We start from the raw sequence: 47,840 nt of genomic DNA on the forward strand, positions 1-47,840 counted from the left end.
AGGAACCATGAGCGAGCCCCGCGCCCTCGTGTACGCCGACGTGCGGGGCGAAACCCGGCGAGTGGGCCGACTCTGGACTTCCGCGGGGAAGGGCCGTGAGGCCGCGAGCTTCCAGTACGACGACGAATGGCTCGCGGACGGCTTCGCACTGGACCCGGCGCTTCCGCTGGGTGGCGGTGCGTTCCACACGGGCGGCGGGCGTCCCCTCTTTGGTGCGCTGGACGACTGCTCGCCCGACCGGTGGGGGAGGAGCCTGGTCGCGCGGGCGGAACGGCGGCTCGCCCGAGAGGAAGGCCGGGCGCCCCGCACGCTCTTCGCCATCGACTACCTGCTGGGAGTTTCGGACGAGGTGCGGCAGGGTGCGCTCCGCTTGACGGCGGCCGAGGGCGGGCCGTTCCTGGCGACGAGCGAGGGGGTTTCCGTGCCTCCCATGGTATACCTTCCACGGCTTCTGGCCGCGACGGACCGCGTGCTGGCGGACGAGGAATCGCCGAAGACCTGCGCCTCCTGCTGGCTACGGGTGGCTCGCTCGGCGGTGCCTGGCCCAAGGCATCGGTGCGAGACCAGGGCGGCGACCTGCTGATCGCGAAGTTTCCCGCGCTCTACTACGAATACAACGTGGTGCGCTGGGAGGCCGTCGCCCTCGCGCTCGCGCGGAAGGCGGGGATACCGGTTTCGGACTGGCGGATCGAAACCGTCGTCGATCGTCACGTCCTGCTTCTGAGGCGCTTCGACCGCAGGGGACGGGAACGCATTCCCTTCCTTTCCGCGATGAGCATGCTCGGCGCAAAGGATGGAGAAACCCATTCTTACCTCGAGATCGCCGATGCGCTGCGCGCCTATGGGGCCGCCGCCGCGACCGACCTGAAGGATTTGTGGCGGCGGATCGTCTTCGGGGTCCTGATCTCCAACACCGACGACCACCTGCGAAACCACGGGTTCCTGTGGGAGGGCAGCTCAGGGTGGCGCCTTTCCCCAGCGTACGACGTGAACCCCACCCCGACCGACCTGCGGCCGCGAATCCTGCAGACCGCCATCGGTGATGATGAAGACCTGAGCGCCTCACTCGATCTCGCGCTCGCCGTCGCCAGGAGCTTCGGGCTGAAGCTGGGGGATGCGAAAGCGATCGCCAGGGAAGTGGGCGGGGTAGTCGCCGGATGGAGGCAGGAGGCGGCGCGAATCGGCATCCGCGAAGCCGAGATCGACCGGATGGTCAGCGCGTTCGAGCACGAGGACCTGGATGCGGCCCGGCGACTCTGAGGGCGTATCCGCGCGGCGCATCTGAGAGCATCAACCTGAGTGCGGAGGCGAGGTGGGGCGGGAGAAGAAGTAGCCTGCGCATAGTCGCAGCCCGCTTCGCGCCCCTGGCCTCCGCTGGACGTCATCGCCGCCGCCGACGAAGCGCCTGCGCGATCGCCTGCTCCGCGAGCGGCGCCATCACGCGGTAGCCGGCCTCGTGCGGGTGCACGCCGTCGGCGGAGAGGTCGCCGCGCAGACCCTGCCGCTCGTCCGCCATCGCCGAGTGGAAGTCCAGGTACACCGCGCCGTGGCTCACCGCGTAGTCCCTGATCCAGGCGTTCAGCGCGACGATTAGGGGCGCCGGCTCCAGATCGGGCCTCCACCGGTAGCGGAAGGCCGGCAGTACGGACGCGAGGACCACCCGGATGCCGTTCGCCTGCGCCAGCTCGGTCATGGACGCGATGTTGTCCTGGATCATCTCCAGCGTGGCCGGGCCGGTGTTCCCCGCGATGTCGTTGGTCCCCGCGAGTATCACCACCACCTTCGGCTTCAGCGCGATCACGTCCTGGCGGAAGCGCACCAGCATCTGCGGAGACGTCTGGCCGCTGATGCCGCGCGCTACGTACGGCTTCCGCGGGAACATCGCGGCGAAGTGGGGAGCCCATCCCTCCACGATTGAGTTGCCCATGAAGACGACGCGCTCCTCACCCCTTTGCGGCGGCCCGAGCGCGGCGTTCTCCGCGCGGAAGCGCTCCAGGTACGCCCAGTCCGTCCGTAGCCGGTCCGGCGTCTGCGCCTCGGCGGCGGCGGGCGCGGCGATGGCGCCTCCCAGGGCCGCCGCCTTCGAAAGGGCCTTCAGCATGTCGCGGATCATCGTCGTGGCGCGGGGCGTCATTGGCGCCCCGCGTCGCGGTTCCGCGGCGGATTGCCCAGCACGGAACGCTGCACGGCATCAGCGACGGCGGTGCGCAGCGGCCCCAGCTTCGGGTTGTCGCGGGTGGGGTTGATGCGGTTCGTCAGCAGCACCACGAAGACGCCGTTCACGGGGTCCATCCAGATGGAGGTGCCGGTGAAGCCCGTGTGGCCAAACGAGGTCGGGGAGAAGTAACGGCCCGCGCTCGAACCCGGGTACGGGGTGTCCCAGCCCAGCGCGCGGCTGGATGTTCCGGGGTTCTGGCGCCGAGTCCAGCGCGAGATCGTCTCGGGGCGCAGGATGCGCACGCCACCGTACTCGCCGCCGTTCAGCATCATGGCGGCGAAGACGGCCAGATCGCGCGCGCTGGAGAAGAGCCCCGCGTGCCCCGCCACGCCGCCCAGCGACCAGGCGTTCTCATCGTGCACCACCCCCCACACCTGCCCGCCACGAAACGCCTGCACCTCCGTCGGCGCGATGCGGGGGCGGAGCGATTCCGGCGGATTGAACCGCGTCTCGCGCATCCCCAGCGGCTCGAATACGCGCCTGCGAAGGAACCCGTCCAGCGGCTCGCCCGTCACGCGCTCGATCACGAGCTGGAGGACGATCAGGTTCCAATCGATGTACTCGGTATGCGTGCCCGGCGGGTGCGCCAGCGGGCGGGCGTTGATCGCCTTGAGGTACTCGTCGCGCCCCTTCGCCTCGCGGTACAGCACGTGGTACGCCCTCATCCCGCTGTTGTGGACGAGGAGCATGCGCGGGGTGATCGCCGCCTTGTCGGCCGCGTCGAAGTGGGGTAGGTAGTGGGCGACGGCGCGGTCGAGGTCCAGCCGCCCCTCCTCTTCCAGGATCATCGCCGCCGTCGTGGTGGCGACCACTTTCGTCAGGGAGGCGAGGTCGTACAGCGTGCTGTCGGTGACGGCGGGCGCGCCCTGCGCCCAGTCCGTGCGCCCGTACCCCTTGCTCGCCACGACCCGCCCGCTCCGCCCCACGGCGATGGCCGCTCCCGGCGAGGCGCGGTCCGCGATGGCCGCTTCCAGGATTGAATCGAGCGACGGGATCAGCCGCTCGCTCATCCCCACGTCTGCCGGCGCCACGAGCGCGGGGCGCGGGGCGGGCCGCGGCGCCGCAGCCCGTGGAGGAGCCGCGGCGGGCTTCTCGCGCGTCGGGGCCGGCGAGGGTGCGCACGCGGACAGCGCGACGATCGCGGCGAAGAAGACTCGGTTCATAACATCTCCATGGGGACGGCTGGCCTCACACAGAGACACAGAGGGGCGAAGAAAGGACAAGGGAAAGGGGTTTCCTCTGCGCCTTGCGGTTCCCTCTGTGTTCTCTGTGTGATGGTGTTCTCTCATGGTGGGCCTTCTGGCAGGTCGCGGCGCACAATGGTGCCGTTGATGCCGCGGATGATGGGCGGCAGGTCGCGGAGCTGGACGGGGGTGAGGCCGCTTCCGTCGAAGGCGTAGGTGGTGTAGGCCACCGAATCCCCACGAAAGTCCAGGATGGTGATCGTCTGCCGGGGCGGCGCCGAAGTGCCGAGCAGGGGGCGCGGCCCCTGGCCGAGGGCGCCGGTGTGCAGCAGCTCGAGCGCGCCGCGTCGTCCGGGATAATAGGCGTGGTGATGGCCGCTGATGTAGGTGTGCACGCCGTGGTGCTCCAGGATGCGGCGCAGCGAGTCGGGCTCCTGGAGCACCTCGCCGGGGCGGTTGCGGCCCTCCGCGACGGCGTAGAGGGGGAGATGGCCGAGCACCAGGCGATGGCGCGCGGTGCGGGCCGGGTGAGCGGCGAGCTGCTCGCGCACCCACCGCATCATCGGCAGCTCCCCCACCGTGCCCGCGAACGATGCGTCCCACACCAGCACGAAGACATCACCCTGCCGGAAGCTGTAGTACAGCGGGAAGTGCGTGCTGTCCACGAACGCCACGCCCGTGCGGCGCGCCTTCCAGTGCTCGACGGCGAACGCGCGGTCGCGGCGGTGCGCGGGGTGCGCCGAGCCGTCGTGGTTGCCCAGCGTGAAGCCGAACGGAATCCGCGCGTCCCGCAGCGGCCTTGCGACGGCGGAGTCGAAGGCCGCCCACATCGCGCGCACGCTGTCGTCCGGCAGCGACGGCTTCTGCCCCGCGATCAGGTCGCCGGCCGCGAGCACCAGGTCCGGTCGCCAGACCTCACGGATCATGCGCACGGCCTGGTGCACCTGCGGCTCGTACTCGGTCGATCCGTAGCTGCTGTTCAGGTCGCTGATCACCACGATGCGCAACTCGCCGCGCTCGGGCGAGCACGAGGGCGGGACCGCCGCGCCCGCAAACAGGAGCACGAATGCGAGCGGCTTCAGCGAGCGGCGCATGCTACCGGGCCGCGGGGCGCGAGCCGGACGCCATCGCCGCGAGGAGGTAGGTCAGGTTCGCGGTGCCGTCCATGATCGGCTCGTTGGTGGAGTAGTCGCCGAAGTCGTCGTGGTACACCACGTCGCTGGTGTTGAACGCGGCGAACTCGTCCGGATCGTGAAGGCGGATGTACTGGAGGTTGCGGAAGATGGAGCCGTACACCGGCCCGTCCACCAGGCCGCCCAGTTGCGTCCGGACGCCCATCTGGTGCGCCACCACCGAGTGCGGGTGGCGCGGGGACACGCCGGCCGCCGGGTACCCGATGACCATCGACGTGCCCCACGGGTTGGTGCCGAAGAGCCAGTCCAGCGCCGCCTGCTCGTACTCGCGAAAGCGCTCGTCGCCGCTCATCTGCCGGTACAGATACGCCTGCGTGGCGAACGAGGCCATCAGGTTGTTGGAGCACCAGATGAAGGGGATGCCGACGCGGAAGCCGTTCTCCGCCCGACCCACTACGCGCTCCAGCCCCTCGCGGTAGTAGGCGATCATCCGCTCCTTCTCCGCGCGCGCGCCCTGGCGCCAGAGCTCGTAATGGCCGCTGTTGTGCCACGGGTACCACTGGTAGTGGCGCGCCGTGTCCGCTCCCATCCACGGCGTGACGGGCTCCTGCCGCGCGTACATCACCGCCTCGCCCAGGTAGCGCTGCTCGCCGGTCAGCGCGTGGAGCTCGGCGGCGCCCAGCTCCATGTCGTCTACCCAGTTGTGCTCTTCGTAGAAGTAGGGCGCGCCGGCCGGGGCGGTCTGGCAGGCGCCCGGATACCTGCGCCCCAGCTCGTACGCCGCGAGCGCCTTCGTGCGCAGGGTGAGCGCGAAGGCGCGGTCGTGCGAGGCCAGCAGCCGCGCCCCCAGCGCCATCGCCGACGCGTACTTCCCGGCGGTGGATGCGTAGCCGTTGGCGCGGTTGCGGTAGCGCAGCAGCCCCTGCGGGCGCCCCGTGCACGGGTACGCGGGGCGGAAGCTCCCCTTCCCCCACCCGTAGTTGGACGAGTCGGTGGGCGGCAGGTCGAGGAAGGCGTGGTCGCGGTCGTCCCCCAACTGGTTCAGCATGAGGCTGTCCTCGGGGAACATGCGCACCAGCCACTCCAGCCCGTGCCGCGCCTCGTCCAGCACGTCCGCGATGCCGTTGCGCCCCGGGAGCCCGTTCGCCAGCACCGAATCGGCGAAGGCGGCGGGGTGGTCGCGGTACGCCATCAGCATCACGAAAGCGGCGTTGGCGGAGGTGGTGACGTACTGCAGGTAGTCCGCCGCATCCGCCCACCCGCCCGCCACCGGCACGAACTCGCCGGCGCGCGTGGGATGATCGACCAGCTTTCCGTCCGTGCGGTGGTGAACGGAGTCGCGGAAGAGCGGGTTGAAGCCGGAGCGCTGCTGGCGCATGTACATCAGCAGCGTGTCCGCCGCGCCCGCGTACGCCGCCCGCGACACGCGCACCGGCCGCGACGTCGCCCCGCCCGCACTTACCCGGTAAATCCCCTCGCGCCGCAACGCCGAAAAATCGAGCCGGTGCGTGCTCCTGCATGCGCCGAACGCTCCCGCCGCCCGCGCCCGCGCCGGCCCGAACACCCGCCGGCCACGCTCGTCCGTCAGCGTGAACGTGCGCACCTCCCGCGGCTGCAGCGAGCACACCACCGCCACCTTGGGCGCATCCGGCAGGTAGCCCACCTGGTTGATCCGGATGTGCGTTACCGTGTCCGCCAGCGCGAGCGGTATCAGGAGCGACAGGATCATAACAGTTCTAAGGTTCGCTAAACGGCAATCTCACACAGAGCCGCGGAGGAAACAGAGAGGACACGGAGGCACACACCGAACTCTCCGTTCTCCTTGCTGTTTCCTCTGTGTCTCTGTGTGAGCGTTGTTGTTCCTCACGGCCACGGGATCTGCGGCGAGCGGTGGAAGTTGACGCCCATCATCTCCCAGCGCGGCGCCTGCGCGGCGAGGCGTACGCGGAAGCTCTCCCAGTCCTTGGCCGCCGCCGGGCTCCAGCCGATCTCGGCGATGGCGGGGAGGCGTGGGAAGGCCATGAACTGGAGCGCCGTCATGTTCTTCACCGTTTCGCTCCACATCGGCGCCTCCACGCCGATCACGTTCGCTTCCGTGACGCCGGAGAGAAAGGATGCGGGATCCCATTCGTAGGCGTGCCGTACCTCCACGAAGCCGGCCCAGTTGAGCCCCAGCATCGTCTCGCGCGTGTAGCGCATGTCCAGGTACGCGCGGCTCGAAGGCGACAGGATCAGCTTCGCCCCCTGCCGCACCGCGGCCACCGCCGCCGAGTCGCTTCGCCACTGCTGCACGAGCGTTGTGGGACGAAGGCGCGCCTTTGCGACCTCCTCCCACCCGACCATCCGCTTGCCGTGCCGCCCAACGATCTCCTGGACGCGCTCGATGAAGCGCGCGTAGTCCGCCGGCGTGAGCGCCTCCACCTCGTCGCCGCCCACGTGGATGTACGGTCCGGGCGTGATGGCGGCGAGCTCGCGCACGACGTCGTCCACCAGCCGGTAGGTCTCCTCTTGATCGGCACACAACGCGCTGAAGCCGACCCGGATCCCGGTGTAGGGGGCGGGCGCCTGCTTCCCGCAGCTCAGCTCGGGGTAGGCGACGAGGGCCGCGTTGGTGTGCCCCGGCAGGTCGATCTCGGGGACGATGGTGATGTGGCGCTCCGCCGCGTAGCGCACGATCTCCGAGTACTCGCGCTGCGTGTAGAAGCCGCCGGGCCCTCCGCCCACCTGCGTGCTCCCGCCGACCTCCGCCAGCCGCGGCCGCGACGCGATCTCGATCCGCCACCCCTGGTCGTCGCTCAGGTGCAGGTGGAGGACGTTGATCTTGTAGAGCGCGATGGCGTCGATGTACTGCTTCACCTCGTGCACCGTGAAGAAGTGGCGCGCCACGTCCAGCATCGCCCCGCGCCAGGCGAAGCGCGGCCGGTCCCGGATCACGCCGGCGGGAATCTTCCACGGTCGCCGGGACTGCACGCTCTCCTCCGCCTCGATGCGCGGCGGCAGCATCTGCCGGAGCGTCTGCACCCCGCGGAACAGCCCCGCCGCGCGATGTGCGACCAGCGCCACGGAGTCGCGTGTGATGCGGAGCTCATAACCCTCCTCCCCCAGCGCCGCCCCCGCCGTCAGACTCAGCGAAATGCTCCCGCCCGAGGCCGAAACCGGCACCGGAAACCCCGTCGGCGTGCGCAGCATCTCCGCGAGCTGCGCACCGACCGCCTCCGCCCCCGCCTCCACGCGAATCCCCGTGGCCGCCGTGATGGCGAACGAATCCGCCTCCGCCAGCACGACCGACGCGGGCGCCGGGATGATGCGGTGCGCGACCGGCGCGCCCACAGGCGCCGGCGCGACGACCGGGGCGGTTCGGCACGCGCCCGCGCCCATCAAGCCGAACAGGGCAAGCACGAACGCACTGCGACGGGGTTTCTTCACCATGCAGCTTCGCGTGGGGAGGATGGCAACGGAAATCCGGGAGCGGATCAGTGTAGGACGAAGCTGCTCGCCGCCACAAGGGACCCGCCGCCGCCGCCCTCCGTGCCCTTGCGGTTCCCTCCGTGGCCTCTGTGTGATGCCGTTCCGCACGATTCTCTTTGCCACCTCGATATCCGCCCGCTAGAATCAGCATCCTCACCCACGCCCCGCCCGCCCCCCTGGAGCACACCCGATGAAGCTCGCCCTCGTCGACTGGCTGATCGTGGCCGCGTACTTCGTCCTTTCCGCGGCCATCGGCCTCGCCTACACGCGCCGCGCGGGGAAGAGCGTGTCGGAGTACTTCGTCTCCGGCCGCTCCGTGCCCTGGTGGCTCGCGGGCACGTCGATGGTGGCCACCACCTTTGCCGCCGACACGCCGCTGGCGGTCACCGGGATGGTGGCGACGAACGGGATCGCCGGGAACTGGCTCTGGTGGAACATGGTGATGAGCGGAATGCTCACCGTGTTCTTTTACGCCCGGCTCTGGCGGCGCGCGGGGGTGATGACCGACGTGGAGTTCACCGAGCTGCGCTACAGCGGCAAGCCGGCGGCCATCCTGCGCGTCTTCCGCGCGCTGTACATGGCGCTCCCCATCAACCTGATCATCATCGGCTGGGTGAACCTGGCCATGCTCAAGATCCTGGGCGTGACGCTGGGGATCGCGCCGGTGCAGGCGCTGGTGGTGATGTTCGTGGTGACGATGGCGTACTCGGTGCTCTCCGGGCTCTGGGGCGTGCTGGTGACGGACTTCGTGCAGTTCGGGATCGCGATGGGCGGGTCCATCATCCTGGCGATCTTTGCCGTGAACGCCGTCGGCGGCATCGACACGCTCGTCGCGCGCCTTCCGGAGCATTACGGCTCGGCCGATGCCGCGCTCTCCTTCTTCCCGCGCAGCGACGCGGCGTGGATGCCGCTCACCGCCTTCCTGGCGTACCTCTCCGTGCAGTGGTGGGCGACCTCGTATCCCAGCGCGGAGCCGGGCGGGGGCGGGTACATCGCGCAGCGCATCTTCAGCGCCCGCACCGAGCGCGACGGGATGCTGGCGACGCTCTGGTTCAACATCGCCCACTACGCCATCCGCCCCTGGCCGTGGATCCTGACCGCGCTCTGCGTGGTGGTGCTCTACCCGGACCTCGAAGACCCCGCCACTGGCTACATCCGCGCCGTCGTGGACCTGCTCCCCACCGGCTTCCGCGGGCTGATGATCGCGGCGTTCGCGGCGGCGTACATGTCCACCATTGCCACGCAGCTCAACTGGGGCGCGTCGTACCTGATCAACGACCTGTATCTCCGCTTCGTGAACCCGCACGCCGAGCAGCGGAAGGTGATCGCGCTCTCCCGCCTCGCCACCGTGGTGACCTTCATCATGGGCTCCGGCGTCACCTACATCCTGTACTGGGTGGGCTCCATCGAGGGCGCGTGGCGCATCATGATCGCACTGGGGGCGGGGACGGGGCTGGTGTACATCTTTCGCTGGTACTGGTGGCGCATCAACGCGTGGTCGGAGATCAGCGCCATGATCGCCGCGCTGGTCTCCTTCGCCGCGCTCACCGGCCTGGGCATCTACGACCCCGTGGACCCGCTGGAGGGCGCACACCTGATGCTCGCCACGACGGTCATCACCACGATCGTCTGGGTGTCCGTCACCTTTCTGACCGCCCCCACCGACGAGGCGAAGCTGGTGGACTTCTACCGCCGCGTGCGCCCCGGCGGCCGCGGGTGGCGCCCGGTGCAGGCCCTCGCCGGCTTCCCCGGCGAGCCCGTGGCCGAGGGCGCGCTGGGGTTGGCCAACTGGGTCGCGGGCGTGGTGAGCGTTTACGCCACCCTCTTCGGCGTCGGCCGCCTGCTCTTCGGCGCCTACACCGAAGCCGCGCTCTACCTCCTGGCCGCCGCCATCGCCTTCGCCGTCATCGCCCGGAACCTCGGCCGCGGCGAGGAGGTGCACCGGCTGCGGGAGCCGGTGGGCGAGCCGGCAGGGGGAGCGGCGGAGTGAAGGTATGGCGGCTCCGATCTGGTTCGGTCGGATCAGCCACCACTGCCGGGTCGCCTATCTGGCTGTTGGAAATCCCGGCGGTGCACTCGTGGTAGATGTCGCCTCGTACACGAGGGCGTCGAGCAATGCGACACGCGCGTGCCAGACACGCCGCTCGTCCGCACTTTCAGGTTCGCTCGTGTGTATCCACCCGAAGCGCCATATCCGCTCGTGCAAGTCGAGGTATCCTGCAATGGTCCGCTCGGCGTGTCCGAAGATTGCGCGAATACGAGGACGATTCGCATTATTGTACGTAATGAACGTGTCTTGCCGCTTCATGCAAAGGAGCCTAGACGCGGCACCAAGGTCGACTCCGAACAACCCAGTAAGCCCGACCAAGCAGCTTTGTACCTGCTCAAGTGAAATTTGTCCGGACAGCGGGATCGGGTCTAGAAATTCACCTAGTGCTTGCGGGTTCGTGCTTACGAGACCTACGAACTTCCCAGCAACGGCCATTCGCCCGAAGTACCCACTCGAAGATCGTCCGAAGCCGGCGACATGCTTTCTCGCGTCAGGGGGCATCATCCTGAATATTGGGTACTTCGCGAAGTGGCGCCGGGACTCTTCCGCTTCCTGTAGGTAAGAGCCAAGTGGGTGATCGAATACATGGATTTGAGCGTGGTTTGCGAGTATCCGCTCATCTTGGGCTTTGATCAACGCGTAGTATTCTGGCCAAGGAACGTTTAGGTCTCGTTGTCGAGTAACGATCGGTGTCCATGAGGCAGGCCGGGGAACGGGCCGTGGGTGGGGCCGCTGCTTATACGCAGTTGTATAGAGCGCGAGCCAATCCGCGTCGGGGACGAAGCTCCGTGGCCCGCTCCAGAGCGCTTCGATGAACTTGATGATCTCGGACAGTGCTGGGTGCTCACGAGCCCCCTCCAGCAGCACGTTCAACTCCGTGTTGCCTGCAAAGCCACCTGGGGTGAAATTGCTGGACCCGAGGAGGGCGATCGCGTCATCCCCCTTCGCTCCAACGATTACCTTCGGGTGATAAACTCCCGCGGTGTCTTCGACTACTCTGAGGATACCGCGCTGCTTTGCCAGAGCCGCAAGTGCGAACGGTTCCGTTTGCGCGAAGTGAACTCCAATGACAGCCTTTCTGATCTTCCGCATCGGGAGTATTTCCCAATGCGCGGCGCGCCCACGGTCCGATGACGCCCAGGCGTAAGCAAGGTATAAGTCATCCGCCCAATCCGTGAGTGTTCGTAGCGCGGATAGTGTTTGCGGCGAGTTGCTGAGAACAGTGACTGCGACTTGAGAATCCAGAGCGTTTTTCATGCGGACTCAGCGTGGGAGTTAAGCAGAGCCTGAATGCAGCGCTGCAGCACCTTGTCTGATCACTGCGGTCTCGTGCACCTTGAATTCGCGCATGACGGCGCCCCTTTTGAGCAACCAAGCACTTAGGCGAGATCGGACGTTGACGGCACAGGAGCTTGCATGCCCGTTCTGTGGCATCACGGAGCCGGTTGTCCTGCTTCGGAACCAGCATGCGCTTGCGTTCAGAGATCGCTTTCCGGTTTCTCCAGGACACACGCTTGTGGTTCCACACCGGCATTTCCACAGCGTGTTCGATGCCACGCCCGCTGAGCTCGCCTCACTATGGGAGCTTGTCCAAACGGTCCGGAGCGCGCTTATGGCTGAGTTTGCTCCGAATGGTTTTACGATTGGAGTGAATGATGGCGGTGCCGCGGGCCAGACAATCGCACACGGTCACATCCACCTCATCCCGCGGTACTCAGGCGACGTCCCCGATCCCAGAGGCGGGATTCGTTGGGTTATTCCGGCACATGCCGCGTACTGGCAGCAACCATGAACCCCGCCGTACCGCCGGAGCAGCAGATCCACTTTCTGCAGCAGCTCCAACGGCTGTTGAATGACGGTAGCTTCGTCGCGACTTACAAGTTCGCGTTGTTGCACGCCATCGCCGATCTCGCGGTGCTACATGGCAACGACTCGGGCGGGGAGCTCCGTCTCGGAACACGGGAGATCGCGGAGGAGATCATCGAGTTGTACTGGCGCCAGGCCCTCCCGTTTCCCGCGGGCGGGACGGGTACCGCTCTTGTCCTGAGGCAGAATACAGGACGGCAGGCGGCCATCCTCGTCAAGATCCTTCAAGCGCAGGAGAGTTGCGGCACATCGCTGGTGCGGTACCGCAGGCGCAGAAGCGAATGGGAGCGGCTGGTGCGCGAGGTCGATCAAGTCGTTCGCGAGATGCCACTCTGGAGGCTGCAGACCGTCGGTAACGAGCGCCTTTCGTTCCTGTACGAGAACGTCGATACTGGCAATGAGATCACGCTCAAGCCGGGCGTCGCGTTCTGCCTTCGCGCATTCTACCCGCTGATTCTGGATCTTGTACGTGGCGTCTGGCTGCGCCACGTGCGTACTTACAACACGGCCGCGCTCGGCGAGAGTAGTGAGCTCGGAGCATTCCTGTTCGGGACGGGTCGCGGGTCGCTCGCGGTGTATCAGCCGATTCTCGTCGAGGTGCAGAATGGTACCTGCTTCTACTGTCGGTCTGCTCTGCACGGCGCGGGGGAGGTAGATCACTTCATACCCTGGACTCGCTACCCCGTGGACCTTGGGCATAACTTCGTTCTCGCGCATGCCGGCTGCAATCGGAGCAAGTCGGATCACTTGGCTGCCGAGGGGCATCTCGAGCACTGGCTCTCGCGCAACGAAGCATTCTCGGGCGTACTGGCAAGCGCGTTTGATGCTGCCGGTGCGGCCTACTCCGTAGCCGCGAGTACCCAGATCGGCCGCTGGGCGTACGCCCACACCTCACGAATCGGAGGACAGGTCTGGGAAAAAGGAAACCTCCTTCGACCGCTCTCGCCGCATTGGGAGACTTTGTTCCTTTCTTCCAACACGCTGGTCCGATCAGCGTGGTGACAGTGACGGCTGCCCGCCGTTGCCCACCTTGCTGCGCCGTTGCAATCGCCCCATGATGCGAGAGGCATCGCAGCACACACGCATTCCACGGAACCCGGGGGCACGATGTTCCGGACTGCAGCCATCGTTCTCGCCCTGCTCTTCGGCAGGGAGCAGCTTTCCGCGCAGGCTTCCAGTGCGGGCGGGCCGGTAACCGCGCTGGTGGGGGGCACGCTCATCGACGGCACTGGGCGCCGGCCGGTGCCCGGCGCGACGGTGGTGATGCAGGACGGGAGGATCGTGTGCGCGGGGAGGTGCGCGGTGCCGGCGGGGGCGCGGAGGGTGGACGTGCGCGGCAAGTACGTCATCCCGGGACTCGTGGACGGGCACGTGCACTACTCGCAGACCGGGTGGGCCGACGGGCGCCCCGATGCGCTCGACGTGCGCGCGCGCTTCCCGTACGACTCCACGATCGCGTCGCTGCAGGCGCACCCGGAGCGGTTCTATCGCAGCCACCTCTGCTCGGGGGTGACGGCGACGTTTGACGTGGGGGGATACCCGTGGACGTGGGCGCTGCGCGAGGGGGCGGAGAGGTCGACCGCGGCGCCGCACGTGGCTGCGGCGGGGCCGCTCCTCTCCACGCGCGACCACTGGGTGAACCTGCCGGCGGAGCGGCAGTTCGTGCATACCGCCACCGACTCGGCCACGCGGGCGGGGGCGCGCATGGCCGCTGCCTGGGAGAGCGACGCGGTGAAGGTGTGGTACCTGGTGGGCGCGAATTCGCCGGACACCGCCGCATCCAAGTCGCGCATCCGCGTGGCGGCCGAGGAGGCGCGGCGCGCGGGGATTCCGCTCATCGTGCACGCCACCAGCCTGTGGGCCGCCAAGGACGCACTGCGCGCCGGCGCCAAGCTCCTCGTGCACTCGGTGGAAGACGTGGCGGTCGATGACGAGTTCCTGCGGCTCGCGCGCGAGGCGGGCGCATCGTACAACCCGACGCTCACGGTGCGCGAGGGGTACCTTCAGCTGCGGGAGCAGCGCTTCAACCCGCAGGGACTTCCGCTGGAGTGCGTGGACCCGGCCACCCGCGCCAAGGCCTTCCTGACCGACTCACTTCCGCCGGCGGGCGGCGACAACGCGGCGATCCGGGCCCGCGCCGCGGAGGGCTACCGGCTGATGCTGGCGAACCTGCGGCGCGTCCACGCCGCGGGGATTCCGGTGGTGATGGGCACCGACGCCGGCAATCCCCTCACGCTGCACGGCCCCTCCGTGTACCGCGAGATGGCCGCCATGGCCGAGGCCGGGCTCTCGCCGATGGACGTGCTCGTCGCCAGCACCCGCAACGGCGCACGGGCTATGGGGAGGAACGACATCGGGACGGTGGAGCGGGGGAAGGTTGCCGACCTGGTGGTGCTGGACGCCAACCCGCTCGCCGACGTGGCGAACTACCGCAGGGTGTCGCGGGTGGTGCGCGGCGGAAAGGTCTGGACGCGGCGGGAGCTGGAGTACCGCTGACCTGCTTCGCCGCGCCAGAGTCTCACTGCCGTCACTTAAGCCGCTGCGCCTCGGACACACGGAACTGGCGCAGCGGCGTTGTGAAGAGTACTTGTTGTGAGCGCCCTTCTGCCTGCCCTCGGTTTCATGTTGACAGTAAACACGCCCCTGCCCCGTACTTATTCACCTGTAGTACCCCGCCAGCGGGCGGTCTCCCGCTCTTCTCCCATCGCACCTCCCGGAGCTTCCATGGACAACACACCGCACGCGCCCTACGTCAACACGCAGTCGACGCCTGGCGGCGTTCGCATCACGGGGATCGACATCGGGATCGGTGAACTGATCGTCCTGATGATCAAGGTGGCCATCGCCTCGATTCCCGCGGGCATCATCATCATGGTCGTGTTCGCGATCATCGGCGCCATCTTCGGCGGGATCTTCGCAGGGCTCATGGGCGGGCTGGGGAGCTGAACGCAACTCTGGGGATTTACCGGGTAAACCCGGCCGTACGCGGTTGGTAAAGACAGGTGCCTTGCTCCGGAGCCCGGAGCAAGGCATCTTTACGACCGGTCCTCACTCACACCCGCAACGCCTCCTCCCTCGCACATGGCACACATCACCTGCTTCACCGTCCAGAAGGGCGGTGCGGGCAAGACCAGCATGACGGTAAACGTGGCCGGCACGCTGGCCGGGGCCTATGGGCTCCGCACCCTGGTGATCGACGCGGACCCGCAGTGCAACGCCACGGCGGCGCTGCTGGGGTCCGACTACGCCGACCCGGGCTATGGGCCCACCTTTGCGGACGTGCTGGAGGGGCGCTCCACCATCGCCGAGGCCGCCGTGCAGAAAAGCTTTCCGACGCTGTGGACGCTGCCGGGGTCGGAAAAGCTGGTGGCGTACGAGATGGCGCGCGACGACGCGCGGCGCGGACGGGTGATCCACTCCGTCGCGTCGCTCCTCTCCGAGGCGATCCCGGAGGAGATCGATGTGGTGCTGATCGACACGCCGCCCTCGGGCGGGATCTGGCTGCAGGTGGCGCTGGCGGCGGCGCACAGCTACACCGTAGTCGCCACGCCGGACGACTTCTCGGCCAGCGGCGTGCTCAAGCTGATCGGCACGGTGGACCAGGTGTGCGCCGACTTCAACCCGGCGCTGCGCCGCGCGGGCTTCCTCATCAACCAGTACCGCCGCACCTCCGAGGGCGACCAGTACGTCCGCTTCTACCGCGACTGCTTCCCGGACGACGTCTTCCGCACGGTCTTTCCAATGCGTGGCGTGATCGGGTCGTCGCGCGGGATGCGTATGCCGGTGGAGCTGTACGAGCGGCTGTACCGGGTGAGCACGCCGGCCGCCCCCCTCTTCCGCGAAGTCGCGGCGGAGTGGATGGAGCGCGTGGGGATCGAGGGGCGTGGCGCGGTGCCGCGTTTCGACGGTGAGCAGATGGGGATCGGGCTGCAGGCGGTGGAGGTGGCGGCATGAGCAAGGCCCCACGTCCGGCGCTGGACCTTTCGAAGCAGCGCGCCGCCTTCACACAGGTGTCCAGCCAGCTCGCGGGGATGGCGCCGTCGCACCCGGCGGCGGTGGTGGACGGCGCCACGCGCGCCAAGAATCACCTGACGCTCCCAATCGCGCAGATCGAGGAGGAGGGCGCCTACGTGCGCGAGGTGGAAAGCGAGGAGGAGCTCGCGGATCTGGCGAGCTCCATCCGCATCGACGGCGACGTGCCGGGCGCCATCGGCGTGCGGCGCGTGGGACCGCCGGTCGCGCCGCGCTTCGTGCTCGTGTACGGGCGGCGCCGCCTGCACGCCGCCCGGCTCGCCGGCCTGCGTACGGTCACGGTGCGCGACCTGGGGCCCATCAGCGAGGAGGAAGCCTTCCTCCAGCAGATCGCGGAGAACGAGTCGCGCAGGGCGATGTCGGTGATGGATGCGTGCCTGGCGTACTATCGCGCGCACCACGGCTTCGGACACACCCAGGCGGTGCTCGCGGCGCGCGCGGGGAAGAGCCCCGGCTACGTGAGCTGGATGACGAAGGGCGGCGAAGCGCTGGCGCAGATGACCGAGGAGGAGCGCGCCGCCCTCGCCCGCCATCCGCGCATGGGCACCGCCGTATTCCGCGACACCTCGTCGAAGCCGCTCCCGGAGCGCGTGGCGACGCTCCGCGCCATGGCCCGCTCCGTCGTCGCCGGCGCGGCGCAGGCCGCGGATGCCGTCCCCTCGCCGATCCGCTGGTCGGCGGCGCGCGGCGGCACCCTGCGCCTGAACGCGCACCTCGATCCCAAGCGGCTCCACGACGACCGGGAGTACCGTGCGGAGGTGCGGGGCCTAGTCGAGCGGCTGGAGCAGATGCTGGCGGAGGCGGACGGCGGCTGAGCGTCGCCTGCGTTCTTTGGCCTCACACAGAGCCACAGAGGGGACAACAAGAACGGATAAGAAGAACTTTCCTCTTGCCTTTCCGTTTCCTTGGTGTCTTTGTGTGAGACGGCCGTTCCTTTCTTACACGCAGATTCCCATGACACAACACACCCACACGCCGCCGCGCGACGAGGCGCGGTGGGAGACCTGTGTCCAACTCGCCCGCACCCTGCTGATGGTGGGCGAGGGCGACCGGGACCTGGTGAAGGAGTACCTCGAGATCCTGATCGAGCGCGGGCTGCCCCAGGGCGGGCCGCCGAAGAAGGTGCTGATCGTGGGGGCGGGGATCGCGGGGCTGGTAGCCGGGTGGCTCCTCAAGAACGCGGGGCACCAGGTCACCATCGTGGAGGCGAACGGCAACCGGATCGGCGGGCGGCTCAAGACATTCCGGCAGGACCAGTGGCGCCCGGACCTTGGGGCGCCCTTTGTCGACCGAAAGCAGTACGCGGAGGCAGGAGCCATGCGCCTTCCCGACTTCCACCCACTCGTGCTCGCGCTCATCGACAAGCTGGGACTTCCGCGCCGGCCCTTCTTCAACATCGACGTAGAGGGCCCGGTGGAGCCGCAACCGGGCGTGCGCGTGCCGCCCGTGGTGTATCCACCGTTCGATGGGAGCGGCGAGTGGCGCAACGGGCCGGACAGCCCCGACTACCGCTTCCCGAAGCAGCGAAACAACGCGTGGCTGCGCACCAACGGGCAGCAGGTGCGGCGTGCAGACTACAACAACGGTCCGCGCGAGATCAATGAGGGGTTCGGGGTGCCGGCGGAGCAGGCGGGGACGGCGGCCGGAAAGCTCGTGAACGAGGCGCTGGACTGCGTGCGTGACTACTTCTCGACTGGCGAGGGCGGGAAGCGAGTGCGCAAGCCGTTCCCGGAGTGGGTGGAGGGGTGGGCGCGGGTGATCTACGACTTCGATCCGTACTCCATGTGGGGCTTCCTCAAGGAGCACGCGGGGTTCAGCGACGAGACGATCGAGGCCGTGGGGACGATTGAGAACCTGACGTCGCGCCTGCCGCTCTCCTTCTTCCACACCTTCCTTGGCCGCAGCGACATCCGGCCGGACGCGACGTACTGGGAGATCGAGGGGGGGAACTGGCGCCTGCCGTACGCCTTCCTCGCCTTTCTGCGCGACGAGATCCGCATGGGGCAGCGGCTGGTGCAGATGGAGTACTGGCACCCCGAGCGCGACTGCAACCAGTGCGTGCACGTGGGACCAGACGGCCCGGCGGTGTGGATCAAGTGCGTGGGCGAGGAGGCCGACGAGGACCGCGGCGGGTCCACGGGGAAGAAGCCGGTGTTTGAGGAGTTCACGGCGGACGTGGCGATCGTCACCATCCCGTTCTCCAGCCTGCGCCACGTGATCGTGGACCCGCTCTTCAGCTACAAGAAGCGCCGCGCCATCATCGAGCTGCACTACGACTCGGCCACCAAGGTGCTGCTGGAGTTCAGCCGCCGCTGGTGGGAGTTCACCGAGGAGGAGTGGAAGCGCGAGCTGGACGCCATCCGGCCCGGGCTGTACGAGCACTTCCAGGCCGGCGGCGAGGGGCAGGGCTCGTCCGCGCTGCTGGGGCCGATCCGGGGGTGGACGAGACGCGCATCGCCGGGCGGGAGAAGGCCTTCTACGCCGAGCTGCGCCACCAGAGCCCGCGCCAGCAGGAGGCGACGCACGTCTTCGGCGGCGGCACCATCACCGACAACCCCAACCGCTTCATCTACTACCCGTCGCACCGGGTGGAGGGGAGCGAGGGCGGAGTGGTGCTCGCCAGCTACAGCTGGGCGGACGACGCGGCGCGCTGGGACTCCATGTCCGACGACGAGCGCTATGCATTCGCGCTGCGCGGGCTGCAGTCGATCCACGGCGCGCGCATCGAGGTGTTCTACACCGGAAAGGGGCAGACGCAGAGCTGGCTTCGCAACCGCTACGCGTTTGGCGAGGCGGCGGTGTTCACGCCGGGTCAGCTCACGCAGTTCCATCCCAGCATCCCGACCCCCGAGGGGCCCGTCCACTTCGCGGGCGAGCATACGTCGCTGAAGCACGCCTGGGTGGAGGGCGCCATCGAGTCCGCCATCCGCGCGGCGCTGGAAGTCAGAGGTTGACCGCGAAGTCCTCCGCTTTTCTTGCAGTTCCCTCTGTGGCTCTGTGTGAGGCGCGGTTCAGAAGCCGCTGCCGCCCCCGCCGCCGCTCCCCCCGCCACTCGACCCGCCGCCCCCCGAGCCGGAACCGGACGAGCTGGGGCTGGACGACATCGTGCTCCCGGCCGTGCTGGACATGGCGCTCATCCGCGACGAGAAATCGGTCGCGTGGAAGTGCCCGGTGCCAGTGCCGCGGTACCACTGCGGCGGCTCGCGGTAGATGTCCTCGAAGGCACGCGCCCAGCGTCCCTCCACGCCAAAGGCCATCGCGTAGGGAAGGTACCGCTCGAACATCTCCGGCGAGGTGATCATCCGCCGGTAGCGCTCGCTCTCCACGCGGCTCAGGAATTCGCGGAAGCCCAGCGCCGCCTCCCGCGCCCGCGCCCCCTCGGGCGTGCGCGCCGGCATGATGCGCGAGAAGATGAAGACGATGATGGCGCTCACCACCCCCCCAGCCGCGAGCGCGCCGGCCGATACCCAGGAGAGCGTCGAGTCGAAGGCGATGAAGGCGCCGAACACGGATACGATCAGCACCACGAACGACAGCCCCAGCCACAGGTTCTTGACCTTGTCCGGCCGGCGCAGGTAATAGCCGCGCTCCACCAGGCTCGCGTACAGCGCGTCGCGGATGCCAGGGAGCGACGTGTAGAATTTTTCGGAGAGATCGGAAAGCATCACCGATTCGCTGCCGCCGCGCGCGCGGCCGCGGCGCGGGCGATCCGGCTCGTCGCCGGAGGCGTGGGCGACGGCGCGCAGCTCTTCCCAGCTCTCCTCCGACTCCTCGGCGTTCTGGAAGAGCGCGGTGAGGTAGAGCCGCTCGTGCTCCGCCAGCTCGCCCCACTCGTCGCGCGGACGGCGCCGGTAGAACGTGTAGTCGGTGCTGGTGAAGAGCCCCATCAGCTTCTTCTCCGTCCGCTCCTCGATCCCGATGTAGCCGCGCACCGCCATGTCCACCAGCGTGGAGGTGATGTCGCGCATCTCGGCGGTGTGGTCGACCAGCGTCCCCACCTCGGCGGGGGGCATGGAGGCGGGCGGGTCGTACTGGACGACGATCGACTCTTCCCGCGGATCGCGCCCGCGCCGGCGCCATGCGCGGAAGCTGAGGCCGAACGCCAGGAGCGGGAGGGCGAGAGGCCACAGGCGCACTGTCTCCGCGGTACGGTGCGCGGAGTCGCTGGGGCGCGTGGTGACGAACCCCGGCGGCCAGCCGACCCCCACCGTCACTCCCTCGAACGGCGCCAGCGGGCGCGTCGAGGCGAACTCGACGCCGTTCTCCGTCACGCGCGACTCGCCGTGGGAGCCGGCGAGCTCGGTCCCCTCCGGCCCCGTGTACACCGCCACCTGCCGCGCCTGTGCACCGGCCGGGAGCACCACGCGGCCGTGCACGCGGTCGATCGGCATGTCCCACTGGCTGCCGGTCACGTTCCAGTACAGCTCGTCCATCGGCCCCGTCTTGCTTCCCTCGTAGAAGAAGCGGATGGCGTTGGACACGTGGTAGCGGATCACGATCTGCCGGTCCGCGTCGCGCGCGCCGGGGACGTAGATGCGCAGGCGCTTCGTCCAGCCGTCCTCCAGGTCCTCCTCTTCCACGTTCATCGGCTTGCCGTCGCCGTCGGTCACAGAGGTGACCTCCAAATCGAGCACCTCCTTGCGCCCCTCGCCGGTGACCTGGCGCAGCAGGACGTCGCGGTTCACGCCCTTCCACTGGCCGGTGAACCCGATGGTGAGCCGCTCGGTGACGTCCAGCCCCCCGTCGCGCCCCACCGTCAGGAGCGCGTCGAAGTCGCGGATGCGGATCGAGCGCTCCTGCGCGTGCAGCGGCGCCCCGAGGGCGAGGAGTATCGCCCCGAGCGCGAGCAGGCGGCGCATCAGAAGCGGACGGCGGGGGTTGCGCGCTCGGCCTCGGCGGCCTCAAAGAACTCGCGCTCCTGGAAGCCCATCGGCCCGGCGAGCAGGTTGGAGGGGAAGGTCTGCACGGCGGTGTTCAGGTCGCGCACCACGGCGTTGTAGTAGCGGCGCGAGTCGCTGATCCTGTCCTCGGTCTCGGCGAGCTGCGTCTGGAGGTCGAGGAAGTTGGCGGAGGCCTGCAGCTCCGGGTAGTCCTCCACGGCGACGGTGAGCCCCTGGAGCGCACTGCTCAGCGCCGCCTCGGCTGCGGCGCGCTCGGCGGGGCCGGCACCGCTCGCTGCGACGGCGCGCGCGCGTGCGGCGGTCACGGCCTCCAGCGTCCCCCGCTCGTGGACGGCGTACCCCTTCACCGTCTCCACCAGGTTCGGCACCAGGTCCGAGCGCCGCTTGAGCTGCACGTCGATGTCCGACCACGCGTTCTGCGCCGTCACGCGCAGCTTCACGAGCCGGTTGTACATCCCCACGATCATGAACGCGATCAGGACACCGACTGCGAGGACGATCAGGATGGTCATGCGAGGGCTCCGGGGGGCGGGTAGTGCGGCAGGATGACGCTCGGAGCGCAAGGTAGTGCCAGACGTGCCCGATGCACAGCTTCATCGACGCTTTGCGTGCCTGCGGGGGGATCAAAAAATCGGGAATAACCGTTATATTGTGGGATGATCTCTGTATCCAACCTCGAAAAATCGTTTGGCGACCGCGTCCTCTTCCAGGATGCCGCCTTTCAGCTGAACCCGGGCGAGCGCTACGGCATCGTGGGCGCCAACGGGTGCGGCAAGACCACGCTCCTCAGCATCCTCAGCGGCGACGCGGATGCCACCAAGGGCTCCGTTTCGATCCCCAGGTCGGCCCGGCTGGGCGTGCTGCGCCAGGACCAGTTCCTCTACGAGAGCGAATCGATCCTCAACGTCACGCTGATGGGGAACCCGGAGCTGTGGCGGGCGATGGTGGAGAAGGAAAAGGTGCTCGCCAACGCGCACGAGTACTTCGACGCGGACCGCTTCAGCGAGCTGGAAGACACGGTCATGCGCCTGGACGGCTACACCGCCGAGGCGCGCGCCGCCGTCATCCTGGAGGGGCTCGGCCTTCCCGCCGAGATCCACGACCAGCCGCTGTCGACGCTCTCCGGCGGCTTCAAGCTGCGGGTGCTCCTGGCGCAGGTGCTGGCCGGCAGCCCGGACGTCCTTCTGCTCGACGAGCCCACGAACCACCTGGACATCCTCTCCATCCGCTGGCTGGAGAAGTTCCTTCACGACTTCGAGGGCCCGGTCGCCGTGATCTCGCACGATCACCGCTTTCTGGACAACGTGGCCAGCTACATTCTGGACGTGGACTACCAGACGGTCACGCTGTACAGGGGGAACTACTCGGACTTCCTGGAGCAGAAGGTGGAGGACCGGGAGCGGAAGGAGAAGGAGATCGAGGGGCGGCAGAAGGAGATCGCCCATCACCAGAAGTTCGTGGACAAGTTCAAGGCCAAGGCGAGCAAGGCCCGGCAGGCGCAGAGCAAGGCCAAGATGATCGAGCGCAAGGTGGAGGAGATGGAGGAGCTTCCCGGCTCGTCACGCCGCTACCCCAAGTTCCGCTTCAACCAGCGGCGGGAGAGCGGCAAGGAAGTGCTGCGCATCAAGGGCGTGCGCAAGTCGTTCGGCGACAAGGAGGTCCTCCCCGGCGTGGACCTGGAGGTGCGCCGCGGCGACCGCATGGTGATCATGGGGCCCAACGGGATCGGCAAGTCCACGCTGCTCAAGATCGTGATGGGCGAGCTGGCTCCCGACCAGGGCGGGGTGGAGTGGGGGTACGAGGCGCAGCGCAGCTACTTCGCCCAGGACCACCACGAGCAGCTCGAAGACCAGGAGGGGACGGCCGAGCAGTGGCTGTGGGGCTTCTGCCCGGACAAGGACCGCGGCTTCGTGCGCGGCCACCTGGGGATGATGCTCTTCAGTGGCGACGACGGCGAGAAGCGGCTGAGCGCCCTCTCCGGCGGCGAGGCGGCGCGGCTGGTGTTCAGCAAGATCGCGCTGGAGCAGCCCAACGTCCTGGTGCTCGATGAGCCCACCAACCACCTGGACCTCGAGTCGATCGAGGCGCTGGTGGCGGGGCTGCAGAGCTACGAGGGCACGCTGATCCTGGTGAGCCACGACCGGTGGTTCGTGGCGCAGCTCGCCACGCGCGTGGTGGAGATCAGCCGCGCCGGCATCCGCGACTTCCTGGGCACCTACGAGGAGTACGTCCACTCCTGCGGCGACGACCACCTGGACGCCGACGCCGTGGTGCTCAAGGCGCGCCAGGAGGACCGCAAGGGGAAGCAAAAGGGCGAGAAGCGGGAGATGGCGGGGCGTTGAAGCCTGGTGGGGCGAGTGAACTCGCGGCAACAAAAGCACAAAGTCCGCCTGCGCGGACTCGGGGACAACCATCCGCCTTCGATCATCGCCGACGCGCCGCCAGTTGTAGGGGCGCGATCCATCGCGCCCACCCTCCGCCTTTCTCGACCCCTGCGGCGCCCACGCGATCCCGTAGGGGCAGCCCCGCGTGGCTGCCCGTGGGCTGGTACCGCGCGGAGGCCCGCTTCCAGGAGCGAATGAATTCGCCGCTGGAAATACACAGAGTCCGCCTGCGCGGACTCGGGGTCTAATCCCGCGTTTCACGAGCCGGCTTCAGCCGCCTTCCCGCCGTTCCAGCCGGGGGATTCATCCCCCGGTAATGCGGCGCCGGCCCTGGCCACCCCGCACCGATCCCGCTCCCCCCAGCCCGCGAAGGCAGGCTTCCCGCCGTTGTTGCAGCGGTTTCAACCGCCGGCCAGCACCGATTTCTCCGCCAGCACCGTCCTCTCCGCCACACCCGAGCTCTCTTCAGCCACCTCCGGCACCTCCTCCACCCGCCGCCGCCCCGCTGCGGCAAGGCCGGGGAGGTGGCGGGCGAACACGGAAAAGATCCCGCGCGATGCGTCCACGAGCACGCGGGTGACGTCGCGGGCGAGCAGGCCGAGGGCGAATGCGAGGTCGTGGCCCTCGCCGTCGGCGGGGCCGAGGGCGCGCAGGACGGCGGAGCGGTGCTTCATGAGGATGGGCCGCACGTAGCGCACCGGGTTGAAGCCCGGTACGTGGCGCGCACCCAGCCCTTCGATCAGCGCCACGGCGCGGCCGAAGTACGTCATCTCGCCCGTGAGCACCACCGGCCAGTCGTGCAGAAGGTGCATCACCTCGTCGGCCAGGGCGCGCTGCATCTCGCCGACGCCGGCGCCGCGCGCGGTCATCTCCAGCAGGAGCACGACCAGGCGGTGGATGGTCGCGCGGTCGGTGCCCGGCTCCACGATGCCGAGCGCAAAGAAGCCTTCCACCACCCGCTCCGCGTCGCCGCCGACCGCGGCGAGGGCGGTGTGGACGAGGTGGCGGCGCTGGACCGGATCGACCTCGATCACCATCCCGAAGTCGAGGAGGACGAGGGCGCCGTCCGCGCGCACCAGGAGGTTGCCGGGGTGCGGATCGGCGTGGAAGAGGCCGTCCACCAGCATCATCTGCACGTACGCCTCGACCACCGCGTCCACCAGCGCGGAGGGATCCACGAGCCCGGCGGCCACCAGCGGCTCGATGCGGTCCACGCGCGTCCCTTCCACGAACTCCAGCACCAGCGTCCGCCGGCTGACCATCCCCTCGATCACGCGCGGCACCACCACGCGCGGGTTGCGGGCGAAGCGCTCGCCGATGGCTTGCGCGTACGCGGCTTCCTTGCGGAAGTCCATCTCGTCCGCGATGCGCCGCTCGAACTCGTCCAGCGCCACGCGTATGCCGCGCAGCTGCGGGTGGGTCCAGCGGCGCTCGACCGCGTTCAGCACGCGGCGCACGAAGCGTACGTCGTGCTCCACCAGCGCTTCCACGCCGGGGCGCAGCACCTTGACCACCACGTCCTCGCCGCGGTGGCGGGCGCGGTACACCTGCCCCAGCGAGCCCGCGGCGATCGGCTCGCGGTCGAATTCCTCGAACACCTCGTCCACCGGCGCGCCGTACGCGGACACCAGCTCGCCCTCGATCTCGGCGAAGGGCACCCAGGGCACGCGGTCGGTGAGGTCGCCCAGCGCGCCGAGGTACGGCTCCGGCACCACGTCTGGCCGGGCGGCAAACACCTGGCCGATCTTGACGAAGGTGGGCCCGGCGCGCGGGATGGCGCGCGCGAGCCGCTCCGCGCGGCGCCGGTGGAACGCGGCTCTGCGGCGCACGGGCGCGCCCCACAGCAGCCATCGCCGGCGGTCGCGGGCGATGGAGAGCGCAAAGGGGAGAAGCTGGACGAGCAGAAAAAGGGTGCGCATCTGACCGGTGCGTGTGTGAAGCCTGCTTGAGGCGCTCTGTACCCGTGTGGGCGGGGACTGTTCGTGGGTGGGCTTCTACGGGATGGCCTCACACAGAGACACAGAGGAAAGGCAGGAAGAGCTTTCTCTGTGGCTCCGTGTCTCTGTGTGAGCCCGCTGTTGCAGTGCCGTTATCCTGTAAAGATCGGAACAGAGCGCTTATAATGATGGCCTGACGGTCTTCCGCACCGCCGTGTCGTTTCTCCGCCTTGCCCCGCGCCATGCACTGGCAGAACAACCCGTACTTTCTTCCTCTCCTGCTGTCGGCCGTGGTGTCCGGCACGCTGGCGGCGTACGCCATCCTGCACCGGCGGGCACGCGGCGCGCCCGGACTGGCCGCGGTGGGGATCTGCGCGGCGGTCTGGTCGCTGGCGTTCGCGCTGTACGCGTCGAGCACCGTTCCGTCGGTGCGCTGGTGGCTCATCATGGTGATCCACCTGGCCGCGGGAGCGATCCCCGTGGCATGGCTCGTGGTGGTGATGGTGCACACCGGGCGCGACCGGTGGCTGCGCAGCCGGGGGTTCCAGCTGGTGGTGGTGGCGGCGGCGGTGCCTCTGGTGCTCGCGCTGACCAACGGTCTCCACGGATGGTTCTTTCGCGAATTTGGCATCACGCGCTTCGAAGGGAGGGTGGTCAGCGCCATCCAGTACGGGCCCGCGTTCTGGGCGCACATGGCGGTGTCGTGGCTCATCCTCTCCGCCGCCGCCGTCCTGCTGGCGTGGCGCGCCCTTCGCCTGCCGGGCGGGCGGCGGGAGAGCGAGGTGGCGCTGCTGCTGGCGGTGTCGATTCCATGGGTGGGGAACGTGGTGCACTTCCTCCGGCCGGGCTTCTTCCCGGCCAACCCCATGCCCTTCCTCTTCACCGTCTCCGGCGTGATCCTGGGATGGGCGATCATGCGCCTGCGGCTGATCCGCGTGGTGCCCGTCGCCCGCGCCGCGCTGATCGAGGGGATGCGCGACGGCGTGGTGGTGCTGGACTGCGAAGGGACGGTGGTGGACCTGAACCCCTCCGCGCGCCGCATCCTGCGGGTGGAGGAGGGGCGCGGGGTGGGGGAGCCCGGACGCGAGGTGCTGGCGCCGCTGGGCCCGGCGGACGTGGCGTACGGGTCGCTGCGACGCGTGGCGATCGGCGGGCGCGTGTACCAGGTCTCCACCTCCTTCGTGGGCGAGGGGACCGGCGGCGCCGCGGGCGAGCTGGTGGTGCTGGCCGACGTCACGGAGCTGGCGCACAAGAGCTCCGAGCTGGAGGCCGTCTTCCGCGCCCTCCCCGACCTGTACTTCCGGCTGGACGCGGCGGGGCGCATCCTGGACCACCAGTCCGGCGACGGGGACAAGCTGTACACCAGCCCCGACGTCTTCACGGGACGGCGGCTGGAGGAGGTGCTCCCCGAGGCCGTCGCCGCGCCGGTGATGGAGCGGGTGCAGGAGGTAAGGCGCACCGGAACGCTGGCCACCCTGGAGTACTCGCTCCCGGTGGAGAGCGGGATGCGCGACTTCGAGGCGCGCTTCCTCCCCTTCGGCGAGGACCAGGTGGTCACCGTCGTGCGCGACGTGACTGACCGCAAGGGCGCCGAGCGTGCCCTGCAGCGCAGCGAGGAGCACTTCCGCGCGCTGATCGAGAACGGCTCCGACCTCATCTCCATCCTCGACGAAGAGGGGCGCTTCCGCTACAACTCGCCCTCGGTGAAGCGCATCCTGGGCTACGATCCGGAGAAGCTGGTGGGGCTGGGCGTGCTCCGCCTGATTCACCGCGACGACGTGCAGGGCGTGCGCGAGGCGCTGGAGGTGGTCGCGCGGCAGCCGGGGACGAGCCGCGGGGTGGAGTTCCGCTGCCGCGGCTCGGACGGCAAGTGGCGCGTGCTGGAGGGGGTGGGCCGCACCCTGAGCCCCGACTCCACGGAGGAGGGGATCGTCGTCAACTCGCGCGACATCACGCGGCGCATGACGGCCAACGAGGCGCTGCGGGCGAGCGAGGAGAGCTACCGGGGCCTATTCGACTCGCTTACCGAGCTGGTGTACGTGCAGGACCTGGAGGGGCGCTTCCTGAACGTCAACGCCGCCGTGCTGCGCACCTACGGCTACACGCGCGACGAGCTCATCGGCCAGACGCCCGCCATCCTCGCGGACCTGGAGCGCGTGGACCTGGAGGACACGGGCGCCCGCTTCGCGCGGGTGGTGGCGGGGGAGCCGCAGCGCTTCGACTGGTGGGGGCGGCGCAAGGACGGCAGCACCTTCCCCAAGGAGCTGGTGCTCACGCGTTCCACCTACTTCGGCCAGGATGCGGTGATCGCCGTCGCGCGCGACATCACCGAGCGCAAGCAGGCGGAGGAAGCGCTGCGCGAGGTGCAGGAGCAGCAGGAGGCGCTCCTCAACAACATCCCCGACCTGGCGTGGCTCAAGGACGCCAGCCACCGCGTGCTGGCCGTCAACGAGGCGGTGGCGCGCGCGGCCGGCGTCACGCGCGAGTTCTGCCTGGGGAAGACGGACTTCGAGATCTGGCCGCTCCCCGTGGCGCGCAAGATCCGCGAAGACGACGAGCGGGTGCTGCGCGAAGGGCGCCAGTTCGTGACCGAGGAAGGCTTCCCGCACCCCGACGGCACGGAGCATTTCCTGGAGACGGTGAAGCAGCCGTTCTTCGACCACGCGGGCCGCATCGCCGGCACCGTGGGGATCTCGCGCGACATCACCGAGCGCAAGCGCACGGAGCAGGCGCTGCAGCGCGCCAAGGAAGAGGCGGAGCGGGCCAACCGCGCCAAGAGCGAGTTCCTGAGCCGCATGAGCCACGAGCTGCGCACGCCCATGAACTCCATCCTGGGCTTCGGGCAGGTGCTGGCGCGCCATCCGCTGACCCCCGAGCAGCACAAGGGTGTCGACCACATCCTGCGCGCCGGGCGGCACCTCCTCAACCTGATCAACGAGGTGCTGGACATCGCCCGCATCGAGAGCGGGCGCCAGCCGCTGCTGCTGGAGCCGGTGCGCGCCGCGCAGGTGGTGACGGAGGCGCTCAGCCTGATCCGCCCCGTGGCCGTGCAGCACGGGTGCACGCTGGTGAACGACGTGCCCACGACCTCCCCCATCCAGATTCGCGCGGACCGGCAGCGGCTCACGCAGGTCCTCCTCAACCTCCTCTCGAACGCCGTCAAGTACAACCCCGGCGGCTCCGTGACCGTGGCGTGCGAGGTGGACGGCGAGCGGGTGCGCATCGCCGTGCGAGACACGGGGCAGGGGATCGCGCCGGAGAAGATGGACCAGCTATTCGTCCCCTTTGCGCGGCTGGGCGCGGAGGATTCCGGGGTGGAGGGGACGGGGCTGGGCCTCGCGCTCTCTCGCCCGCTGATCGAGGCGATGGGCGGGACGATCATGGCCGAGAGCGTGGTGGGGGAGGGCTCCACCTTCACGGTGGATCTCCCGCTGGCGCAGGCCCCGTCCGCCCCGGCCGAGCCCGCACCGCACACCACGCTCGATGCCCCCGCGGCGCGCGACGGCGCATCGCTGGCGAAGGTGCTGTACGTGGAGGACAACGTCGCCAACCTGAGCCTGATCGAAGCGATCCTCTCCGGGCGTCCGGAGATCACCCTCCTCTCGGCGCTCCAGGGCGGGCTGGGGGTGGACCTCGCGGCGGAGCACCGCCCCGACCTGATCCTCCTGGACCTCCACCTCCCCGACCTTCCCGGCGAGGAGGTGCTCCGCCGCCTGCGCGACGACCCGCGCACCCGCGAGATCCCGGTGATCGTGATCAGCGCGGACGCCACGCCCGCCACCGTGAAGCGGCTGCTGGAGAGCGGTGCGCGCGCCTACCTCACCAAGCCGCTCGACATCGACGAGTTCACCGAGGCCATCGACGAGGTGCTGGGCGCGGCACGGTAACGGCAACCGCATGGCTCACACAGAGACACAGAGGAAACGGAGAGGAACACAAAAGAGAGGTTCCTTTCCGTTTACCTCTCCTGAAACTCTGTGTCTCTGTGTGAAATCCACCCTGACTTCGTCGGAGAAGCTCGATGGACGGGCCGGACGAGACGCCCTGGGAGACGATGCGGGTCCGGGTGGCGGGGCTGCTGGAGGGGCACCCGCTCCTCGGCGACATCCCGTGCGCCCCGGCCGTGGAGGCGAACCGGCTCGGCGTGCGCCTGGTGTGCGGCGGGTGGATGGTTACCGTGGTGAGCCCGGACTGGTATCTCCCCCTCACCGAGGACCGCGCGCGGCTGATCGCGCTGAACCTGGCCGTGCAGGCGCGCGAGCGGTACGACGAAGAGGGGTGAGGGGACCGGGGGCTGGCCGCCGGGGGATGGTCGCCGGGGGCTGAAGCCCCCGGCTGGAACAACGGGAAGACCGCTGAAGCGGTCTCGCGAGCCGCACGCAACGGGCGAATCGAGGCAAACGCCCCTCCCCCAGGTAGTTATTGGGGGAGGGGCCGCGAGGTGACGAGCGGGGGAGGGGGCCCGCGCCCTGCCCCTACTCCCCCACCCCACCCGCGCGCACCACATCCACCAGCTCGCCGCGGGAGCCGATCTCCAGCTTGCGAAAGATGTTGGAGAGGTGCGTGGTGACGGTGCGCGGGGAGATGTCCAGCGTCTTTGCGATCGTCTTGTTGGACTTGCGCGCGGCTACCAGGCGCGCGATCTCGGCCTCGCGCGCGGTGAGGCCGGCGGCGCCGCTCGCCACTTCGCCGCGCGAGGGGGGGCGGGCGCCCAGCTCGCGGATCTGCTCGCGCGTCTTCGCCAGCTCGCGCTCCGCGCCCAGCCGCACGAAGAGTTCGTGGACGCCGCGCAGCTCCTGCAGCGCCTCGTCGGTGCGCCCGGAGTCGCGCAGGCGCGCGGCGAAGTGGCGCCGCAGCCGGGCCGCCGCCGGGATCACCGGCACCGACTCCAGCCGCTCGGCGGCGGCGCGCAGGCAGCGGATCCCCGCGTCGATGTCGCCGCGCAGCCAGACGAGGAAGGCGTCGCAGGCGTCCGCCCACGCCAGCCCCAGGCCGTGCCCCAGCCGCCCGGCGTCCTCGCGCAGCCGCGCGCCGATACGGGTGGCGCCCTCCACGTCGCCCATCGACAGGTACGCCTCCGCCATGATGGGGAGGACGCGGTGCATCGCCCACACCGTGTACCCCGTGCGGTCCGCCACGGCGAGGCCGCTCTCCCCCACGCGCACCGCTTCGGCGAAGTCGCCCGCCGCCATGTGGTACGCCGCCCGCCCGCAGTGCGCCGGCACGACGGTGTGCACGTCCAGCGGGTGCTCGGGATCGCCGGCGCCGGAGAGCTCCCACGCTTCGTCCACGTAGCGCCGCCCCCGTTCCAGGTCTCCGCGGCCCAGGTAGATGAGGCCCGTCCACACCAGCAGCCGCGCCAGGATGGTGCGCTGCCGCAGCGCGCGCGCGGTGGCGAGGGTGCGCTCCGCGAGGGCCAGCGCCGCGTCCCACTCGCCGGTGTTGGACATCAGCTCCACGGCCAGCTCCGCGGCGCGCACGCGGTGGATCGGCGAGTGGATCTCGTCCGCGACGCGCTGGCACTCGGCCACGTGGTGGCGGATGGCGGGGGCGTCGCCGGTGAGGCCGGCCAGCATCCCCATCCCCCAGTGCACCATGCAGCGCAGCCCCGGCTCGCTCTCCTCGCCCGCCAGCGCCAGCGCCCGCTCGCCGTGCGCGCGCGCGCGCCCCGGCGTTCCCGTCCAGGTGTGCAGCAGGAGGAGGACCAGGTGCACGCGCACCAGCAGCGGAGGCTCGCCCAGCCGCTCGGCGATGTCGAGCGCCTCCTCCACCTCTTCGCCCGCCTCGGCTGGGGACCCCATCTCCATGAAGCACTCCGCGCGCGCCAAACGCAGCCGCGCGCGCAGCCCCTCGTCGCCGGCACGGCGGGCGGATTCGAGGCCCGCGTCGAAGTGGCGCAGCGCCTCCGGATAGCGCCCGCCCCAGTAGCGGATCAGGCCGAGACGCCGCTCGGCGGCACCCACCCGCGCATCGTCACCCGCATCGGCGGCGGCGGCGCGGGCGCGAGTCCACAGGTCGATCGCCGCGTCGAAGTCGCCCAACCGCTGCCGCGCGCGGGCCAGGTCTTCCACCAAGCCCGCATCGGTGCCGTCGGACCGCTCCAGCGCGGCGCCGAGGTAGTCGGCGGCCTCGTGGTTGGCGTAGCGGGCCAGCGCCGCCCGCCCGGCCGCGGCCAGGTAGCGCACCGCCTTCTCCGCGTCGCGCGCGTGGGAGCGGACGAAGTGGTACGCGAGACGCCCCGCGTGCTCGGGCGTGTCCGCGCCGTGGAGCGCCTCCAGCGCCTCGGCCACGCGCGCGTGCAGGAGGCGCGCGCGCGCCAGGCCGAGCCCGCCATACAGCGTCTCGCGCAGCATGGGGTGGGTGAAGTCGTAGACGACGGCCGCGCCTTCCAGCCGCTCGTCCAGCACGCGCTGCCGGCGCAGCTCCTCAAGCGCCTCCACCAGCTCGGCGTCGCTGGCCTGCGACACCTCGCACAGCTCATCGTAGCGCGCGCCGGTGCCGATCACGGCCAGCAGCTCCGCCACCTCGCGCGTGGCGGGCGCCAGCGTGGCGACGCGCTCCATCACGGCCTCGCGGATGGAGCGCGGCAGCTCGATCCCTTCCAGCTCCGAGCCCCTCCAGCGCCCGTCCTGCAGCGCAAGCCGGCCGGACTTCACCAGCGTCTTGAGGATCTCTTCCAGGAAGAAGGGATTCCCCCGCGTCCACCCGTACAGCAGCTCCGCCAGCGCCTCGTCAGCCCCGAACAGCTCGCCCACCAGCGCGCCGGTCCCCTCGCGCGACAAGGGGACGACGGGATGCACGCGTGCGTTCCCCCGCGACTGCTCCAGCGCGCGCAGCCACGCGGCGCCCTGCGTGTCGTTGTACGATGCCAGCAGCGCGATCCGCTTGTCGCCCAGGTGGCGCGCGGCGAAGTGCAGCAGCTCCAGCGACGACGCGTCCGCCCACTGCAGGTCGTCGATCAGCAGGAGGAGGGGGCGGCGCGCGGCGAGCCTCCCCAGGAACTCGGTGAAGCTCCAGAGGAGGCGCGTCTTGAGCTCGGGCTGCGCTTCGGGGCCAGGGCGGTGCAGGGCGGGGATGAGCCAGGCCAGCTCCGTCTCCCCGCCGCGCGTGAGCGTCGCCAGCGCCTCGGGGGACAACGTGCGGACGATGGGGAGGAGGAGGTCCGCGACGGGGGCGTACGGGATGCCGGCCTCCACGGGGTAGGCGCGCCCCACGGCCACGCTCCACCCGCGCCGCTCCGCGTCCTCTGCGGCGGCGCGCAGGAGGCGGCTCTTTCCGATCCCGCTCTCGCCCGAGAACACCAGCATCCCGCCGCGCCCCGCATCCGCCGAATCCAGCAGCTCGCGCAGCATCGCGACCTCGGCTTCGCGGCCCACCAGGGGAAGGGAAGGGAGGGGTGAGGACATCGGGTTCGTGGTCAGAAGAGGCCGAGCTGGGGACCCGCCGGCTTCCTGAACGCCGCCGACGAAAGGGGTTCGAACGTCTCCGGGAGCCCCGCCTTGCGCCGCGCGACGCGAAAGAGCGACTCCAGGTGGTCCGCGTACACCCCCTCGCCCCTGGCGCGGGCGTGGAAGCGCGAGTCGTACAGCTCGCCGCCGCGCATCTCGCGGATGCGGTTCAGCACGCGGTCCTTGCGATCGGGATAATGGCGCTCCAGCCAGCCTGAGAAAAGCTCCTTGAGCCCATGCGGCAGCCGCAGCGCGACGTAGCTCGCGAAACTTGCCCCCGCGCGGGCGCTTTCCGCCAGGATCGCGGGGATCTCGTGGTCGTTGAGCCCGGGGATCACCGGCCCGATCAGCACCCCCGCCGGCACCCCCGCCTCCGCCAGCTTCGCGATCGCCTCCAGCCGCCGCGCGGGGGTGGATGCGCGCGGCTCCATCACCCGCTGCAGCTCCGCGTCGAGCGTGGTGATGGAGATGAAGACCTTGGCCGCGTCGTGCCGCGCGAGCTGCGCGTACAGATCGGCGTCGCGCGTGACGGTGTGGCTCTTGGTGATGACGGCGACCGGGTTGCGGAACTCGGCCAGCACCTCCACGCAGCGCCGGGTCAGCCCCAGCTTGCGCTCCACGGGCTGGTACGGATCGGTAACGCCGCTCAGCCCCACCGCGTCGCCCTTCCACCCGCGCGCGGAAAGCTCGCGGCGCAGGATCTCGGGCGCGTCCTCCTTCACCAGGATCTTCGTCTCGAAATCGAGCCCGGCGGAGAAGCCCAGGTACTCGTGCGTGGGGCGCGCGAAGCAGTACGCGCACCCGTGCTCGCAACCGCGGTACGGGTTGATGCCGTAGTCGAAGCTGACGTCCGGGCTGTCGTTTTTTACGATCAGCGTCTTCGCCGGGTCGCGCAGGAAGACGGTGCGCGGGCCGGGCTCGTCCGGATCGTACGCGTCCATGTCCGCCACCACTTCGATGCGCTCGAAGCGGTTCGGCGGGTTCTCGGCCGCGCCGCGGCCGCGGATCTGGATCGGTGCAGATGACACTCGCGCATGGGGTTGGGGTGCTTCCGGAGTACCCCTTTGCGCGCCGAAAGTGTCCGCGTGGCCCAGAGAACAGCAGAGAAAAGCGTCACACGGAGGGCACAGAGGGAACTACGAGGCGCAGAGAAAACCCTTGTCAGCGGGCCGCTCAGGAGGTGATGTGCAACGTGAAGCTTGCGCATTCCGCAGCGGCGGGTTACGATATGCAACGACGATGTTGCATATTGTGGATCGACTACCAACTGCGGAGACATGAACCGATGAGCATCGAAACAGAAGCAGCCGGGACAGGGACCAGCACGGACCGCATCGAAAAGGTGATGGAGCTTCGCGCGCCGCGCTCGCGCGTGTGGCGTGCGATCTCGACCGCGGAAGAGTTCGCGCAGTGGTTCCGGGTCAAGCTGGATGGGACGTTCGCGGAGGGGGCCACCGTCACGGGGGACGTCAGCCACGCGGACGGCCGGCATGCATGCGCGATTGAGATGCAGATCGAGCGCATGGAGCCGGAGGGGTACTTCTCGTATCGCTGGCACCCCTACCCGATGGACCCCACAGTGGACTACTCGTCCGAGCCCACCACGCTCGTCGAGTTCACGCTCCAGGAAACGGAGAGCGGCACCACCCTCACCATCGTGGAGTCCGGGTTCGACCAGATCCCGATCGCCCGCCGGGCCGAGGCGCTCCTCATGAACACGGGCGGGTGGGCCGGGCAGATGAAGAACCTCGCGCGCTATGTCGAGTAGCCGGGGCGCGGCGGCTCTTCAGATCACGGAAGCCGCGCCGGTGTTCGCCGCTCTGGGAGATGCGACCCGGCTTCGCCTCCTCGGACGCCTCTCCGCCGAGGGGTCGCTCTCCATCACGCGCCTCAGCGAGGGCACCGGAGTGACGCGCCAGGCGATTACCCGGCACCTCCACGCGCTGGGGGATGCGGGCCTGGTCCGCGATTCACGCCACGGGCGCGAGCGGATCTACGAGCTGGATCTGAGGCGCCTCGAAATCGCGAAACGCTACCTCGACCACGTCGCGACGCGGTGGGACGATGCCGCGGATCGACTGAGGGCGTTCGTCGAAGAAGAATGACGAGTGACGGCCGGCTGGGGCTGGACGCCCAGCCGGCCGTGCCCGTTGGACCGGCCGCAGGCTTCACTCCGGGACGGCGAGCTCCGCGATCCACAGCCCCTCGTACAGACGCACCCGTCCGAACGCGTCCGTGTCCAGCCGCGCCGTGAAGTGCTCACCATCCAGCAAGGCGCGATAGCGATAGACGCGCTCGGCCTCGCGGGTGTACGTCTGCTCGAGCGGCTCCAGGCGCACATCGGGGAACCGCAGCCAGGCACTGCGTACAGGCCTGGTTTCCCCGACCGCGAGTGCCAGGCGGCGGATTGGAAGCGTGTTGGTCGCGGGGGTGAACCCGAGGTCGACGTCCAGCGCGCCGTCGAGCTCCCGGAGCGGTGCGCCATCCTGTGACCACCGGCCATTGCCGTCGGCGGAGAGCGTGAGGTGGATCGCGCGGCCGCCGACCTCGCCCTCTACCAGGGCCGAGCGCGTTACCCATGACGCGTCGCAATCGATCCGATAGTGCAGCGATGCGGCGACACCCTCTTCCTCGGCCGCAACCTCCCCGGTCAGCCGCCAGCCCGCGGCTACGCGTGCCATGCGCGCCTCCTCGCGCCCCGGCACGTCGAGCCGGCGCCAGCGCATCAACGATTCGGCGGGGAAGGCGGGTAGGGTCACGTAGGCCGGATGAAAGCGTTCGGATGTGCACCATTGAAGGTATCCCGAGTCGAACCGGGCGTGCCACGGCCTCGGTATCAGCGGCCAAACACCAGGTTCAGCCCCAGGTGGACCGTGTCATCCCCGCGAGGTCACCCAGCGACTTTCCGCGGTACCGCTGCCGGTCGATGTGGATGCGCGCGGCTCCATCACCCGCTTCGTCTGGATCGTACGCGTCCAGGTCCGCCACCACTTCGATGCGCTCGAAGCGGTTAGGCGGGTTCTTGGCCGCGCCTCGGCCGCGGATCTGGATCGGTGCAGATGACACTCGCGCATGGGGGTTTGGGTGCTTCCGGAGTACCCCGGGAGCGCCAGGTCGGCGGCACCCCTTGTTGCCCTTCGCTCCGCCGTTACATATTCCACTTCCCGCCCGTTACCGCGCGCTTCACCGGACGACACGCCACTTCATCGATTAACCAGAGCCGAGCCGCCAGTGCGCGGCCCTCGCGCTCGCCGCGAACGTGTTACACCGTCCTCTGCCCAGCGTAGCAGCCGTTCTCCGGGATGTCCGAAACCCGGTGGGGGGCGCGTACGGAACGACAATGAAGTGGTCGGGCAGGACCCGAGCGACGCACGCCCGCCCCCAACCGGCCAAGGCGGTTTCAATCAGCCAAGCTGACCGACGACCTGAACAAAATGAAGGAGGATTTTCGATGCCGGATGCGGACCGCACGCGAGAGATGGAGGAGCGGATTGAAGGGTGGCTCGGGGACGAAAGAACCCGTGCGGCACTCCTTCTGGAGCTCGCGCCGTCGGTTCCCGAGAAGCTTGTGCGAGACTTCGTTCGTTTCGCGCGGGAGATAGAAGAACCGCTTTCCCGTTTCCTGATACTCCAGGCGCTGTCCGAAAGAGCATCCGGATCTCTTCGGGAGGAGGTTCGGCGAGAAGCGGGTCGTGCGGCGGAAGCGGTCCCGGATGCAGAGCAGCGGACCGCGGCAATGCTGCACCTCCACGAAAAGGGGAGAGTTCCGCTCGGTGCGGTTCTGGAAACCATCGATGAATCCCGGATCATCGCCGACCCGCTCCTTCGCGCGCGCGCGCTTGCCGGCGTCACACAGAATCTGCTTCGCGACCCCAAAGGGTTCCAGGGTGCGGACGCACTGCGCACGTTCGAGGCGCTTTCTCGGCAGTTGGAGGTCCCGGCTCACGACCGGGGGTATCCGGGGACGCGAGAAGCGCTGGCCCAGGTCACGGGCGACTTCCTGCGCGGGATTGCCGGCAGACTGACGGCCCGGGAGCAGTGGGCCGCGCTCCAAACCGCACGCACGATCGGTGATGAGAATCTAAGAGCGAGCACACTGGTGACGATGGCGCCCCTCCTGCGTGACGAGTTACGCACGGAAGGTGTGATGGCCGCGCGGGAGTTGGTCGGGGAAGAGGCCCGCGCCCGTGCGCTCATCGGGTTCGTGCCCGAGCTGGGACAGGCCCCGGGGCTTCAGGTTGGGGTAGCCCGTGAGGCGCTCGGCCTTGCCCACTCCATTCGGCACTGGCAATCCCAGGCGGCCGGGTTCCGCAGGTTGAATCAAGGGATCCCGGATGCGGCCGTGGAGGACGCTCTGTCCGCGGAACTCGCCCTCCGGGGCGCAGGCGTGAAGTCGCGAGCGCTGGCCTCTCTTGCGCCACGACTCGAACTCGACCAGCTAGATCAGGTTGCCGGGGCGGCCGTGGATCTGCCGCACAGCTGGGGAAAGGTGCACCTGCTGGAGTCGGCTCGCGACCGCGCGGGTTCCCTCTTGGAGCCGCGCGCCCGCCGGCTCGCGCGGGAACTGGAGGACCGGCTGCAGGAGATCCACTGGTCACCTTCAGCCGGTTATGCCGCATACGGCACCGGCATGGCGCAGCGCGCCAGGAGCACGGGAGCCGCCCTGTACGATGTATTGGCGCTTCGCCCAAGGTCCTTTGCAGCACACGACGCGGAAATTGCCTCGTTCGTCCGGTGGAACCCGGAAGCGGCGGCTGACATTCTGGTGCGGCGACTACGAGGGGAGCCGCCGATGCCAGCCTCCCCGGCTTATCCCCGCGAGAGCTCGGCGGCGCGGCGCGTAGACATCGGGATTGAGCGGTTGGGTGGCCGGGATGTCTTCGAAGGCATCGACCCCGAACAGGCCCTGCAGCCCGGACAGGCGTACCGGCTACGCGTGCACGTGGGCACCCCCTTGCCCGCAAGCCTGGTGGTAGGAGAGGTGCCGCCGATCGACGGCCTGCTTCCCGCCCCTGATGACGGGCGTGGGCACGAACTGGACGTTGTCGTTTTCCCCAAGACGTTCCAGTTGCGCTCCCCGGCGGTACAGCCCCTGCGGCTCCCCCTGCGCGGAAGCTCGGCCCCGGTGTTCTTCACTGTGAATGCACCCGAGAAACCCGGACGCGCGGAGATGCGGATCGCGGTATACCACCGCGGGCACATGGTTCAATCGTTCCTGCTCACGGCTCCCGTGGGCGAGTTCGCGACCAAGAGGGACAGGGTGCAGGTGCGGCTCGACTTTGCCGCGACGGAGCAACTGGTCACGGAAGAGATCGAGATGCTGGGTGAGCGTGCGCTCTCCGTGGGCGTGAACCAGGACGCCGGGGGGTCGCATACCTTCATGGTCAAGCGGGGCGGCACGGCCGAGGGATTCACTCTGGACGAGACTTTGGTCAGCCGCCATGTGGGCGAATTTCGCAAGCTGCTCGAGGACGCGACCTTCGTTCCACCCATCACACCCGGACAGGAGAAGCCGCGGTTCAACAGCTATCCTGATCCGGGTGCCGAGACCGATCCGGTGTTCCACGGCTATGTACGCCTGCTGGCGGACTTCGGCCGGAATCTGTACGACATGCTGCAAGGCAAGCTCTCCGACGCCGGGCACGAGGAAGTGCGGTCGCTGGCGGAAGTGAGCGACAAGGTGATCCAGGTGGTCCGCCACGACGCGAACATGGCGTTTCCGTGGGGAATCATCTACGACTATCCGCTGGATTCCGCCCTGGTCGGGGCCCCAACCCGCCCCGTCTGCCTGGGGAGCCCGCTCCCGGAGCTCGGTGCAGCGCCGGCTTCCACGCGCAAGTGGGGCTGCCCCCATAATCCCGGGCACGACGTCTACTGCATCGAAGGCTTCTGGGGAGTGCGCCACCGCATCGAGCAGCGCATCGGCAGGACGGCGGGCGTGGAGACGGTGGTGCGGCGGCCCGCGGGACGTCCGGGGGTGATGCTCGCCACCGGCATCGAGGACGAGAATGCAAATGAACTCGCCAAGCAGCTGGGTGATGACCTCGGTGCGGAGCTCGCGCTGCTGCGCAAGGACGACGATCTTTTGGATCTGCTCTGGGATCCCGCTCGCCGCCCCGCCGTGCTCGTGGTGCTCGGCCACCTGGAGACCGGTCATATCCAGGGCGAGCCGCCGGGCCCGCGGATCGTGCTCCTTCCGAAGAGCACGTGGCCCCCACCCGCCGCGGTCCCCAAGCGGCACTGGCTGATGCCGCCCGCGGTCACGGGAATGACGCAGGAGCGCGGGCGATGGAAGGACGACCCGCGGACGCTGGTTCTGCTGATGGCCTGCTGTTCCGCCGCCACCGAGGTAGGCACGCTCAACGACCTGGTGACCAGTCTCACGCCGTTGGGAGTGGGGGCCGTGGTAGGGACGGAGACTCCCGTATTCACGCGCCTCGCCGCGCGTTTTGCGGCCGAGGTCACGCTCTCTTTGTGGAACGACAGCCGACGCACACTGGGCGAAGCGGTGCAGGGGTTCAACCGCGCCCTAATCCGCTCCGGCAATCCGCTGGCTTTTGCTTTCACCTGTATCGGCAATGCAGACCTCACCCTCTCGCCCTGAGTCCCCATGCGCGTCCCGCCTTGCAGGCTCTCCACTCTCCGCCGCGCCCTAATCCCCTGTTGTCTCCTTGCCCCGTTCGGGGTTCCCCTCGCCGGGGAGGCGCAGTGGCTCGCTCTGCCTCGCGGGGCGGAGTACCGTCTCCCGGCCGCCGGAGCTGGCACGACGCTGCGCATCCCCGTACGCTTGTCGGTGGGGGTGGCCTGGCCCCGCGTGGCCATTGTGGTGACGGACGTACACCGCGACGGACGCGGCGAGGAGTGGATGAGGTCCGCCCTCAATGGCCTCGCCAAGTCGCCCGCTGACGGGCTCGGCGGCCCCGCCCTGCTGCTGCCGGTTGCGGCGAGCTCGTTCCGTGAGGCGGGGACCTACACGGTGGACGTGGAGGCGACCGCCCCGGGGCGTGTGTTGCAGCGGCTGCAGCTCCGGCTCACTCGTCCGAGCGCGGTTCTGAACGCGTCCCCCGTCCAGCTGCGGCACGAGATCCCCCTGGGGGGAAGCCGAGGCTCCTGGGAAGGCTCTCTCCTGATTGCGGAGAGGTCCGGGGCCACGGGCATCAACGACATCACCGCCGCCGCGCCCCTGTTCGCGGGACGGCACGGCGCCACCCTGCGCTTCCGCGACGGCGCCGCGGGGGTCGCGCCGGGGACAGCCGCGCGCATCCCCTTCAGCGTGGACGGGGTTCTGCCGCTGGGCACCACGACGGGTACCATCCGGCTCTCCTCACCTCAACTCGCCGCGCCGCTGGACGTACCCATCACCATCACGATCTACCGGTCGCACAAGCTCCTGATCTGCGTCATCGTGGCGGGCCTCCTCCTGGGATGGCTGGTCCGCACCTACCTCACGCGCCGCATCGAACGGAACCGGTTGCGCGTGCAGGCGGACGACGTGCTCTTGCGAATGGAGGATGCCATCGTTGCGCACGCCGACCCGATCTTCCAATCAGCCGTGCGCGCCCTTGCTGACCCCCTGCGCGTGGCCCGTGATCGGGGTAAGTCCGAGTCGCTCACAACCGCGATCACAACCGCGGATACGCGCCTGAGGACCGCGCTCGAAGCGCTACAGATGCGGCTCGACCGAGCGCGCGAAAGGACAATGGTGCTGGCGCGGCTGGTGCGCACGGATTGGAGCCTGCCCGTCGGCCTCGCTCTGTCCATCGGCCACGCTCGTGAGGCCCAGTCTCTAGCGGAGGGTGCCCTCGCGACCGGCGACGCGCACGAGGCCGACCGCCTACTGGACGCCGCAGAGGAAGGGCTGAGGAACGCTTTCGACGACGCCCTGAGCACCTGGCCTATCGAACGCACGGCGGTGCTTGAAGCGCTGGCGGCGCTTCCCCCCGAAGTTCGGGAGAAGGCTCAACCCTGGATCGACGCGATCCGGACTGACACCGAAGCGTTGCAGCCCCGGGAAGGCGAGCAGGTCGAGTCCCTGCGTCCCGCACTTTCCACGATGCACCGGGCGCGAAAGCGCCAGGAGAGACTCGCAGGTCAGCTGGCCGAGTGGGTGGGTGCCTTGGCCGCGGCGGTGGAGGGGGCGCTCACCCGCGGAACACCGGTCCTGACGGCGTTGGCAGAGTTCCTGGGATCGATAGAGGCGTTCCGAGGGCGCGCGGGCGCGTACGGGCAGGATCCGGACGCGATGCTCGCGGGGGTCACGAGCGAGCTCCCCACCCTCCACCAAGCGTTTCGGAGCGTCATAGCGGCGCACACACCGCCGAATGCTATGGCGGAAGTTCAGGCGCTTCTGGCCGAAGGGCGCTACGTGGATGCTTCGGAGCGTGTCGCTCGAGCGGTGCAGCGGGAAGGCGTAGTGCTGCGGACGGGATCGCTCACCGCCACGAACGTCACCGGGTTCCGGGCTTCCGGTGGAGTTTCCGAGGTCGGCTCGCCGGACGCGGCCCGCGCCGACGCCGTGCCGGTACCCGGAATCGGGATCCCCGAGCGCGTGCGGGTGCACCGGGCTCGCGTCTGGCGGCAGCTGGTTCTCGACGAGGCGGTGCTCACCATGATCGTGGGTGCGGGCATCACGATCCTGGGATACTATCTGTATTCCCCCAGTTTCGTAGGGACTGGGCGCGAGTTGCTCACCATCTTCCTATGGGCCTTCGGGTTGGATGTGGGAGCGCAAGTGCTCGTCGCGCAGAGCGCCCGGCTATCCGCATCCGGTGCAGCCGCGTGAGCCGCATGGAGATTCCACGTTGCGGTACCGCGCTCTGCCCGCCGCATGTACGAGCGGATGGACACGGCCGCCCTGCCAATCGCCCACTGGTACCGCCTCGTCGCGCAGGCCGCCGGCCGCGACGTCCACGCGCCGGCTGCGGTGTAGTCCTGAACAGCGGAGTGCGGAGTGGAACATAGGCGCGGGAGTTCCCGTGCATTCCTCCTTCAATGGCTCGCGTTGCCCCTATCGCGTCATCTCCCGAAGACCAGGTTAAGCCCCAGATGGACCGTGTCGTCCACCGCGATCTCTCCCAGCGACGTACCGCGGTAGGCCACGCCCCAGCGCTGCCGGTCGATGGCGAGCTGCGCCGTCGCGCGCAGGCCGCCGCCGGAGAAAGGGACGGCGCGCGCGGCGAAGCGGACCGGGTGCGTCTGGCCGCGCAGGGTGAGGTCGCCCACGACGTCGTAGCTCCCCGGGCCGGAGGGCGTCACGCTGCGCAGGCGGAAGTCCGCGGCGGGATAGCGATCGGTGGCGAAGAAGTGGTCGCTGCGCAGGTGGTCGCGCAGGCGGCGGCGGGGAATGGGGTCGCTCTCCGGGATGTCAGTGACCTCGATGGCGTTCATGTCGATGCGGAAGGCGCCGCCGCGCACGTTCCCTCCCTCCGCCAGCAGGTAGCCCGCGGCGAGCCGAACAGTCCCCTCGTGACTCCCCCTCCCCCTGAACTTCGTGCCCTTCCAGCGGATGACCGACCGCGCCGGGTCGAGGCGCAGCGTGTCCTCGCGCGCGGCGGGCGCCGGCTCCGGGTGCGCGCCCGGAGTGCCGGGCGCGCAGAGGAGCACGAGTGCGAGCAGTCCGCCCATCATCGGCCGACGTCCCGCAGGACGATGGTGCGCTCGCCGCGCCAGATGCCGTCGGGACCGCGGGTGAGCCGCACGATGCCGGAGCCGCCCCGATTCCGCACCTGCGTACGGTACGTGGGGGTGACGCGCGGGTCGCCCTCGAACACGAAGTCGTCGACGTACCCCTCCGCGCCCCGGCCCTCCTGGACGGTGGCGTGGATGTGTGCGGGGTCGAGCCGGCCTGGATAATGGCCGGGGCGGATGGTGGCCACGCAGTAGCGGCCCTGCGCGTCGGTACGCAGCCACCCGCGCAGGTAGCCGTGGCGGCGGCCGTTCCCCGCTTCGTCGCCGCGCCGGGGGTACACGCCGGCGGCGTTGGTCTGATAGAGGTAGAGGAGGACCCCCGCGGCCGGCGTGCGCCCATCCGCGCGCAGCACTCTGCCGGTGAGCACGAGCGGCTCGCCACGCTCTGCGTGATCCGCCAGGCGCACGGCCCAGGAGAGCCGCGACGGCGCCTCGGTGGCACCGCACCACTCACACGGCGGTGGATCGCGCCGCAGCGCCGCCAGGATGCGGTTGCGCGGCGCGTTGACGGCGGCGACTGCGCCGGGGCAGCCAGGCTTCAGCAGGGGGATGGAGTGATCGGGGAGGGCGGCGCCGGACGACGGCGTTGCGGATGCCAGCGCCGCGAAGAACAGGGCGGAGAGGAGGGTCGGCATTGTGTGGCTCCTGCTCGGGAGACGATCCGCGGACTCTCACCGCGGAGGGCGGGACGGTTGTCCCGCTCTCCCATACAGGTTGCGCCGAACCCGGTTGTGTTAGCGGCGGACTACCAGAGCAGCCCCAGCTTGCGCTGCCACAGCTCCAGCGCGCGCCTGTCCAGCCGCAGAGTGGCGGCGCGGTCCGCACCCGCCGGCAGCGACGATACGGCCGCGAGACGGTCGTACACCCGCCCCCGCTCGGCGGCGGGGACGCGCTGGAGGAGGTGCCAGAGCATCGGCGCGGCATCCAACCCCGCCACGCTGGCCAGCGCCACATCCAGGTCGGCGTGGCGAAAGGTGCCGAAGTCCATCGCCACGAGCGCGTTCCGCAACGGCGCGGGGCTCCCGGCGGGGAACGGGGTGCCGGGGCCGCGGCCGGGGCGCATCAACGCAACGCTTCCCGCGGGAACCACCGAGCGGCGGCCTCCGTTCACCAGCTCCACGTAGCCGGAGGTCACGTGGATCTGGCCGGAACCGTCGTCCTCCACCGTCAGCAGGTAGGCGCACCCCAGGTCGACGGCCAGCGCCGCGGGCGTCTCCACCAGAAAGACGCGGGGCGGCGACCACACTCGCGCGTCGATGGTGCCCCTGCGCAGCGCCATGCGGTGCTCGCCGCGGCGCGAGCGGAGGGCGGAAAGGCGGCTGTTCGGCCCCACCTCCGCGAAGCCGATCCCGCCCAGCTCCACGCGGGCGCGGGAGCGCGCGTCGGTCTCCAGCCACTTCCCGGTGCGGAGCCGCTCCTCGCCGTCCACCCGCCCGCCGTCCACGCGCGGTGCCCCGACCAGCCCCGCCACCTGCCAGGCGTGCGGATCGTCGCGCAGCCACATCTGGCCCACGAAGAGCGCCAGCAGCAGCGTGGCCGCCATCGCGAGCGGCACCCACGCGCGAGTGGGGAAGCTGCGTCGTGCGGGAGGTACGGCAAGGGGGCGCTCCTGGTACGCCAGCGGCCGGAGGAGCCGTTCCAGCCGCTCCACCTCCGCGTCCGGTTTGGCGGACGGGTCCCACAGGTAGTCGTCGTGCTCAACCATCGAAGCCTCCAAGCTCTTCCCTGAGCTGTTTCATGCCGCGATGCAGGTTCACCCGCACCGATCCGGGGGTGAGCCCCGTGCGCTCGGCGATCTCGGCGCCGCTCATCCCCTCCACCAGGCGCAGCACGAGCGGCTCACGGTATGCCTCCGGGAGCCGGTGGATCGCCGCGAGCACGTCATCCACCCGCAGCTCGCCGGCCGACGGAGCCGCGGCCGGGTCGGGGACGTCGTCCTCGAGAGCCACCAGCCTGCGCCCGCCGCGGTGCAGCATGCGCGCGCGGTTGCGGGCGATGGCGGCGATCCACTTCACGAACGCCGCGGGCTCGCGCAGCGTGTGCATCCGTGCCAGGGCTGCGAGGAAGACGTCCTGCACCAGGTCTTCCGCCTCCTGCCGCGGTGCGTGGGCCAGCAGGATGCCGTGCACCAGCCGCCCGTGCAGCCGGTACAGCTCCGCGAACGCCCCGCGGTCGCCCGCCTGCGCGGCGCGGACCAGCGCGTCGTCCACGCCCGCGGCGGGTTCGCTGCGAACACGAGCGAACGGGTTCAGCCGCACGCGCACCGGCGCCTGAACGGATAGCGCCTCATCCACCCGCCGCTCCTCGTAAGCCCGTGCGGACCATGCCACCTCTGGAAAGCCGGGAAAGCCGCCATGCACCCTCGTGTTTTCTAAGATGCACTTCCGCCGCGGATGTTAACCGGCTGCCAGAGATGCTACACGCAAACGGCAACTGCTTGGCTCACAGAGAGGCACAGAGACACGGAGAAATTGGGAGGGACGTCTTGAAAAACCGACTTGTACGCGTGAACGGAGGAGCGTGGGAAGATCAACGGAAGGGCGCGATCAGCACGCCTCGTAAGCCGCCACGTGGCCCTGCGACGCGTAGTGGAGAATCTCTTCGTCGCAGGTAAGCAGGATTGCGTTCAGGCGCCGCGCGGCCGCGACGATGAACCGGTCCGCGGGATCGCGGTGCTCCCGTTTGTCGCTTCTGCGCAACCACAGCGGGAGGATGGTGGAATCGATCGACAAGCGCGAATCGACGGGCATCACGCGCACGCCAGGATACCGTCTCTGGTCCTGCACCCAGGTGCGCAGATCACCTGCCACGAGGGCCCTTCCTCGTTCCGCCTTCAGGGCCATCTCCCAGACGGACGCGACGGAGACGAACAAGTGGCGGCGCTCGGCGGCTTCTTCGATCGCCACGAGCGCCGCTTCAGAAACCTGTCCCGTGCCCCCTGACTCGCCGCTGGCCCAGACCCAGATATGGGTGTCCAGAACGAGGCGGTCGGTATCGGTGAGCTCAGAGATCAGCATCAACCTCCCAGTTATCGCCGATGGGCGCCATCAGGTCCTCACGACTCGCCGAGATCACGCCACGCGATCGACCCACGAAGGGGCGCAACCCCTCCCCTCGGATCGGCGCGAGCTTCGCCACCGGACGGTTGCGCTTCGTGATGATGATCTCCTCGCCGGTTTCCTCCACCCGGTCCATCAGCTTCAGGCAGGTGGCTTTGAACTCCCCCGCCTGAACCTGTCGGTGACCATTGATCGGTTTCGATGACATATCTTCTCCTTGGTGACTATTCAATATGGTCACGAACCGTCGGGGGCACAACCGGCAGATCACCGTTCTAGTGCAAGCCCTCAGAGCAGGCTTCAGGCGAGCGACGGAGGAGCGGCGCGCCGGCCGCGGACGTACACGTCAGAGCCGGGGACGGCGGCGATGGGCTTGCGCAGGTTCTTGAAGTTGCCCTCCAGGGTCAGCACGACGGCGTCGCCGGGGAAGGGGATCTCCTGCACCAGACGCTGCACGAGATTGGCCGAGTGGTTGCCGTGCTCCGCTCGCTTCCACGTCCAGTCGGGGACCACGGCGAAGACGTAGAGCGGGTGCTCGGGGAGGATCTTCACCTCCTTGCGCACCAGGAAGGCGCTGGCGACGTCGCGGTGGCGGCGCAGCGCTTCCTCGATCGCGCCCACCGCCTCCTCATCGAGCCCGTGCGGAAGGAACACGTCGCGGGCGGTCAGGCCGCCGGCGCTCCGCTCCTCCTGCGCGGCCGACATCAGGTCCCCGTGCTCCTGCAGGCGGCGCCAGTACGCCTCCGCCTCCTCCACCCGGCCGGCTCGGTGCAGGAAAGCGTGCGATGCGGCGCACCCGCCATGCACCAGCCCGGGGTCCGCCGCCATCGCCGTCTCCAGGTGCCGGAGCCCCTCCTCGTCGTCGCACCCAAGCAGGAGCTGTCCCAGCATGTAGCGGATCTGCGCGTCGGCGGGCTCGGCCTCGGCGAGGTCGCGGAAGAGCGGGACCGCCGCCTCGGCACCGCGCAGGTTGGCGACGGCAAACGCGCGCTCCTTTGCTTCGTCAGGCGTGAGGGACTCCGCCCGCTCTTCCAGCTCGGCCAGCCGCTCGGCGGCCTGACGCATCTCGTGGTGCCGGGCCGTCCACCCGGCCCTCACCTCCTCCAGCCACGCGCGGTCCATGCGCCGCAGGGCGTCCTCCGCGGGGCCGCCCAGGTACGCCTCCGCGGCATTCGGCACCCCCTCCGCGGGCGCGATCAGCGCCGGACCCGGCGCGACGCCCAGCGCGGCGACGCGCTCGCCGAGTTCGGGGTGCGTGTCGCCGCTCCGCGTGGGGGCGGACAGCGCCTGCGCCAGGAGGAGATCCGCTTCGGCCTCCGGCACGGGTTCGCGCAGGCTCCGGCCCAGCGTGGTGAAGGCGTCGGCCGGCGGCTCCGGTTCGGCGGCGGCGCGGTTCCACAGGGCGGGCCAGAAAGACTCGCCCAGGTGCCGCGACCGCACCGCGATCCGCGCCAGCGCCGACGCCATCACGCCGGGACCCACCAGCGCCGCCGCCCGCGCATCCGCCTCGAACTCCTGCGAGCGCGCCAGCACGAACGAGTACGCGGCGAAGCGGGGCGCGTACCAGGCGAAAAACCGTTCGAAGATGAAGGTGGCGCGGTGCCCGTCCCGCCGAAGCTGCTCCAGGATGCGACCCCAGGTGGCGCGGATGCGGTAGCTCCACGCCCCGGTGCGCCCGTGCGCGCGGGAGAGATGCCCGAACTCATGCGCCAGCACGGCCCGGAACTCGTCCGCGGGGAGTGCGTGCATCAGCGGCACGCCGAGCACCAGGTAGTTGCGGTGCCACCCGAACATCCCCAGCCGCGGCACCTGAGACACGGAGGCGTTGAAGTCGTCCGTCAGCAGCACGTGGTGGGCGCGCGGCGCCTGCACTCCCTTGCGGATCGCGTCCACCTCCGCGAATAGCCGCGGCGCATCGTTCGGAGCCAGCTCCCTTCCCTCGGGTGGATCGATCCGCACCCACATCGCCCTGACGATCGTCCACACCAGCAGCGCGATCGGAATGGCGAGCTTGATGAGGAGCACCCACCCGCCATGCGCCGCCACCAGCGCGCCCACGCCCAGGGCGAGTGCCGCCAGCAGCGTGAGCACGGCGAAGACGTACACGTACCCGAGCGCCCCGAAGAGGAGCACTCGCGTGCGGTACCTGCCCGGGTTCGCCCGCGCGACGCGCTCCAGCCGCGCCACGTAGCCGTCGAATTCTGCGGAAGTCTGCATGTGGATAAGTCGAGTGGCGGGTCGTGCGGCGGGCGATTGCGGAGGGACGGTGAAGTAACGGAGGCGTGGAACACATATTAACTTACTGTTGCAGTCCTCTCCTGCAGCCTCTGTGTCTCTGTTAGGACTTACGCAGTTGCCCCCAAAGTGAAGCTGGGCTGGGCGAGATAGGTACGCACGGCGTTGCGCGTGATACTCACCTTTGCTTCGACCCAGCTCATTCCGGTGGCGATGCGGTTCCTTTCGAGCCGCAGGA

38 protein-coding genes (1 of these 38 running past the window's edge) are annotated in these 47,840 nt (G+C 69.4%); 17 read left to right on the forward strand and 21 right to left on the reverse strand.

Annotation, left to right across the window (positions count from 1 at the left end):
• The 3 genes in view from VF584_05920 to VF584_05930 are tightly spaced (each overlapping or abutting the next) and all read left to right on the forward strand, a layout consistent with a single transcriptional unit that may run on beyond the window.
• On the forward strand, positions 1 to 11 hold the 3' end of the coding sequence (locus VF584_05920) for a helix-turn-helix domain-containing protein (GenBank protein HEX8209705.1). It extends 328 nt beyond the left edge of the window; only the last 11 of its 339 coding nucleotides appear in the window; its start codon lies off the left edge, out of view; it ends in the stop codon at positions 9 to 11.
• Positions 8 to 583 (forward strand): HipA N-terminal domain-containing protein, encoded by a 576-nt coding sequence (locus VF584_05925; GenBank protein HEX8209706.1) that lies wholly within the window; start codon positions 8 to 10, stop codon positions 581 to 583. Before VF584_05920 ends, VF584_05925 begins: the two co-directional genes overlap by 4 nt.
• Positions 556 to 1,260: a HipA domain-containing protein gene (locus tag VF584_05930; protein HEX8209707.1), complete on the forward strand. Its 705-nt coding sequence runs from the start codon at positions 556 to 558 to the stop codon at positions 1,258 to 1,260. Before VF584_05925 ends, VF584_05930 begins: the two co-directional genes overlap by 28 nt.
• A 121-nt stretch (positions 1,261 to 1,381) precedes the next feature.
• Here VF584_05930 and VF584_05935 read toward each other — a convergent pair whose 3' ends face one another.
• The 5 genes from VF584_05935 to VF584_05955 all read right to left on the reverse strand — a co-directional run bounded on the left by VF584_05935 (position 1,382) and on the right by VF584_05955 (position 7,961).
• A complete protein-coding gene (locus tag VF584_05935; GenBank protein HEX8209708.1) occupies positions 1,382 to 2,134 on the reverse strand; it encodes an SGNH/GDSL hydrolase family protein in 753 nt (250 codons plus the stop codon).
• Positions 2,131 to 3,381 carry a serine hydrolase domain-containing protein gene (locus tag VF584_05940; protein ID HEX8209709.1) on the reverse strand — a complete coding sequence of 417 codons (1,251 nt, stop codon included), beginning with the start codon at positions 3,379 to 3,381 and terminating at the stop codon, positions 2,131 to 2,133. The genes VF584_05935 and VF584_05940 overlap by 4 nt, the downstream gene beginning before the upstream one ends.
• Before the next feature lie 122 nt (positions 3,382 to 3,503).
• Entirely contained in the window at positions 3,504 to 4,496 is a 993-nt protein-coding gene (locus VF584_05945) for a metallophosphoesterase (protein HEX8209710.1), read from the reverse strand.
• Position 4,497: 1 nt separating this feature from the next.
• Complete coding sequence (locus VF584_05950; GenBank protein ID HEX8209711.1) at positions 4,498 to 6,264, reverse strand: glycoside hydrolase family 9 protein; 1,767 nt, start codon at positions 6,262 to 6,264, stop codon at positions 4,498 to 4,500.
• A 134-nt stretch (positions 6,265 to 6,398) separates the two neighbouring features.
• Positions 6,399 to 7,961 (reverse strand): beta-N-acetylhexosaminidase, encoded by a 1,563-nt coding sequence (locus VF584_05955; GenBank protein HEX8209712.1) that lies wholly within the window; start codon positions 7,959 to 7,961, stop codon positions 6,399 to 6,401.
• A gap of 232 nt (positions 7,962 to 8,193) precedes the next feature.
• Between VF584_05955 and VF584_05960 the strand changes: the two genes are divergently transcribed.
• Positions 8,194 to 9,993 (forward strand): sodium:solute symporter family protein, encoded by a 1,800-nt coding sequence (locus tag VF584_05960; protein HEX8209713.1) that lies wholly within the window; start codon positions 8,194 to 8,196, stop codon positions 9,991 to 9,993.
• 54 nt (positions 9,994 to 10,047) lie between these two features.
• Here the strand turns inward: VF584_05960 and VF584_05965 are convergent, their stop codons facing one another.
• Positions 10,048 to 11,145: a phospholipase D family protein gene (locus VF584_05965; protein HEX8209714.1), complete on the reverse strand. Its 1,098-nt coding sequence runs from the start codon at positions 11,143 to 11,145 to the stop codon at positions 10,048 to 10,050.
• Positions 11,146 to 11,841: 696 nt separating this feature from the next.
• Here VF584_05965 and VF584_05970 point away from each other — a divergent pair.
• The 6 genes from VF584_05970 to VF584_05995 all read left to right on the forward strand — a co-directional run bounded on the left by VF584_05970 (position 11,842) and on the right by VF584_05995 (position 18,840).
• Entirely contained in the window at positions 11,842 to 12,921 is a 1,080-nt protein-coding gene (locus tag VF584_05970) for an HNH endonuclease signature motif containing protein (GenBank protein ID HEX8209715.1), read from the forward strand.
• 105 nt (positions 12,922 to 13,026) lie between these two features.
• Positions 13,027 to 14,415: an amidohydrolase family protein gene (locus tag VF584_05975; GenBank protein ID HEX8209716.1), complete on the forward strand. Its 1,389-nt coding sequence runs from the start codon at positions 13,027 to 13,029 to the stop codon at positions 14,413 to 14,415.
• A 228-nt stretch (positions 14,416 to 14,643) separates the two neighbouring features.
• Complete coding sequence (locus tag VF584_05980; protein ID HEX8209717.1) at positions 14,644 to 14,865, forward strand: hypothetical protein; 222 nt, start codon at positions 14,644 to 14,646, stop codon at positions 14,863 to 14,865.
• Between the two features lie 135 nt (positions 14,866 to 15,000).
• Positions 15,001 to 15,873, forward strand: a complete 873-nt coding sequence (locus VF584_05985) for a ParA family protein (protein ID HEX8209718.1) — start codon at positions 15,001 to 15,003, stop codon at positions 15,871 to 15,873.
• Positions 15,870 to 16,766, forward strand: a complete 897-nt coding sequence (locus VF584_05990; protein ID HEX8209719.1) for a ParB N-terminal domain-containing protein — start codon at positions 15,870 to 15,872, stop codon at positions 16,764 to 16,766. Before VF584_05985 ends, VF584_05990 begins: the two co-directional genes overlap by 4 nt.
• 139 nt (positions 16,767 to 16,905) lie before the next feature.
• Positions 16,906 to 18,840 (forward strand): FAD-dependent oxidoreductase, encoded by a 1,935-nt coding sequence (locus tag VF584_05995; GenBank protein HEX8209720.1) that lies wholly within the window; start codon positions 16,906 to 16,908, stop codon positions 18,838 to 18,840.
• 122 nt (positions 18,841 to 18,962) lie between these two features.
• Here VF584_05995 and VF584_06000 read toward each other — a convergent pair whose 3' ends face one another.
• Both VF584_06000 and VF584_06005 read right to left on the reverse strand, forming a co-directional pair.
• Positions 18,963 to 20,810, reverse strand: coding sequence for a DUF2207 domain-containing protein (locus VF584_06000; GenBank protein ID HEX8209721.1), 1,848 nt, complete (start codon positions 20,808 to 20,810; stop codon positions 18,963 to 18,965).
• Positions 20,810 to 21,364: a LemA family protein gene (locus VF584_06005; GenBank protein HEX8209722.1), complete on the reverse strand. Its 555-nt coding sequence runs from the start codon at positions 21,362 to 21,364 to the stop codon at positions 20,810 to 20,812. The genes VF584_06000 and VF584_06005 overlap by 1 nt, the downstream gene beginning before the upstream one ends.
• A gap of 144 nt (positions 21,365 to 21,508) precedes the next feature.
• On the opposite strand from VF584_06005, the gene VF584_06010 reads away from it, so the two are divergent.
• Positions 21,509 to 23,194 carry an ABC-F family ATP-binding cassette domain-containing protein gene (locus VF584_06010; GenBank protein HEX8209723.1) on the forward strand — a complete coding sequence of 562 codons (1,686 nt, stop codon included), beginning with the start codon at positions 21,509 to 21,511 and terminating at the stop codon, positions 23,192 to 23,194.
• Positions 23,195 to 23,637: 443 nt separating this feature from the next.
• Here the strand turns inward: VF584_06010 and VF584_06015 are convergent, their stop codons facing one another.
• Complete coding sequence (locus tag VF584_06015) at positions 23,638 to 25,155, reverse strand: AarF/UbiB family protein (protein ID HEX8209724.1); 1,518 nt, start codon at positions 25,153 to 25,155, stop codon at positions 23,638 to 23,640.
• 248 nt (positions 25,156 to 25,403) lie between these two features.
• Here VF584_06015 and VF584_06020 point away from each other — a divergent pair, with 248 nt between their 5' ends.
• Both VF584_06020 and VF584_06025 read left to right on the forward strand, forming a co-directional pair.
• On the forward strand, positions 25,404 to 29,060 hold the full coding sequence (locus VF584_06020) for a PAS domain S-box protein (protein ID HEX8209725.1): 3,657 nt from the start codon (positions 25,404 to 25,406) through the stop codon (positions 29,058 to 29,060).
• Between the two features lie 134 nt (positions 29,061 to 29,194).
• Positions 29,195 to 29,455: a hypothetical protein gene (locus tag VF584_06025; protein ID HEX8209726.1), complete on the forward strand. Its 261-nt coding sequence runs from the start codon at positions 29,195 to 29,197 to the stop codon at positions 29,453 to 29,455.
• A gap of 193 nt (positions 29,456 to 29,648) precedes the next feature.
• Here the strand turns inward: VF584_06025 and VF584_06030 are convergent, their stop codons facing one another.
• Positions 29,649 to 32,579 (reverse strand): AAA family ATPase, encoded by a 2,931-nt coding sequence (locus VF584_06030; protein ID HEX8209727.1) that lies wholly within the window; start codon positions 32,577 to 32,579, stop codon positions 29,649 to 29,651.
• An 11-nt stretch (positions 32,580 to 32,590) separates the two neighbouring features.
• Entirely contained in the window at positions 32,591 to 33,649 is a 1,059-nt protein-coding gene (locus tag VF584_06035) for a PA0069 family radical SAM protein (GenBank protein ID HEX8209728.1), read from the reverse strand.
• A gap of 257 nt (positions 33,650 to 33,906) precedes the next feature.
• Here VF584_06035 and VF584_06040 point away from each other — a divergent pair, with 257 nt between their 5' ends.
• Positions 33,907 to 34,389: an SRPBCC family protein gene (locus VF584_06040; protein HEX8209729.1), complete on the forward strand. Its 483-nt coding sequence runs from the start codon at positions 33,907 to 33,909 to the stop codon at positions 34,387 to 34,389.
• Positions 34,379 to 34,726 carry a metalloregulator ArsR/SmtB family transcription factor gene (locus VF584_06045; GenBank protein ID HEX8209730.1) on the forward strand — a complete coding sequence of 116 codons (348 nt, stop codon included), beginning with the start codon at positions 34,379 to 34,381 and terminating at the stop codon, positions 34,724 to 34,726. The genes VF584_06040 and VF584_06045 overlap by 11 nt, the downstream gene beginning before the upstream one ends.
• A 63-nt stretch (positions 34,727 to 34,789) precedes the next feature.
• On the opposite strand, the gene VF584_06050 is transcribed toward VF584_06045, so the two are convergent.
• Together VF584_06050 and VF584_06055 are read right to left on the reverse strand one after the other, a co-directional pair.
• Positions 34,790 to 35,347 (reverse strand): putative glycolipid-binding domain-containing protein, encoded by a 558-nt coding sequence (locus VF584_06050; GenBank protein ID HEX8209731.1) that lies wholly within the window; start codon positions 35,345 to 35,347, stop codon positions 34,790 to 34,792.
• A 130-nt stretch (positions 35,348 to 35,477) separates the two neighbouring features.
• Positions 35,478 to 35,687 (reverse strand): hypothetical protein, encoded by a 210-nt coding sequence (locus tag VF584_06055; GenBank protein HEX8209732.1) that lies wholly within the window; start codon positions 35,685 to 35,687, stop codon positions 35,478 to 35,480.
• Positions 35,688 to 36,072: 385 nt separating this feature from the next.
• Here VF584_06055 and VF584_06060 point away from each other — a divergent pair, with 385 nt between their 5' ends.
• Positions 36,073 to 39,225 (forward strand): hypothetical protein, encoded by a 3,153-nt coding sequence (locus tag VF584_06060; protein ID HEX8209733.1) that lies wholly within the window; start codon positions 36,073 to 36,075, stop codon positions 39,223 to 39,225.
• A gap of 261 nt (positions 39,226 to 39,486) precedes the next feature.
• Positions 39,487 to 41,403, forward strand: coding sequence for a hypothetical protein (locus tag VF584_06065; protein ID HEX8209734.1), 1,917 nt, complete (start codon positions 39,487 to 39,489; stop codon positions 41,401 to 41,403).
• Between the two features lie 233 nt (positions 41,404 to 41,636).
• On the opposite strand, the gene VF584_06070 is transcribed toward VF584_06065, so the two are convergent.
• The 8 genes from VF584_06070 to VF584_06105 all read right to left on the reverse strand — a co-directional run.
• Positions 41,637 to 42,248 (reverse strand): YceI family protein, encoded by a 612-nt coding sequence (locus VF584_06070; protein HEX8209735.1) that lies wholly within the window; start codon positions 42,246 to 42,248, stop codon positions 41,637 to 41,639.
• Positions 42,245 to 42,943: a hypothetical protein gene (locus tag VF584_06075; protein ID HEX8209736.1), complete on the reverse strand. Its 699-nt coding sequence runs from the start codon at positions 42,941 to 42,943 to the stop codon at positions 42,245 to 42,247. Before VF584_06075 ends, VF584_06070 begins: the two co-directional genes overlap by 4 nt.
• Before the next feature lie 110 nt (positions 42,944 to 43,053).
• On the reverse strand, positions 43,054 to 44,013 hold the full coding sequence (locus VF584_06080) for a FecR domain-containing protein (GenBank protein ID HEX8209737.1): 960 nt from the start codon (positions 44,011 to 44,013) through the stop codon (positions 43,054 to 43,056).
• Positions 44,006 to 44,602, reverse strand: a complete 597-nt coding sequence (locus VF584_06085) for a sigma-70 family RNA polymerase sigma factor (GenBank protein HEX8209738.1) — start codon at positions 44,600 to 44,602, stop codon at positions 44,006 to 44,008. The genes VF584_06080 and VF584_06085 overlap by 8 nt, the downstream gene beginning before the upstream one ends.
• A 252-nt stretch (positions 44,603 to 44,854) precedes the next feature.
• The gene (locus tag VF584_06090; protein ID HEX8209739.1) at positions 44,855 to 45,325 is read right to left on the reverse strand and encodes a type II toxin-antitoxin system VapC family toxin; all 471 of its coding nucleotides are present in this window, start codon (positions 45,323 to 45,325) and stop codon (positions 44,855 to 44,857) included.
• Positions 45,312 to 45,575: a type II toxin-antitoxin system prevent-host-death family antitoxin gene (locus tag VF584_06095; protein ID HEX8209740.1), complete on the reverse strand. Its 264-nt coding sequence runs from the start codon at positions 45,573 to 45,575 to the stop codon at positions 45,312 to 45,314. Before VF584_06095 ends, VF584_06090 begins: the two co-directional genes overlap by 14 nt.
• 92 nt (positions 45,576 to 45,667) lie before the next feature.
• Entirely contained in the window at positions 45,668 to 47,584 is a 1,917-nt protein-coding gene (locus tag VF584_06100; GenBank protein HEX8209741.1) for a M48 family metalloprotease, read from the reverse strand.
• Positions 47,585 to 47,712: 128 nt separating this feature from the next.
• Positions 47,713 to 47,840, reverse strand: a 128-nt coding sequence (locus tag VF584_06105) for an IS701 family transposase (protein ID HEX8209742.1), incomplete at its 5' end; no start/stop codon positions are given.

The sequence above is a fragment of the Longimicrobium sp. genome, assembly GCA_036389135.1.
Taxonomy (GTDB): domain Bacteria; phylum Gemmatimonadota; class Gemmatimonadetes; order Longimicrobiales; family Longimicrobiaceae; genus Longimicrobium.

Coding starts and splice junctions, on each gene's coding strand:
- VF584_05925 (HEX8209706.1), top strand. CDS start 8: ATGAGCGAGCCCCGCGCCCTCGTGTACGCCGACGTGCGGGGCGAAACC.
- VF584_05935 (HEX8209708.1), bottom strand. CDS start 2,134: ATGACGCCCCGCGCCACGACGATGATCCGCGACATGCTGAAGGCCCTT.
- VF584_05940 (HEX8209709.1), bottom strand. CDS start 3,381: ATGAACCGAGTCTTCTTCGCCGCGATCGTCGCGCTGTCCGCGTGCGCA.
- VF584_05945 (HEX8209710.1), bottom strand. CDS start 4,496: ATGCGCCGCTCGCTGAAGCCGCTCGCATTCGTGCTCCTGTTTGCGGGC.
- VF584_05950 (HEX8209711.1), bottom strand. CDS start 6,264: ATGATCCTGTCGCTCCTGATACCGCTCGCGCTGGCGGACACGGTAACG.
- VF584_05960 (HEX8209713.1), top strand. CDS start 8,194: ATGAAGCTCGCCCTCGTCGACTGGCTGATCGTGGCCGCGTACTTCGTC.
- VF584_05965 (HEX8209714.1), bottom strand. CDS start 11,145: ATGCGGAAGATCAGAAAGGCTGTCATTGGAGTTCACTTCGCGCAAACG.
- VF584_05970 (HEX8209715.1), top strand. CDS start 11,842: ATGAACCCCGCCGTACCGCCGGAGCAGCAGATCCACTTTCTGCAGCAG.
- VF584_05975 (HEX8209716.1), top strand. CDS start 13,027: ATGTTCCGGACTGCAGCCATCGTTCTCGCCCTGCTCTTCGGCAGGGAG.
- VF584_05980 (HEX8209717.1), top strand. CDS start 14,644: ATGGACAACACACCGCACGCGCCCTACGTCAACACGCAGTCGACGCCT.
- VF584_05985 (HEX8209718.1), top strand. CDS start 15,001: ATGGCACACATCACCTGCTTCACCGTCCAGAAGGGCGGTGCGGGCAAG.
- VF584_05990 (HEX8209719.1), top strand. CDS start 15,870: ATGAGCAAGGCCCCACGTCCGGCGCTGGACCTTTCGAAGCAGCGCGCC.
- VF584_05995 (HEX8209720.1), top strand. CDS start 16,906: ATGACACAACACACCCACACGCCGCCGCGCGACGAGGCGCGGTGGGAG.
- VF584_06000 (HEX8209721.1), bottom strand. CDS start 20,810: ATGCGCCGCCTGCTCGCGCTCGGGGCGATACTCCTCGCCCTCGGGGCG.
- VF584_06005 (HEX8209722.1), bottom strand. CDS start 21,364: ATGACCATCCTGATCGTCCTCGCAGTCGGTGTCCTGATCGCGTTCATG.
- VF584_06010 (HEX8209723.1), top strand. CDS start 21,509: ATGATCTCTGTATCCAACCTCGAAAAATCGTTTGGCGACCGCGTCCTC.
- VF584_06015 (HEX8209724.1), bottom strand. CDS start 25,155: ATGCGCACCCTTTTTCTGCTCGTCCAGCTTCTCCCCTTTGCGCTCTCC.
- VF584_06025 (HEX8209726.1), top strand. CDS start 29,195: ATGGACGGGCCGGACGAGACGCCCTGGGAGACGATGCGGGTCCGGGTG.
- VF584_06030 (HEX8209727.1), bottom strand. CDS start 32,579: ATGTCCTCACCCCTCCCTTCCCTTCCCCTGGTGGGCCGCGAAGCCGAG.
- VF584_06040 (HEX8209729.1), top strand. CDS start 33,907: ATGAGCATCGAAACAGAAGCAGCCGGGACAGGGACCAGCACGGACCGC.
- VF584_06045 (HEX8209730.1), top strand. CDS start 34,379: ATGTCGAGTAGCCGGGGCGCGGCGGCTCTTCAGATCACGGAAGCCGCG.
- VF584_06050 (HEX8209731.1), bottom strand. CDS start 35,347: ATGCGCTGGCGCCGGCTCGACGTGCCGGGGCGCGAGGAGGCGCGCATG.
- VF584_06060 (HEX8209733.1), top strand. CDS start 36,073: ATGCCGGATGCGGACCGCACGCGAGAGATGGAGGAGCGGATTGAAGGG.
- VF584_06065 (HEX8209734.1), top strand. CDS start 39,487: ATGAGGTCCGCCCTCAATGGCCTCGCCAAGTCGCCCGCTGACGGGCTC.
- VF584_06070 (HEX8209735.1), bottom strand. CDS start 42,248: ATGATGGGCGGACTGCTCGCACTCGTGCTCCTCTGCGCGCCCGGCACT.
- VF584_06075 (HEX8209736.1), bottom strand. CDS start 42,943: ATGCCGACCCTCCTCTCCGCCCTGTTCTTCGCGGCGCTGGCATCCGCA.
- VF584_06080 (HEX8209737.1), bottom strand. CDS start 44,013: ATGGTTGAGCACGACGACTACCTGTGGGACCCGTCCGCCAAACCGGAC.
- VF584_06090 (HEX8209739.1), bottom strand. CDS start 45,325: ATGCTGATCTCTGAGCTCACCGATACCGACCGCCTCGTTCTGGACACC.
- VF584_06095 (HEX8209740.1), bottom strand. CDS start 45,575: ATGTCATCGAAACCGATCAATGGTCACCGACAGGTTCAGGCGGGGGAG.
- VF584_06100 (HEX8209741.1), bottom strand. CDS start 47,584: ATGCAGACTTCCGCAGAATTCGACGGCTACGTGGCGCGGCTGGAGCGC.